Below are 46,859 nucleotides of genomic sequence, written 5' to 3'. Positions count from 1 at the left end.
CAGCTCGATGATGCGGTCAAGGCAAACTTATGTTGTTTCCCATAGGGAGTCACAGAAAAAACTAACTTTAGCTATTTCCCATACGTTCTTTAGCTATTACCCATAACAACTTGGGCTGTTACCCATAGTAACTTTAGGTTTCGCCCATAGTTAGTTTTGGTATATCCCATATTGACAGGGCTGAGAGCCGTACCAGGAATGAGCTCACGCGTTGTCTAAAAAGCTTTTAAAAAGTTTTAAAAAAACAAAAAAAAGGGTTTAAAAAACAATCCTGTAGATATGTGGATAACTCAATTATGGGAAACACCTAAAGTTTATACGATACAAACTGCAGTAGCCCCCACCGGATACCCGGCGGGTCCCATTACAAAAAAGTAAGCACTAAAGTCGTTAGCTCAAAACCTAAGGTAGCTCTTTTGCCTATTAGTCTTGCATCGCAACGGCACGTTGCGATGCATACCTTTGGGGAAGGATGTCGCTAGCCGGCTCTGCCGGCTGCTCCTCTATACTAGGCTTCGCCTGACTATAAAGCACCGCCCACCGATACTCGGTGGGCCCCCGATCAAACATACACCGAAATTCATCCTGTAAAGGCCTAGGTAGCTCTTTTGCCTGTAAGTATAGTATCGCAACGGCACGTTGCGATCTAAACACCTGTGCAGCGTCCAGCGCCGTAAAAAGAACAGCTTTGCAGGGTGGGGGGGAGGATCGAGGATCCTTTTAGATCCGAACCGGCTACGCCGGGCTTTCGGCGACCCTAACTAATTGCCATACTCTTCAAGTTTTGTTGTCGCCGCATGCCCTACGGGCATTAAAAAACCGCACTACGGCGGTTTTCATCGGATATTTTCCCTTTTACACGCGGCCCCTGTAAAATCGGCCCGCGAGGCAAGGGGTTCGAGGGCGTTAGAGGCGCTTATGGAGATATTTCAATGAATTTTTTGAAGATAGTACTGACTGCCGCTTTGTTTGTCGCTGCGCCCACATGGGCGGGAGATTTGACTGGGCCTCAAAATAATGCCGTTAGATCTGCGAAACAGTATCTCAGTATGACGGGCTTCTCACGCAACGGACTTATTCAGCAACTCTCATCGGATGCAGGGGATGGTTACGAGATTTCTGACGCTACGGTAGCAGTGGACAGCCTGAACATTGATTGGAATCAGGAGGCGGTGAAATCTGCGAAGCAGTATCTCAGTATGATGGGCTTCTCGTGCAAAGGCCTCATTCAGCAACTTTCCTCAAGTGCCGGAGACAAATACACCGTTGACCAAGCAACCTACGGGGCAAAACAGGCAGGTGGCTGCTAAAAAACGGCGCGGTTCAAACGGTGGTTACACTCGAACCACCGAATTCCATTGCGCCGGTGTTTGCTTCCTCCGCATGCTGGTTTTATTAATGTAGGATAATTTCCATTTTCCAAGCGGCCCCCTGACAGAATGAGCGGGGCGGGAAAATTAAGCGAAGTAACAAACGAACGTCCTGCTCGTCTGAACTAGGTATATTTTCAGTCTATCTTGCTATCTGGCCCAGTCAGAGGGAATGACCTGCAATCTTCAATAATGCCATGTGTTACCAGGCTAAGAGCCCTCGATGATGAAATATGACTTGCGTCATCCTGGCGACGGGAATGTCGCTGAGTCGTGTAGCAAGGGGAAAGCAGTTCGCGGCGCATTTGTTTCGGTCAGTCCTAAAAAAGGCGATATCCGCCTCGGAAAACTATACCTACTGAAATCAAAATCGCGATCGGCGAAAAAACGCCGTGCTAATAATTGTCAGTTCGCAAACGATGAGACTGAAAAACAGAGCGTAAATTAAGAAAGAGTAAAAAGACAGCTTGAAGAAATTACCAAAATTGGTTATTAATGTATATATAAGGAGCCTACTGAACGAAGCGCAACTGTCGGGTTAACGGATGAGTAGGACAATGAACGATCACTCTTTCGGCATTCTGGGGTATTTTATCCTGTATGAAGTGTCAGTTATGCATAGGTGGCACGATATATAATAGGTTTCGCATGCGAAACTATCATTTCGTACAGGAGAAGGTTAGGGAATGAATATATTAATCAACTTCACTTTAATTATGCTCTTGCTATCAGTGGTTATTGGGTTCTTTTTAACCAGTATGAGTATAAGAAATGCAGCTGGTTTGGTCGTGGCAATATTGGCTTTATGGGCTCTTTATATTTATAGCCTTTTGCCTTTTGGGGTACTCATGATCCTTACTGCGTGTAGTTCACAGAGGATAGTTGAGAAGACCGTGGGGGACGTGGCGGAGTACTTGCGCATGCCACTTGGCATACTTGTACTTACTACCTGCCTAACGGGCTTAATTGCTAGGGGATGCTACACCCAGGGGGAATATAATTACGCATGCTAAACTCAAATTGAGGAAAAATTATCAGGTGCTGTAACATCAGCAACCGCTCAGCAAGCCGTTTGGGATTAGACATATGCCGCCACTCCCCCCAAAAACTCTTTCTAACTCCATCAGGTAATGTCAGCGTAATCGCCACACCTTCTAATGAGAGCACCATTAGTAAACGGTCCCAATTCTGTTACTACCCTTGTTTTTTTGATTTTAATTATATTTATCTAAATAATAATGATCAGGATTAATAAAAATAGTGCCTATGGTTAACCCCGATGGGGCTGGCCTACAACTGATTGTTGAATAACGCCTTGATTTCCGCCGGTTTCGCGTCAAATTGTTCCGACAGTTCCTTTATCCTGTAACCGTGGCGTATCAGTGTTGGCTCAACGACTTAATGTGACAAAACCTTTAATTTCCTATATTTTTATTGCATTTCTCATACCGCGCGATAAGTTGGAATGGCTTCTCCTTCCGAGGCAAGGGATGCGCCAATAAACTCTCCTGCTGGATCGACTTCACCAAAATGGGATATCTATGACGGATTTATCGAGTACCTTGATTGAAAGTCCATTTAGTTTTGCCACAAAGAATCGGATAGTCTATAACCCGGACAACAGGACGGAAGTTGATAATTTTTATACAACGCCATGGAACGGGATCGGCGTCGTAAAGGCCGCGGTACTAGGTCCCGTGTCAGGGACAATTAACTCATATTCCACTGGTGCACTGCTGGATTCGCGGCATGTTTTGACGGCGGCGCACGGTTTATACTTCGGAAATAGTAAATGGGTCGCCCCCAGTGGGCTCTGCTTTTACCCGGGAGTAGGTACATTTGGGACCAACCCCCCCTCCGTCAATGGTGTTTACTATGCGAGTGAATTTTTTCTCCCGGGGGTCTTCGATGGAAACCTCCCAGCCACCGAAAAAATAAACTCCTTTAGGTATGACTACGCAATTATCAAGTTGAAGGATCCAGTGCCGAATTCTGTGATGACATACAGTATCGTCAACTTGAGTGACGACCAGATCAGGGCGGCATCGTTCAGTATGACAGGCTATTCTGGTGACAAATGGCCAAATGAAAATACACCTGTCATGACCAAGGACGTAGGAAAGGCGGATCAATTTTCCGACCATCTCATCTATCCGCACGTGTCTATCACAAGTGGAGGTAGCGGCTCTCCCTTGATGCATCAAAAAAATACAATTTCCGGAATGATGGTGGGCGGAGAACGTTATGGTAATGCCAATATTGCCCTTCGCATAACGGACGATGTCCTCGCCCAAATCCAAGTCTGGATGAAAGAATAGACCAAACGTCTTTCAATCAGGACAGGAATGTCTACACGTTCTTTCTCTCGACGGAATCGATGGGCACGCATCGCCAACAATGGTTGGCGCATATTGTGTCGGGCAACGATTGATTTCACAACAAGGATTTCCGATGACCCAAGAGCGCAATAATTATTTGTATTTCGAGTCCGATGGTCTAACTGGCGTATCGTTTGTGGAGGATCGCCATAAAATCACGGACGGACAGCCGTATGGCGGCGTGTCGTCAGACGGGTTGAGCCTTCTTGTAAAAGCAGGTAGGAAGGGGAGCGGCGGCGTTGCGAATTGGTTTGTCCAGAGAATTACCGGAACTGGAAATTCCGTTGCCGATAACACCAACTACCCACCCCACAAGCCTGTGGATCTCAATTTTGCGGTGTCCGGGACATTGAGATTGACTTATGCTGACGGCTCGGACATCGCTTTCGATGATGTCGTCATTGGGCAGGGCCACGCCGATTCCAACAACTGGTGGATGGGGAGCGCTGTGGCGATAAAACAAACCGCCCCAAATGCATGGGGTTCCGGCGATTTCGGGGTGTATATGATCGGGGCCAAAGTGAGCTCGGATACTATGGCTGCCGTGACCGTGCTCTTCGAGGTGCGCAAAACTGATCATATAAGGGTTAAACTGTAGGGACTGCGCTCGTGGCTCTGCGATTGGTTGTGTCGCATTAACGACGTGAGGTCAGCGCAAAGTTGCACAGCCTGTTTTTCAGGCAGCCAGCAGATAAAATTGTTCTGCCGGGGATAATCCGTCCCCGTGTGGATGCTGATACTGTCCTTTGCGTATCATGAGTACCAGTTTGATACCTGCCAACAGCGTCTGCGCTCTGCGACACAACCCCCATCTGAGGGTGAGAAAAATGTTTCACGCAAATACGGTGAGCTCGGGGGACATTATTGCGAGCACGCCAGGGTTATTGCAGGTATAGACACAGATAATGTGGGTTTGGTGTTGCGGGTAGACGCAATTAATGTGAGCAAAAAAGTGTCGTTATTGCAGGTAGGGAGATTATTGATTGCAAGCCTCTACACCTAATTAAATAACCACTTGTTGATCTCATGATTGTATACGTTTTGGTCCCCGCTCATATAAGAAGCGATCGGGACCAAATCGTTTATGGCCACCTCCACATTTACGCTAACCTGGCGACGGGAATGTCGCTGAGCCGTGTCGTGTAGCAAGGGGACAGCAGTTCGCGACGCATTGCCCAGGATTTATTGATCCCCTGGCCGGCAAACCAAATTTTGCCTAACCCGGAGTAGTTTATGCCATCGACGGCTTTCATCAATTGTTCGCTGCCGGCGCGTGGTGGATGTTCGTCGAAGAGATCGATCTGGCCAGGTTTGTCACAGAAATCGTTCAGCATGATCCCCGCCTTCTGATACCGAAACCCGTCGCGCCAAATGGCTTTGAGTGCTTTCACTGCTGCCGCTACTATGTCGCGGGTGTCTTGTGTGGCCAACATGAGCTGCACGCTGTGGCTGTTAGCGTAATACGGCTCGTGAGAAGCAAATGGGCTGGTTCGTAAAAATACCGAAATGTGTCGGCAATACTGCTTCTCTCGGCGGAGTTTATCTGTCGCGCGCTCTGCGTATTGGCACACCGCCTGGTGCATGTCCTGCAGCTGCGTGACGCGCTGGCCAAAAGAGCGGCTGACGATGATCTGCTGCTTCGTCGGCAGCGCCTCGATCGAGATGCAGGGTACCCCGTTCAGTTCACGTTGTGTCCGCTCGAGCATAACGCCAAATGTGCGGCGTATCAGCGCCAGGTTACTGTCCGCAAGTTGCAGCGCTGTGGTGATCCCCATAGTGGCCAGCTTTTTGGTCAGCTGGCGCCCACATCCCCAAATGTCGCTGACCGGCAGCAACGCCATCAGCCGTCGCTGCCGATCGCGGTTTGTCAGGTCGACCACACCGCCAGTGGCCGGCCAGGTCTTTGCAGCGTGATTAGCCAGCTTTGCAAGGGTCATCGTCTGCGCTACACCAATGCCGCAAATGAGTCCTGTCTGTTGTAGAACGGTATCGCGAACGCGACGCCCAAAAATTTCGAAAGACTCGACAGCATCGATGCCAGATACGTGTAAAAAGGCCTCATCGATACTGTACTCGGATATAGGCGCGAGGGATTCCAGAACGGTCATGCAGCGTGCCGACATATCGCCGTACAAGGCATAATTGCTCGAGAACACAGTAACCTGATGTGTTCTGATGGTGTCCTTTGCCTGGAAAAATGGCATGCCGCGTTTCAGACCAAGTTTTTTCGCCTCTCTGTTGATTGCCACTAGGGCGCCATCGTTATTTGATAATACAATCAATGGCTTACCTTTAAGATCTGGCCGAAAAACCTGCTCACAGGCGCAATACATTGAGTTGACGTCAGCCAGCATAAACATGATCACCTCCCAAATGAGTGGAGGGCGTGGATCACCACACCGAAAATTTCCAGGGTTTCGGGGTAAATGGGGCTGTACGCCGGATTCATTGGCGCCAGGCAAACCCGCGGGGTGAGCTGTAACCGCTTTACGGTAAATTCGCCGTCAACTGCAGCGATGACGATGCTGCCATGTACGGGTTTTTCCGCCCGATCGACGATCAGTAGGTCACCTGACAAGATCCCGCCATCAGACATCGATTCGCCAGTAGCCCGGATGAAGTATGTCGCCGCCGGATGTTTTATAAAATCATTTAAATCAATTGATTGTTCAATGTAGTCATCGGCCGGGCTGGGGAAGCCCGCAGGGCACTGTGTACCAAATTGTGGGAGTTTTACGGACTCACCTGGTGAAAATAAATACAATTTCGACGTGTTCATAATAGGTATAATTTATCTGTATATATATACAGTAAATCATAAACGAAACGCGCGTGGACGCAAGCCTGAAACCAAGCCACCATGCCAGTTTCGGCGTAATCTAATAATTTTTTGAGTGTTTTTTTATTCCCATTGACGATGATTTTTCGGGGGGGGGTTGCGCACATGTTATCCACTAAAACTGTGGATAACACCGGGTCAGACTTTGGGTGTATCGATGGTCACGATGAGTGATGCACTGTCATTGCGAACGGTACCAACGTCAGAAGACACGGGCTGCCAGGAAAAACTCTCCGCCTGAAGGCTGTAAACGTCGGCCAACATGTCTCCTGGCGGCGGGGTCATCCGACTATCGAGCCAGTCGCGGGCGGCGGCTGCCGGCAGCGCCAGCGGGCGCCGATCATGAATGTCCGCCAGACCGTCATGACTGGCGGCCGTGATAATGACGAAGCTGCCAGCCTCTTCCAGGTCAGTGGCGCACAATGCGGCGAAGAACAGCGGGCTACGATCGGCGGGATAGATGAAATACGGCTGTTTCAGTCGCGGATTGCCCGGGGATTTTTTCCATTCGTACCAACCTGATGCCGGTACCAGCGCACGGCCATGTTTCCAGAGAGGAGCGAACATCCGGCTGCTCGCAGCGGTTTCGACGCGGGCGTTGATGAGGGCCGGTTTTCCCTGGGCGTGCCACCATGCTGGCGCATACCCCCAGTCAACCGGTGCCAGCTGCAGCTGATCATCATGATGATGGAACAGCGGTACCGGCGTGCCGGGGGCGACGTTATATCGTGCATGCCAGTCGCCGGTGGTGCTAACCGGCGTATCAAGATCGAGGGCTGCGAGAAATTCGTCTCGGCTATGGAACTGGGCAAAACGGCCACACATAGGCAGGTGATCCTTTTGTGTCGACATGGGCAAAGTATAGCTTCAGCGGCGTGGTGGGATTTATAGCCAAGAGTTAATTTTATAACTCAATGAAAATGTTAGTTTTTGTTTTAGCGGTATCTGCGGGGTTCCCGCAATCCGCGGTCCGTCAGTGGGGCATTTATAGACAACTTATTATTGATGTATCACATCGATATGGAGGAATATGCGCTTATCAGCAGGTAGAATGATGTGCTTTTTGTGTTGTACAGCCTCGCTGAACGGAAAGGTATCTCGGGTACTGTTCCGGCTATGTAGCATAATTATATAATTATTTCTTAATGACTGCTGTTGATGCCCTTGGGAAAATTAAATAATGGGAAAAATAATATGATAAACCATGGGGTACAGGATACAGCTCATTGCTTGTGTCGGTGTTAACTCGGGGTATAATTCAACGTAATGCCCAAGTTGTGCAATCTCAATAGCACCAATTTTTCCTTGGTGTTGTGACTGTACACGCAAAGCTGGGCATTAACTATTATCGTTATTTCACCCCGATCTGAAGGGGCTGAAATAAATTCCATTCATGGCGCTGATGAAATATGTTTCATCAGAGATTGACTCTTTAGCGTATTTCCGCTGCTTTGCGCTGAATGTCAAGTATTTCAGCTTCGCTCAATTGGCTTGGAGGGGGGGCATTACTCCCGACTCTGACCTGCCAGAAGTAAGCTTGGCGGTATTTTTTTAAATAATAATATATATTAATAAGTTCCATTGCGGCTTGGTCATTGCCTGATTGCCATGCTTTTATATACATTTCGGCGGCCTTCTGTGAATCTTGGGAAACATATTTCCCGCTTTGCAATAGATGTCCTGCAATCATCAGAAGTGCCTGACTTTCCTTCCCGACTGGAGCTGATTCAGCTCGTTTAACGAGTTGTGATGCCAGTTTGTTGGCCTTAGTTTTGTCAATCTCAAACGGGTACAATGGTGGTGACTTACTATAAGGTTTAAAAAGAAAAATAATCGCGGGTATAGAGCCTTTATCAATAGAGGCCATAACGATTTGTTTTTCCACATTAACTCGAGTGTTACATGGGTCGGGTTTCTCGTTATAGATAGTATTGAACCGTGACCTACATTTCGCTCCGTAATTCCCAGCATGCTGTCTGAAAGCATCTAATTCAAGAAACGGATCATCCGCCTCTAGCGCTGCTATTTTCGCTGACTCGAATTGTTGTTTATTATCGTCATTACAGCCCATAAGGAGGGCTGATATCAATGGTACTAAAATTAAACTCTGTTTTTGTTGCGTAATCGTCCCGCTCGTCTTGCTGAACATATCTACTTATTTCCCCCAGTCTTCCAGCGTCAGGTCCGGCACCCGCGCAAACTCTCTTACATTATTCGTCACCAGTATGGCGCCGGCGGCAATGGCATGCCCGGCGATAGCCGTGTCGTTCGGGCTAATCGGCGTCCCGACCGCGGCCAGGGTGGCCTTGATCTCGGTGGTGGCGTCCACCGCTGCCCGGTCCCAGGGCAGAATGGCATCGAGGCGGGCACAGAAGGCGTCGACCAGCTGCGCATGGCGCGGCGAGGCATTCTTGCCGATCGCCTCGAAACGCATTTCGGCATAGGTGATGGCCGAGACCACGATGCGGTGGTTTCGCAGCACCGCCTGCTCCAGGCTCCTAATTACGGCTTCCGGCTGCTCGCGCATGATGAACGAACAGATGTTGGTGTCGAGCATATAGGTCTTGTTCACAGGTTGAATCGTCCTTTGTCGCTGACAACGTCCTCACGCACCGCCATAAAGTCCGGGGCAGCCCTTTCCTGCTGTGCGAATGAGCCCCAAGTCGGGCGGACGGGGCGCAGGATGATGTTGTCCCCTTCTCGAACGATCTCCAGCTCACTCACTCCTTCAAAATCCATATCACGGGGCAGACGGATGGCGCGGTTATTGCCGTTTTTAAATATCGATACGGTTCGCATGATGTCCTCCTGGTTTCTGGCCTCATGGCCCATCGGCATAGGCTCAGTATAGGCCAATGTGTTACATATGTATATGTGATACATATGCAGATGTGTGACATATGGATATGTTTTACATGTGTAACTTTCGGTGTTTTTCTCTTCTGATCCGATTTCTGGCAGTCCCGGCTCCGCCGATCATCCCCTTTCCCCGCAGCACCGCCTGCCACAGCATGTGGTAGTAGGTGCTGCTTAAGCTACCAGATGTTGTGTTTACTCCTTCTCCCGTGATCCGCCGCGCAGGGGCGAAAAAGGGCACTTTGCGGCTTTCGGCGCCGTGGTACACTTCCGGAAAGTCGTTAAACGGGGGCTTCGCAGCCTCACGGGGCAAGATGACCTGACCCATGCGTTGCGCGATTTGCCGCAATCACGGCTGACGCCACAGACACGTGCGATGCACCTGGCCATCGAAAAGGTCACTGGCACTGGCGTCACCTTCTCCACGTTCAGGGCGGTGGAAAACGCGATGTCTTTTGACCGTAACCTGACTCCTCAGGGGGGCAATGGCTGTACTGGGAAGGTTGGAGCGGCGGGGCGATATCATCGCACTGGACGGTACTCAGGGCGCCACGCTCGTTCAGAAGCCTGTGAAGCTTTAACCGCGTTAAGCCAGGTTATGGCAGCTAATTGTGACTATAACCCGGACAGTGACTACCCGTTCGAGATCATGGCGCCAATGGAGCAACTCGCTCACTATATGGGCGTGTTGCATGTGTACAATAATGGATGAAAAGCCTACGACGTCGCGTTGAACGCGCTGTCGGTCATGGAGCAGTTGCAGTACGCCATTGTGCTGCATGATAAAGACACCGATTCTGGACAGAACAAACCACTACGCATCTGGTCTCAGCGAAAAATTCTTCACGTCGCGCGGGATCGCCGTCGACGAAATTCGCCAGTGGCTCGGTCAGTTCCGCACCTGGGCCATCAAAAATGGCCTGACAGAAACGCTGCGTACCAAATACGAACGACACCTCCTGCGCATTGAGCACATCGGTATTGACCTCAAAAACAGGCATTCGCTGCGCAACCGACTCAAACAAATCAAGCGGTGGGTTGTCAGTCCGGATCTTGCACGCGAAAAAGAACGTGCCGTTGGCCAACTGGAAGACGCACTGGATACTATCGAGAACTCTGAGCGTCTTGATGCTGTCCTGGACGGCTTGAAGGGGCGGATCAACGCCTCTGCGAAGGGAAAGAGAAAAGCCAATCCGTTCTATCAGGCATTTGTCAGTTGGTCCGGTAAAGCTATGCCGCACCAGGTTGTGCAACTGGAAGCGGCGCTGAAAAAAGACCAACCAGGTTTACTGCAGCGAGAGCCGGAAAGTTACTACCGGCAGTTGCTTGAGCGAGCCGGCCAGCTCTGATCCATCCCTAAACCTCCCCCACGATACCGTGTCTTGTCAGACGTGGGGGTTTCTGCTGCCTGGCGTTCTGAAATACTCTTCTTTTCGCCGCAACTACCTCTGCCGGCGACCAATATAATTCACGACGTCCTACAAAGTGGCCACATTTTAAACCGGTTATGCATTTCGGAGAGCATTAGTTTCGAACTGATATAAAGTAGTTTCGAAGGGTAGAGTTAGTTTCGAAAAGTAACTCATTGATATCGTTAATTCCGAACGTTAATCCATTACAAAATAAGCCTTTTAAAAAAGGGGATGTCATCGCGCCATAGCGCTCGATGGCACCTCCCTCGCTTTGCTCGGGCAAATACAGTGAAAATAGAGATCGAGGAACCAGCAGATCTTAAACATAACACCCGTCGGCTACGCCGACAAAGTAGCTCCCCACGCTAAAGCGCGGGGCGTTTAGATCGGAATCCCTCGATGGCTAACAGCTCGCCTGTTAGCCATCGAGGGATTGGACAAATCCAGCCACACCGGATGCGTCAGCAAATATCGCTGACAGTCTTGCTTACATGCTCGTAAGCGGCTCTAACGACCCGCTAACGCGGAGATACGCCCCAACTGCGGCTTCGCCTTGTTGTGACCACTCCGACCGCATACAGAAGCTTCTACACCGTTTTTAGCGGGTTTGGCTTTACAGGGTGAAGGTATGGATAGGCGATCCCTTTCGATCCCTCATTGGTATCGGCGGCTAACCCTCAGTGCTACCTGTCATTTCACCTTGCCGCCTTACATGCGCTACGCGCATTCATATTAGGAGCACGGGTTTAGCTCTGTAATCTGTGACAAATTTGCGTTACCTTTTTACGCATAGATAACGCATTAATTTAAATGAGGTTTTAAGGTGAGTAGAGAGAAGAAAAGTGGTGCGAAAATCTCTGGGAATCCACGAAAACGACAAGCTAAGGAAAAGGCAGACTTGTCCCTCAAATCAGAGGAAACCAGACGGAAAGCCCTACTAATGTCCAAGGTGGGTGAGTGTACAGATGAAGCTCTAAGATTGATGGAGCTTTTCGAAGAGCAACACTCCGAATCTCCTGGATTTCTCTACGATGAAATACCCTATATGATTACTTTAAGTGCAATAGTTATGCATCGCGCAGCCTGTGAATTATATGGCGAACCAGAGAAATATAACATTTCTGAACAGCTTGATATTCTAGAACTGACACCTGCTATTAGAGCAGAAATTGAATTTTTCCTGATTAAAAACCAGATGGATAAACCTGAAACCTGGTCAATTTTTGATAAGGAGTCGGGGTTTGACGCTCAGTGGAACAAAAACTCACGCTAACAGGGTAGTGACCGTGCAGCCGCGATAACCCCAACAAAATTAGCTTGTAGGTTAATTTTATATTGCATGGAATTAGCCTGTAAGTTAATGTTATAGGGTGCATATTACAATGCTTGTCTGAGGTACTTAATGAAACTGGTAAGTCATAAAGACCTGCACACCGAGTGGATGCAGGATGCTGAATACAACACGGCATGGAAGGAAGACGAACGCAAGGAGAAACTCAGGGGGCTTCTTGCAGAATGGCGTAAGCAAGAAAACCTGACAAAAGCGCAAGTTGCCGAGCGAATGGGCGTTACTCCTCCGGTTATCTCTCGTCTGGAAAACAACATCACTAGGGCGAATATCGATACGCTTACTCGTTATGCCCACGCTTGCGGTATCAAAAACCCTGTTATTGCCCTCTACTGAATGGAGAGCCAACTATGAATAGCACCACGCATTACGAAAACGCCAATTTCCTGCGTGAACTGGCCGAAAGCCTGCCCCGCATTCTGCCGGAAGGTAGTTCTGACAAGGCCGCACTATTGCAACGCCTGGCTAATGAAGAACTGGCGCAGGCTGAATACGACGAACAGGTACGTGCAAAGGTTGCAGCAGCTCGCGCTGATAAGCGGCCGGGAATGAGTACCGCGCAGCTGCGCCAACAACTACAGGCGCGTTACCAGGAACTGCGCGATGATCTATGAAATAGAATGGCGTCCAGGAGCCGTCGAGGATATGGCGGCGTTGTTTGAATATCTGGCCGAGAATGCGTCTCTCTGGGATGCTAGGAACGTGACAGATCGCCTGATCGCTGCAACCGAGCGCTTGGTGGATTATCCTCGCCTGTACGAAACCGATGAACGCTATGGTGACGGTGTTCGCCGTATTAGCTTACTTGGTCAGCATGTGCTTTACGAAGTGAATGATGAAGCCCGGTGCGTCAATATCCTGGCGGTTGTAGGCCAGCGTCAGAATCTCCGATTCATTCTCTGAGTGCCCGGATGGGCGCTCAGGCCACCGATAGCCAAACGGACACAGCCACCCCCTTTTTTGTTTCGGTCAGTCCCCAAATTTGGTTCGCACTGGCAGAATTTAACGGCCTTCACCCATACGTTTTCAGTTTATAATTTATTTAAAAATATGTATTCAGCAAGCTGTGAGCAGAGGATAAAATCCGAAAGTAAATTATACTGCCTGCCGGATATCGACTCAATTTCTGACCATGAAGAAATCACGGTCGGGAAGAATTTTGCTTCAGGGGAAAATAACGAGTATTAATGACGGCAATGTTGACTTCACAAGGCGTACCATCATCAAGGAAAACGGTTTCATATATTTCCATGACGGCATCATTGTCTTTTAATTCCAGACAGTTAATAATGAATTCATCCGAGATATTGATTGCAGTTAAATTTTGCTCACGGCGTTGTACTTTTTTTCCCGTGATACTTTCAATATATGAGTACTTTGAAAATTCCAGTTCACTGACTTCCATGTTTTCAAACATATGAACCGGAAGATGTACGTATTCAAGAGCAACAGGGATATCATCAAAACACATGAGACGTAAGATTTTATAGACCTGGTCACTGTTTTTAATACGCAGTGACTGTGCCATTTCCGGAGTCGGCACTTTTATTATGCCAAATTTAATGATCCGTCTTATTCCCTTATGCCCGCTTTTCTGCGCCTGAAAATCAAATGGAGAAAGCGCATGAAACTTTCCGGAATGGTTGCTTCTCCCTGTAGAGCCCACAAACAGCCCCGAGCCTTTAACGCGATAAATACGCTGTTGCTCGATTAAAAGGCGGGTCGCTTCCCGAACAGTAGCTCGTGTGATGCCAAGATTCCGCGCTATGGCGATCTCTGTATCCAGTTTATCTCCTGGTAACAGACCATCCTCCTTAATTTTAAGCAGAATATAATCAACCACCTCTTTTTGCTTCTCTGTAATGCCATCAACCATCTACGTTTTTCCTAACCAGTTAAGCTGTGGCTTATGAATTGCCAGCTTTACATGTATGCCTGAGTGGGTTTCACCAAAACCAGCCTGTTCTTAACAGATTGTGATGAAGTTAACGAATTTGAACTAAAAAAACCACCTGTCGATTAAATTTTCACATGAAATATTGTGTCCGGATACGTCTGTGTGCATCATTAAATGACTATACATGTTAAACATGTATATACTACTTTGTTAAGGGCATGAGCACAACGCCATTGCTAAATATTTTAAATAAAACATATAGTTATTTGTGGTTCGGGCAGGTTAAACCTCTTCTGGTTATCCTGTGGTAAAAGATGAACTTAAGTCTGTTACATGTCTGGTTAGGTGTGGTTGTCCGTACATCTTCAAGAAACAGTTCTTATACACCGAGCAAAGAGAGAGAGAAGCATGTCAAACAGAAAGTTAGCGAATGCCATCAGAATGCTGAGCATTGATGCCATACAAAAGGCAAACTCCGGCCATCCCGGCGCGCCAATGGGGATGGCTGATATTGCTGAAGTTATCTGGCGTCGCCATTTGCGACATAACCCAAAAGACCCGCAATGGTTCAACCGCGATCGCTATGTTCAGTCTAACGGTCACGGTTCAATGCTAATTTATTCTCTGTTGCATCTTACGGGTTACGATCTTTCTCTTGATGATATTCGCAACTTCCGCCAGCTCCACTCCCGTACCCCGGGGCATCCGGAATATGGCTATACCCCGGGCATCGAAACCACCACGGGCCCTCTGGGTCAGGGGGTGGCCAATGCGGTGGGCATGGCTATTGCGGAGAAAGCGCTGGCAGCTGAATTTAATAAACCTGGCTTTGATATTGTCGATCACCATACCTGGCTGTTCATGGGCGACGGTTGCCTGATGGAAGGCATTTCGCATGAAGCGTGCGGCCTCGCCGGGACCCTCAAACTGGGGAATCTCATTGCCGTCTGGGACGACAATGGCATCTCTATTGATGGCCATGTTGAAGGCTGGTTCTCAGAAGATACCGCGGCCCGCTTCCGCGCCTACGGCTGGCACGTCATTGAAGGAATTGATGGTCACGATCCTGACGCGGTAGATGCCGCCGTGCGCGAAGCGAAGGCTGTCACCGATAAACCCAGTCTGCTGTGTTGCAAAACGATTATCGGGTTTGGTTCACCAAATAAAGCCAACAGCCATGAATGCCATGGTTCAGCTCTGGGCGCAGCGGAAGTTGTCCTTGTCCGGGAACAGCTTGCCTGGCCGTATGCACCCTTCGAGATCCCGGAAGATATTTATGCTGCATGGGACGCGACCGAAAAAGGTTCGGACATTCAGCGTGAATGGAATGACCTATTTACTGCTTATGAAAAGCAGTGGCCTGAACTGGCTGCAGAATTCACGCGCCGTATGAAAGGAGAGCTCCCGGCAGACTGGAAGGACAGTATGCAGAAATATGTCCGCGATCTTCAGGCTCATCCGGCCTCTCTGGCCACCCGTCAGGTCAGCCAGAACTGCCTGAATTTTCTGGGAGACAAACTGCCTGAACTGATGGGGGGATCGGCTGACCTGTCACCGTCCAATCTGACGCGACATCAGCACTCTGTCGATTTCACAGCGCTGAATGCGGCAGGTAACTACATTTCTTATGGTGTACGTGAGTTCGGAATGTCCGCCATCATGAATGGCCTGGCGCTGCACGGAGGCTTCATTCCGTATGGCGGGACTTTCCTGATGTTTATGGAATACGCCCGTAATGCCCTGCGCATGGCTGCCCTGATGAAAATTCGCTCAGTCTTTGTATACACGCACGATACCATCGGGCTTGGTGAGGATGGTCCGACACATCAGCCTGTTGAACAGTTAGCGTCACTGCGTCTGACGCCCAATATGGAAACGTGGCGCGGCTGCGACCAGGTGGAGGTCGCCATCGCCTGGCAGCAGGCTATTGAACGGCAAAATGGTCCGTCCGCCCTTATCCTGACCCGCCAGCCACTGCAACAGCAGGAAAAGAACGAAGAGCAGTTACATAATGTCGCCCGTGGCGGGTACGTCCTGCTTGACTGCGAGGGCATCCCGGACCTGATCCTCATCTCTGCCGGCTCGGAAATTGAACTGGCTGTCGCTGCCGCCCGCACCCTAATGCAGGAAGGTTATCAGATCCGCGTGGTGTCCATGCCCTGTACCGAACGCTTTGATGCACAGGACGAAAGTTATAAGGCTTCCGTTCTGCCACCTCAGGTACGTAAACGCCTTGCCGTTGAAGCCAGCATTGCGGGGTTCTGGGAACGCTACGTTGGGTTAGACGGGAAAGTCATTGGTATGGAGACTTTCGGTGAATCCGCGCCAGCTGGCGTCCTGTTTAAGTATTTTGGTTTTACCGCCGAAAATGTGACAGATACTGCCAGAAACATGCTGAAGTAAGCTGGCTGCGTAATATATATCAGACAGTAAAAGGAGAAAGTATGTCAGCGATATCTAGCTGGTTAAATGAAAGTAAAGTGCAGTTTGTTTCGTCGGTATCTGACTGGAAAAGCGCTATCCAGCTTGCCGGTCGCCCTTTACTGGATGAGGGCGCAATTTCACAGTCGTACATCGACGCAATTATTCAACAAAAAGAAGCAACAGGCCCGTATTTTGTCATTGCGCCCGGTATTGCCATGCCTCATGCCCGCCCAGAGCAGGGTGCGTTATCTCTGGGGCTGTCTGTGCTGAAAATCGGCGAGCCTGTCAACTTTGATTCTGAAGAAAATGGTCCAGTGGTTGCTGTATTCATGTTTTCAGCCCCTGACAGCAACAGTCATATTGAGATGATTTCTCAACTTGCAGAAGTCCTGTCCGATGATGACATGATGGAAAAGGTGTTCGCCGTGCAAAGTACTGACGAACTGCAGGCGCTTTTACTCAGCAAAAAATGACGTTCGGTTTATTTAACTCAATCAATCAGTGTGAGGTTTACTATGAAAATTATGGCGGTATGTGGTGCAGGTCTGGGGAGCAGCTTCATGATGGAAATGAACATCAAAAAAGTGCTCAAAAAAATCAACATCACTGCAGAGGTCGATCATTCTGACCTGGGTTCAGTCACACCTGATCTGGCGGACGTTTTTGTGATGGGCAAAGACATTGCATTCAGCGCAAATCTTCCGGAAAGCAAGGTCATTGTCATCAATAACATCATTGACCTGAATGAAGTCGAACAAAAAATAAAAGGCTACTTTGAACAGCAATAATTAAGAACAGTCTGGAAAAATACCCTGCAGCGGAGGTAAATATGTTTTTTCAGTTTATTGTGGATGTCATGAAGGTCCCATCGATCCTGGTCGGACTGGTGGCGCTGTTTGGCCTGGTCGCCCAGAAAAAATCTTTTCCTGACGTCATTAAAGGCACGATTAAAACCATTCTGGGTTTCCTTGTTTTGTCCGGTGGGGCAGCGGTCCTTGTGGGCTCACTGTCTCCCCTGGGGGATATTTTCAAACAGGCGTTTGATGTTCAGGGGATCATTCCTAATAACGAGGCCATGGTATCAATTGCACTGGAGAAATATGGTGCGCCAACGACACTGATTATGGCTTTTGGTATGGCCGCCAATATCGTTGTGGCCAGATTTACCCGTTTAAAATATATCTACTTATCCGGACATGTGACCTTCTATCTGGCGTGTATGGTTGCCATTATTCTCTCTGTTGCAGGGTTTGAAGGCGTACAGCTGATTTACACGGGCTCCCTAGCCCTCGGGATGATGATGGCTATCTTCCCGGCTATTGCGCAACCTTATATGCGTAAGATTGTGGGTAATGACCAGGTTGCACTGGCTCATACAGGTACGGTGGGTTACGTCCTGTCAGGCTGGATCGGTTCGCTCGTCGGTAAAGGTTCAAAATCTACCGAAGAAATGAACATGCCGCAGAACCTGAGTTTTCTGCGTGACAGCACCATCTCCATCTCGCTGACCATGATGGTGATTTACCTCGTTCTGTCTGTGTCTGCCGGAAAGGAGTATGTTGAAAGCCATTTCAGTAATGGTCAAAACTATCTGGTTTACTCGTTTATTCAGGCCATCACGTTTGCTGCAGGTGTCTACATTATTCTGCAGGGGGTTCGGTTAATTCTGGCTGAAATCGTCCCGGCGTTTACCGGATTTTCAGAAAGACTCGTCCCAAATGCCCGACCGGCACTGGACTGTCCTATCGTTTTCCCGTATGCGCCAAATGCAGTTCTGGTAGGATTTATCTCCAGCTTTGTGGGAGGGCTGGTCGGCTTGTTTATTCTGGGGCAGCTGAAATGGGTTCTGATTCTGCCGGGCGTGGTTCCCCACTTCTTCTGTGGTGCAACAGCCGGTGTCTTCGGTAACGCCACCGGGGGGAAACGAGGTGCAATTATTGGTGCCTTTGCGCATGGGATCCTGATTACGTTCCTGCCTGTTGCATTGTTACCGGTACTGGGTGCTATCGGCCTGACGAATACAACATTCTCTGATACAGACTTTGGTGTTGCGGGCATTGTGCTGGGTAATATGGCCAGATTTATGAATCCGGGCATGATTACTGCCACTATCACCGGTATATTTGCTGTTCTGGTTATTTATAACTTTATAGGTAAAAAGAAAGTTGTAACTGAATAACACTCAAGCTTTTGCAATAAAATAATAAACATCTGGCCCGAGCTTATCACGGTCAGATGTTTGTTTATCATGGTTTCTTATATAAGGCGCAGGGAAATTCTTTCTGGGATGTTTATCGGTCTGGTATTTCGGAATATATCCTGCGCCTTACCTGTAGCCTGGTCTAATAATTCTCTATATCCAAACTGCCCCAAGTATAGCTTCAGCGGCGTGGTGGGATTTAGAGGCAGGAGTTAATTTTATAACACATTGAAAATGTTAAAAAAGTACAGATAACGAGGATTATGTTAAATAAATCAATTGCTTATGATTAACGCTAGGGTTGATTGACCGTCATCCAGTATTTTGCCCCATGCCATCATCCCCCCTTCAGTGATGTGATATTCTTATCTTGTTGAATGTTGTCCTATCTTACCAGTCATGTTAGGGAGCGTTACCGTGAACAAAATGAAAGTATTGGGTGCCGGCTGTGTCCTGCTGGTTTCTGCGTCTGCTCTGGCTGCCGAGCAGGACATATCCATCCAGGGAAAGCCTCTGCAGGTGGTGACTGCTGATGGTAAAAACCATTCGCTGGCTACGTGTGGTGACTACCTTTCTTTGCAAGAAAATAAGCAGCAGATCGCTTCTATTACCGGATTGTCCAATCGCGATTATGTCGAAGCCCAGGACTCGCTGATCCAGTGCAACATTCAAAATTATGTAACTCAGCATCAGTATGCGCCAATTACTGGCTCTGCCGTGCCGAGTATTCAACAAGTGGTGGCACATTTGCCGGCCAGCACAGCGCTGGCCGTCTCGGATGATGAGGTTACGAAGCTCAAGGCCAAGGGACAGGGTAAAACGCTGCAGGAATGGACACCAAGTCTGAAGTTGAAGGAGAACCGGATGGTGTCGGACAAGGACCAGGTTGCCTATGCCGTAAGCCAATATCAGGTATTCAAAAACCCGCAGGGGCAGTCACTGACGTTCATCACCCTAGGTTCAGGGGTGATCGGCGGTACGTTAGGGACATTGTCCACTTACCGTATCGACGACATGAAAGGCAAAGTTTGGACGGTTATACCCGTCACTGAGAACACGCCACTATAATGATGAAGCCCCCGCTTCCGGGGGCGATAGGTATCACTTAGCGGGCGTTTAGCAGTTGATCCCGCGTGGCATTGTTTCGATCATCACCGACAGTGGTTCTGTGAGACTCCGCAGCAGCGGCAGCCCAGTCACGGCGGTTAACGGCATCGTTAAACCGCGGGAAGCGATCCCGCAATCGCGTAATACCCATGTTATAAGCCATGTCATGCAAGGCAACTTTGGCGTTTTCAGGAAAACCGTCAAAGCCAGCATAGAGTCCCCGCAAACCCGCTCGGTCGCTGTTAATGTGTTTAACCGCCAGCGCGCCGATCTCTGCGTCATTCAGTACCATTGCACTTCCAGACCATTGCACCGTCTTCTGGCGCTGGGATAGAGTTTTGTTATTAAATATATTTTTTACGCCCTGATAAGCCGAACGAATGTCAGCGTCAGAGGCATTCACATAACCTACTAATTCGTCACCGTGGGCACGCGTAACTCGACGGTTTTGAAAGCCCAATCGCGTTGCTGCTTCTGGTGTCGACAACAGCGAACCGATCCCGACGGTCACGTTGCCCAATGTATCGGCATACATATTGTGGGATAATCCCTCCCAACGCAGCGTGTTGTTAAAAATCGCTGTTAGCTCTGAGGTGTCAAGACTAGGAGCATCTGAAGATAGAGAGCCCACATCAAAGCGGCCGGAATAAGCCCCTGTGCCGGATTCATTCCCACCATTGCTGCCGCCATTGCCCCCGCCTGAACCGCCGTTACCGCCAAATTCATTAGGATTATAATTACGCACATCGCCATAAGGTGTATGGCTCACACCCCAGCCTGAACCGCTATTTGGATCACTCATGATAGTTCCTTATTAAATAGGTTAACGAGGTTATGGTTTAATCCGAACGCCAAACTTAAAAGAAGGCAGTAACCGGATAGAAATGAGTGTATTCCTGTGATTTATATAAAGCACCGCTGGGAGGATGTGGAGAACACCACACAACAACGGGAATTTTAGGGATATTAAAAGGTGGGTAGATTATTTTAAAATGAGGGCGATTAAATAATGGTCACAATACAATTTTTTCTGGGTTTATTGACCTCAATCCAACATTTTTCCCCGCGCCATCGTCACCCCTTTCAGCGATGTGATTTCTTAGCTCGTTGAATGTTGTCCTGTTTTACCCTATTCAGTCAGGAGACGGTCAGCTGTGTGCTTGAGCCAGTTATACAGTTGTTTTTCCTCTTCTTCTTCGTCTTCCTTCGTGGCATAGATATTGACTTCCCGTCGCTCGATGGTTAGGAATCTGGATCGCGTTTTTTCGGAGCGACTGGCCATGAACGTCGGCGTACAACAGCCCCTGATGACGTGGGGCTGTGCAGATTTATGGGTAAAAATAACCATTACGGGGGCGTTTTAATCTAAAACCCATTTTTTAGGCGTACTAATCCAGAGACGGGATCTGAAACCATCGTTTCTTTGCCAGCCGGTGCAGCCTGTCTGACAGCAGTTTGGTGGCATGCTCGCCCGCCATGGCGCCGGCAAAACGCAGCCAGCCTTTGCAGAGGATGCACTGGTATGGGTCGGTGCCCAGGAAACTTTTCATCAGCACCGCGAACCCGGGCCGCTTCGGTTTCTCCCGTACCGTCATCTCCAGCGCCCGGGGAAACGCCTTCACGCGAGCCAGTACCGTTTCTCTCATTTTTGACCTTCCCTTCCCTTTCCTTCATTCACCTGTATTCTCAGCGGTAGTCCGGCATCATAGGCGGCCTGATACCACGCGGCGACCTGCAGCGCATCCCCTTCAACACGCGTGAGAGTACCATCCGAGAGCCACAGCTGCAGGCAGGGGGGGCCGTCGAGCCGCACCACAAACGCCCCACGGCAGGCGGTATAGGTAATGCCGGCGATCACCAGTTCCTGGTCGGCCAGGGTGTCGGCCGGGCGAACCGGCAGCACGCGCACGTCGTCCCGGCGCTGCTGTTCGCGCGCGGCCGCCAGTTCGTCAGCCAGCAGCGGCGTGGCCACCGCCCGGCCCGCGTCCGTCAGTTCAACCGCCAGCTGCAGTGAGCTTCTGTTGCGCAGGGTGCGCAGCCAGCCGGCGGCTTCCATGCGGCGGCAGGAGCCGCGCAGGTTGTTGCCGTAGACCGGGGCATCCCCGCCCTGCGCCAGCAGCCGCTCAATATCTTTCGTCGCCACCGGCCCCGGACGTTTCGCATTGAGAGCGGCCAGCACAATCAGCACCCGCCGCTGCAGCGGCGACGGACGGCGGGCGGTTACCGCTGTCATGCTCTGCCCCGACGCTGACGGATGAGCGATTTCAGCTGCGCGAGGTCAGCCTTCACGCGGTCAAATCCGGCGTCTTTCGGCAACCCCTGGAGTGCAAAGATGTGCCACATCTGCACAATGCCGTCGGCTTTCATCCACTGATGAGCATTCCACTCACTGCTGCCGTCGAGTTCACATTTTTTAATTTCGTCTTCGGTGATCTTCAGCAGTTGTTCGTAGCTGAGAGAAAAGTTCTGTTCCTGATCCATCCTGCACGCTCAGTCTGATAATGTCCGGTAAGTAAAAAATCATATCACGAATGATTTTAAACTGAATGAGTGAACATCATATTAGATATGATTTTGCGATTAATGATAAACATCATATTAGATGTGATTTTATGTATGTTGTTTAATTATCATATCATCTGCGGATTTTCCGCCGCGCAGATCCGATTTCCGGCATAAGCGGATCCCTTGCACCCAATGACTGGATGGTTTTACATTCGCGTGAATAATATTGTTTCGCTTCAGACTGCCAGATAAAGGGATCTTGAATGCACTTTTATGTAGATGAAACCGGCCATACCGGCCCGAACCTTTTTGACCCCACTCAGCCGGTGCTTTCTTACGGTGTGCTTTCCTCGCCGGATGACCTGGACAAGGTTGCCGAAGCAAAGCTTGCTGTTTTGCGTAAGAGACTGGGAGTGCAACGCCTGCATGCCGCAGAACTGGGCAAACACCGCCTTGATGAGGTGGTTGATACGCTGCTTATCCTGCAGAAGAAGCACCGGATACGGTTTGATATCTGGCAGGTGGTCAAACGCGATCACGCCATCATTTCATTCTTTGATCAGGTGTTCGATCAGGGCATGAACCGGGTGGTGCCCTGGACGGCCTACTGGACTCCGCTGCGCTATCCGTTGCTGCTGAATCTGGCAAATCTTTTTGATGACGAGCTGGCAGAAAAAGCGTGGCGCGCCCGCCTTGAGCCCAATAATGAACGTTCATCCGCGCTTTTCAGCGAGGTCTGTGGTGTGTTGCTTCAGCGAGTCGATACTTTGGGTGACGCCCGATCAGTTGAAATCATTACCGATGCTCTGTCCTGGGCGATGGTCAACTTTGATGATCTAAGCTACAACTGCAAAACCAACAAAGATAAGCTGCAGATCATGCCCAACATGATTGGATTCCAGTCCGTCCTGCACGGAATTTGTTACCGCCTGGGGGCGCCCAACCGCAAGGCAAATATCATTGTGGATCAGCAGTCGCAGTTCAACACCACCCAACGGGAGCTCGGCGTCTTTTATCGTCAGATCCGCGAGCAGCCGTGGGTGCTGGGGCCCGGCCTGCCGGTGATGGACATGAAGAACATGCCGGAGAAACCGCTGGTCTTCCAGTCCGGTACCCAGAGTGCCGGGCTGGAGCTGGTTGATATCTATCTGTGGATCTTCAAGCGTTTTATGGAAGAGAAAGAGCTGACCAAACCGCTCACCCGCCTGGTTTACACCAACCTCAAAACGGCCAGAACGGACAGTGTTTCGCTGAAATCGATCGGTATCCGGTTTAAGGAATTTTTTGGAAACCTACCGGCGCCGACGGCAGAAATGATGCAAAAAGGGCGCGAGCTCATCGAGTTCGACGAAGCGCGGCGTCTACAACATCGCGTGCCTGTACCCTCCCAGCCCTGACTGTCCGTCTCCCTTGGCCGCCCGCATGGTGCAGGATCGGGCGGCCGCCGTCGAACAGTGAAAACACTCGGCGGCGCTTATCTGCTCCGTCCATTTAATGGTTTAAATAATATGGATTTATTCAGCTACCTGACGCTCGTTTTGCCCGATTTAATCCCCGATCGTTGCCACGTCCATTTCGCGTCGATAAACGACTACGACGAAGATCCGTTGACCGAGTTTGAACACGGCACTTTCGATGAATGGCAGTGCTGGCAAAAGAAAAAGGTATTCAGGCGCCCGTATGTGGTTTCGTTGATCCAGACGGAGAACAAGCTGCGCTGGATGTACGCCGGAACCTATGAGACCGGTGAGTTGCCGTGCGTGATGGAGTCTGTCAGTGGGCGTGATGAGGCCTATTACCGCTATGTGCTGGCGCCTGTCACTGCCCTCAGCGAGTATGCCGGCCGGCTTCATGTGTCACGGGCGCCGGCGGCCAATGCCCGCGTGTTTGTCCGGCGGGGGGAGGCTGTGGCCCCGTATCTGGCGATCACCGACATCTCCCCGGCCCGCCGCACCTTGGGCCGCTTTCCGGGCTACCGGGAGGTGTGCATTGACATGCGGACACTCGGGTTGATCCTCCGGGAAGATAACCGGTCGTGGATCCGCGCGCTTTCTGACGTCAAGGGGATATACCTGCTGACCGATGAGGAGGGTGGGAAGCTGTATGTGGGTAAGGCGGATGGCGCCGATGGCTTATGGGGACGCTGGATGAGCTACCTCCGAACCGGGCATGGCGGCAATGCCGGCTTGAAGGAGGCATTCGGCGATCTCGCGGGCCCGTGGTTAGAACAGGTCAAATTTTCCGTGCTTGAGGTCATGGGGTTGAACTGCGAAGAGGGGGAGATTGACCGGCGTGAGGCGCACTGGAAACGGGTGTTGCTGACGCGCCGCTTTGGTCATAACCGGAACTGACCGCCCGATGCTGCGGCCAGGCGCCGGTTATCCCGCCGCCTGGCCGTTCGAGCGTCAGCGCCTTTTCATTTGCCCTACCGCCGGCGTACCACAAACAGGTCGCCGATGGCCGGTTTGTGGGTGAAGATGCGCGCGTGGGCAGTGGTCATCGTGTACCAATGCGTTTGCAGGCGTTCGAACGTCTTATCGACATCACTTTTCAGCGTGTGCCTTTCCTCCCACAATACGTCAACTTTCCCGCTGATATGCGGGTCTTCACCTTCCAATCCCGTATACCGATGCAGAATGTCTAGGTCGGAACTCAGAAGCGACTCCAGTTGGGCCGCCGCATGAACGGTGTCCCGAAAAGCCGCTTCTAGGTGTTCCAGGTGCGTTTTGTAACGGTCGGAAAATTGCAAACCGTAGGTGTTCAGGCGAAACGCGATACGCGCCACCGTGTGCTGACGTGTTTTTGCTGCGCTGGTTGAATCCGTCAGTGGATCCACAGCCTCCATATACGCCCCGTAATTGTAGGTTGTGACGTCGTCATGAAGTACATCAAAGTATGCCTTTGCTTGCTTGGCATCCGCCAACAATCGGTTATCTTCACTCAGCGAGATGTAATGATCGTTGACCAGTCGGATCGCCTCCTTATAGCCTTCCTGTGTCGTCAGCTGCGGCAACCAGCGTCGCGCCACGATGAAGGCCCCGACCGCACCGACGGCCACGATACTGTTGGTCACCACGGCCAGCCAGTCGGCGGCGCTGCCGGTCTCTGCCAGGCCAAACAGCAGGACTCCCACCAAAAGTACCAGGCAGGTCAGCGCTGCACTGATCACGGCCGTCAGGGCTACATCCCCTGCCCCGCGGGTTATTTTGCGCCAGCATGCCGGCACCCTCATGCGTCCTGCGTCCGGCGCGTCGGGCTCGTTCGGGCGGATCGGTATCACATCGGCAGTGTGTTGTACCGTGCCCGTAACGCGGCCTTTCCTGCCCTTGATACGGCTGAACAGTGTCATCATTTCCCCCTGCAGTCTCCGTGGCCGGCGGAGGGTGAGTACGGGGTATTCGGCCAGTCGCGGTATGCCGGCTGGATCTCCCCGGACACCAGTACCGGTGGACGCTCAGGTTTGACGTTCTGGCCTGCCGCTGCCAACAGACCGTCAGCCGTCTTCTTCAACCAGCCATACAGTCGATGGCCGTCACCCGGAATGACATCGAGAGTCACTTCACGCGTGGTGATCGCGCCTTCCAGATTGCGAACCTTCTGCAGTAAGGCGCCTATCTGTCCGCCGGACTCTACCGGCTCCGCCACAATCCAGTCGTCATACCCGTCAAACTGATCCAGCGTCAGGTCGATGTAGTCCCCGTCCAGGGCGACAAAGACATGACCACGTTCGACTGCATTTTCAATCCACCGCAGGGCGATGACATAGGGAAACAGTTTGTCGTCGTGATCCATCAGGTACCGGACCAGTGTCTGGCTGGCCAGCTCACAGCAGCCGCGCGGAAATGCCTTCAAATCGTTGCGCCAGAGGCGCGGTACCGGTTCACCGGAACGTTCGCCGGCGGCCAGCTTCAGCGCCCGGCGGAAAGCCTTCACGCGGGCCTCGGTTTCCGCTCTCATGGCTTCACCTTCCCGTCGCCGCGCGCCAGCGTCAGCAGCTCGGCCTGCAGGGTGCGAGTTTCCTCGCGCACGCCTTTCAGCTCGGCCTTGGTCTCCTGCAGCAGCGCTGCCTGGTGCTCGCCGGTGGCGGTCAGCCGGGCGATCTGCTCACGCAGCGGCCCGGCCTCGGCACGCAGCTCGCGCACCTCCTGCAGCAGGCGATCGCGCTCGGCCACCACCTCGCGCAGCACCGCCAGCTCGCTCTCAAGCCGGGCCACGGTCGCCAGCGCGGCGTCGCGCTCCTGGTCAGCCAGGGCGATATCCGCGTCGGCCTGCTCACGCGCCGCCAGGGTGTCGGCGTCGGCCTGTTTCACGGCCGCCTGCCACAGCAGCCCCAGTTGGCCGGTCAGCAGCTGCATCAGCTCTGCCGGCAGCGCCGGCGCCTGCTCCGCACGCTGTTCGCGCAGGCGGGCGCGGAACGCGCGCATCACCGGGGAGATGTGGGACAGGGAGCCGCCGCCAAGGTGCGCCCGTACCTGCTCGTTGGTCGGGTTCGGGGTGCCGGCGGCGATCAGGGCCGCGGCGGCGTCTTCAATACGGCGGACGGTGTCCGGGGAGAGTGGGGTCATGGTCAGGCTCCGGTCTTTCAGGTAATGCAGCCATCGTACTCCTGACGTAAAAATCCTACAATACACAATACACAATACATAATACATAATACATAATACATAATACATAATACACAATACACAATACACAATACACAATACACAATACACAATACACAATACACAATACACAATACACAATACACAATACACAAAATACAAATAATATATACAATACAGTATGTACTTACCGTACATACAATACAGTACATCTCTACAGGTTGTCCTTTTCCACGGTCAGATCCGTTTTCTGGTAGTCCCGGATCTGCCGATCGTTACCCTCCCCTATGGCACCGGTCACCACAACATGTGGTGGCTCTAATAGCTACATTTACTACCAGATATTGTGTTCATCCCGCTTTCTGAGGCCAGGCACACCACCGCCGAAAACCCCGCGTGGCGGGTTCCCCGACAGTGCTACACTTCCGGAAAGTCATAATACGTAGAAAAATCGGATCATGTCGGGACGGGTATCCGGTAATTTAATGGCGTGGTTATATTCCTGCTTATTATCAGATTGGTGATGTTTGCGATTTGAAACGATAAGACGAGAAATATTCAGGCGAGTGACTGACTCAGGGTTGTGCGCATACAGTTCTGCCGCACGTCATAATTACCATTAGTGACTACTACACTGAAAAGGAATAATTGATGGGTTTTGAGGAGCTGGTTGATACTCTCATCGCTGATGGCCACAAAACAGTATCGCTTGTTTCAAAAAAGCGTCTTATCGATGACGATGAGGAAACCTTTAAGGAGTATCTCATTCTTGATCAAAACGGAGATATTGTTGCCAAGAAAATATGTGTACCGGAAAGTTACGGCTGGTCAATGGTCTACTGGTCAGCATCTCAGTCAGGAACTTATTTTGAAGTTGAGATTGGAGAGATTGACCTAACTGACGGGGCTACAGCAAAAGGGTATTTCTTTCTGTTCGGTTGCGACTGACCAATTTCAGGCTGGCAGGTAAAAAATGGCGGACGGGATTTCTCAACAAGATAAGGAGCCCCGTATGGGGATGTTCGATACTGTCAATTTTCGCTACCGGATGCCGGATGGCGAAACTGAATCTGAATACCAGACTAAAGACCTGGACTGTGAATGTGCATTTTACGAGCTCTCCGCCGAAGGATGTCTGCTCCGCTGGCCGGATGACGCCGATGAACTTACCGAGACAAATGTCCATTTTCGCTTGCCTATGTCACAAACATGCTATATACAGTAATCTTTTAGGAGCTATTGATATGACATTGCCGTTTTATTCAAAAAACTTAATTTATTCATTATTTTTTTACTCATTGCTATTTATGATGGCAAATCACACGACAACGCTGTCCACGACTGAGTTGGTGTGCTTTGTTTTATTTGGGGTGTCCGCGTCAGCGCTGTTTCCATTCACTTTGTTTTTTATTAAAAGTAAATTTAGCCAGTTGGCCGGGGTGTTTAACTGGGTTAACTGGGGGTTTGTTATTTGTCTTGTGCTATCCATGCCGCCAATTGGCCTGTTTTTCTTGGTTTATTATTTCGCCAAGGTCGACCATTAAAAATAGCCGACCTTGCTTTCACTCTTACAGGGTCATGATGAGACTATTCATATTGCTTAAGTTTTCATCGGTAATAAGGGAGCCCACAACGGCCATAATAACAGCAAACCCAACAATACCAATAGGTGTAACAGCCATTGCACTAAAGGCTACGGCGACCAGGGCAGAAGCCACTTTTCCGACAATAATGCTCTCGCCGCTGATTATCGCATCATTCCACTCACCCGTTCTTACACCTTTTATCACACCTTTAACAAAACCACTCCATTGGATTGCATCACTCACAAAGCCAAAAGCTTTACCAAAATTCGCGAGCTGTTTTGCTATCTGCTCTTTATTTAACGACTCTAGAGCCTTAGCGATAGCTTCTCTGTCCTTTTGGTTTACCTTTTTATTAATGTTGTCTTTGTATTTATCAAATGCCTTAATTGCATCTTTGGCATTTCGCAGTGTTCTTCCTTTTGCCGTATCTGCTAGCTCTTTGGCTTCCTTAGCCAATTTTTCGCTATATTTTGATGCTAATTCTTTGTAAAAGTCAGCGACTTTACTGACTGCATCTTTAATTGCATCCTCCTCTTTCTTTTTCGCTTCTTCAGCTTTACGCTTGGCTTCTGCGTCGGCCTTGCGTTTAGCTTCCGCGTCTTCCCGGGCCTTTCGTTCTGCACGTAAGGTGTTTAGCCGGTTTTCAGCCCCCATCTTTTCTCTGTTGGCTTGATCTAATCGCTGCTGCGCCTGATTGGCTTCATTTCTGCTTTGGTTGGCTGCATTACGTTCGCGATCAATATCGCCTTGTTTTGCGTCGGCCTTAGCTTTCGCTAAATTCGACTTATTCTGTAGAGATCTGGCTAGATTAAAGGGAGGACTGCCGATCTGATTCATTGCCCCCGCTGCAACAAGCCTCTCAAAATCCACTTGAGCACTCTGCTGCTCCTGACGGAGTGCATTTTGCTCATTCTGTAAGTTATTAGCAGATGCATCGTGTCCAGTTGCGCGTTGTTCCGCATTATTTTTATCTTGTTGCGCCTGGTTAATATGCTGCTGCGCTTCATTAATTTGACGCTGAGCTGCGGCCTCTTGATTTTGTGCATCCCATTCAGCTTGTTTACGTTTAGCTTCTTCATCCGCACGACGTTGCGCTTCAGCCTTTTGAGCTTCTGCCTTTCGTTTAGCCTCTGCTTCCGCATCAGCTTTTGCTTTGGCATCTTTCGCGGCTTTTTCCTCTGCCTGTTTCTTCTCGTTTAAATAACGCCAAACCTGCTGCCACGCCTTATCTTTCTGTTCATTACGGGCAGACGTATTTCCACTCTCATGCCCCGACTCGAAGAAGGTACCTTTAATATCACCCTTATTATCAACAATCACGGAATACATATTATTCTCAACAATCGAATAATATTTGTGTTTATCACTATTATCTCCCCATAACTGCCCACCATCAGCAACATTAGGATGACCAGGCAATCCATTAAAGAAAACGCCGCTACCGGGTTGGCCATTCGCGCCCCCCCCATTTCCACCATTGCCTTTATCGTTAGGAGAAGGTTCATCAGGTTCAGCGTGTACGCCACTACCAATCACAATATGATTCCCACTGGATTCATTCGTCACCGGATTATCGGGTACCGCGTGATAACCGGGTTTAATTCCTACCGCTACGCCATTTTTATCGCGAATATACGGATCGCTGTGAGAGCCATTATTTGCACCGTTTCCATTACTGGAATTGTCACCGCCACCATTACCGTGAGAGCCCCCCCCCGGTTCAGTCCCCGTGCCATTTTCCGAACTCCAGCCGGAGCCATCACCTTTACCACCATAGTTAAATCCGCCCATATTTTTTCCTCATCGTATTATTTGAATTAATATAATTTATTAAACCATCCCGTCATGATCGAATATTGATATCAACATGACAGGTGACTCGCCAGGCATAATTTTACTCGCGTTATGTCTGATTGAGATAATACGCGCACGACAATGACAGATATAGGTGAGCCGACTGTGGGGTTTATGGCACACCATTAAAATGAACAACCAGAATCAATACGGGGGTTTTATGAACGTGGTGACAAGGGCTTTTCTCATCCCTGGATGAGGATGACGGCAAGGGGGCTGGCTTTTTGGGCTGGGCGAGCTGCTTTCATCGATAGGGGATCGGGGTTTCCGCTTTCTGTATTTTCCGGCAAGCCCCCTGCCCTGCCCCGCAGGCACAAGATGCGGGTGTTATTCCTTAACTATAGCCACTGCATGTTGTGTTTGCTACCCAGATCCCCTCCCCCGCGTTGCGTGCCGGTGTCGATTATTTGCTTCCGTTTTCTGGCATAATTCCAGAAGTCGGAAACAAAATGGATAGGCTGACCGATCACCGGCACGAATTATTTTCCGTGCGCCCTGCCCGTCCGGCGGCGATAATTTACACCACGGACGATCGGTGTCGGTTGAAATGCGAATTTCTGAGTGAAAATCCACTAAATTGCGCTACGTAAAATCTGAGCGCCTTCGTGGGGCGTAGTGCAGGAAGATTTTACGTAGCGCGATCTAGGCAAAGTTTCGCATGCGAAACTCTTTGTCTGCGCTCACTGTGGCCTGCCGTTAGAAGTTTTGTCTTCTCGTTACCGGATTCGAACTGGTGCAATATTAATTATAATATCCATGTTGATATAATAATTTATGCGATGTGTTCTGTTTTCTATGGCGGTTGCTGTGTAAGCCTGCCGGTAGCCTCGGTGAATGGAAGTTTCGCATGCGAAACTCGATGAAGCGATGTTTTGAGTATTCAGGAACCGATGTGGTTGGTTGAAACCAAGCATTAAAATAGAGGCGTCATGTCCAGTATAGAAGCTTACACAGGAAATTTAGACATCTGGTCTATGTTGGTATACACAGGCATTTTTGTGATATGCGGTTTTTTTATTCACGTTTCTATGGCGTTTATACCAGTACGTTGATGGAAAACCTTGGGGGCGGCGTATGTCGCAGGCATGGGATGTTTTGTATTGTGGTTCTGGGTGGCGGGTTCCTGGCTGTAACTCACCACGTTAGATAGGGATAATCAGTTTCGCATACGCAACCTTAGTTCTGGCGGGATATTCTTGCATCGATGGCCATTAGCCTAACCAAGGAGAGACTATGTTTAATTCGGGTGGATTAGAGCTGTGGATGATGTTGGTTATAGGGGGGAAATGGTAGCTGCCGGCTATTCAATTGTACTGATTGTCGAATGCATCGAAGAGCGTAGATGGAAACACGTATGGTACCTTGGGCCGCTCAGTGCAGCGGCACTCTCACTCTGATGGGTATAACGATGTGGAACATTTGAGCTTGCGCTTGGGCGGTCTTGGTTTTGTTTTCTGACACTCCGAAGGCGGCAGTTACGAGCATAGTTTCGCATGCGAAACTTTTAACTCATTTTAATATGGCGGAACGGAGCATGAGCGACAGGACGGAGTTAACTCACGAGGTGCGAGTCAGAATGACATTTGTGGCGAAAGCTGCATTGGCAAACCGAGGAAAGAGTACGCCAGAAGCTAAGGAAGTAATAAAGGATTATCTAGACGCTATCTCCCCTCAAACGGTTCTGGCGCTTTTGGAAGAGAATGAACGTTTACGGGCTCTTGTCGCGGATCTTATCGATGGGCAGAACCAGCCTTCTGTGTGATTTTTACCATGCAAGTTTCGCATGCGAAACTTTGAGGGGATTTCCATGACTACACGCCTGAGTGAAGCATTGGCATTACTGGGATATGAAAAGGTTGATGAGTTAATGTTCAAAAGCAACCTGGTTCACGCGATCCTCAACTTTGCTGAATGGCTGCAGGATGATGATCTCGAGTCGTTATGCTGGCAAGAAATAGCAAAAATCAGAACTGCGGCTGCATGGCAAAACCTAAAGTAATATGAGTAAACTCCTTATTCACTACCCCACATCAGGAAGCGTTAATCAGTCGTCACAGATGATTGCGCCTCAGGACTACCAACGTGCGCTTGAGTTACGTCAGATGGCCATGACGTATGATGACCTGCCTAAATACTTGCTGGCGCCAGAGGTAGCCGCGCAGCTGCACTACATCGAGGAGTGGTCACAGCATGCGTTTGTCAATCTGCTGTGGAATACCGGAGCGCGCATCAATGAAGCTCTGGCGGCATGTCGCAGGGATTTTCGTCTCAATGTGACCATGCCCCATGTTATCTACCGGACAGCCAAACAGCGACGTGCAGGCCCTGGACGACCAAAGAAAGGCAAGTCTGCGCACCGTATCGTCCCCCTTACCGATCCGTTATTTGTTGACGAGTTACGTCGCCTGTTTGCCAGTACAAAAGAGCAGTTTGAGATCAATCCCGAAACGGGGGAACGGACACCACTGCCTATCTGGCAAGTGACTGACCGTACTGTACGCAACTGGCTGACAAAAGCTGAAAATCAGGCACGGCGTGATGGCATTCGCTTTAGTATCCCAATTACTCCGCATGTATTCCGTCACAGTTATGCCATGCATATGATCTACCAAGGTACCCCTCTGAAAGTGCTGCAAGGGTTGCTGGGCCACGAGAAACCGGAGAGTACCGAAGTTTATACCCGTGTTTTTGCGCTCGATATTGTGGCCAGTCACCAGGTACAGTTTTCACTGCCGGCACAGGACTCTCTCGATATGGTTCGAGCCTCAGGTACCGGTTATTTGGAGCGAAGCTAACGCGCTTTGCTTGTTGACCCCTTTCTGGCCACGAAAGAATTTCGTGGCCAGAAAGGGGTGCTGAAGAACTGAAAATCAGCAGGAGCAGCGATGGTTTTTGATAATAGCTGGATTGTTCCTATCGTCTCAGCGTTTAGTGGCCTGCTCGGTATCATTGGCGGAGGATTTATTAATCACCAGTCCGCACTGTACAGAGAACGGCAGAAGCACCTGCAGAACGTTGAACTCAGAGAAGAAACTCGACAACAGGAATTGGCTTTTATCGGTATAGAGCTGACTTGTCTGCTAGAAGGCTTTGCTGTTCGTTGTGCCAATGTTTCTCAAGATTCTGGGGAATATCACGAAGGAACAAGGGAATTCGAGCCAACACGTAAAGAGCCCATACTTGACCTGTCTATTATAAAAGGTAACTGGAAGGTGGTACCTACCAACCTGATGTACGACATACGCAGCCTTCCGTTAAAACAATCAGAGGCCATTTCCCGTTTCAGCAACGCATGGGACCCAGAAGATCACCCTTTTCAAGTCGCCTGGTTTACAGAACGGCGGCTTGAGTATGCTCAATTAGGATTATCTGCAGCTCGGTATTCAGAGGCACTTCGCCTGGTATGTGCTCTACCAACGAGCCGGCTTGATTCCGAGAGATTTTTACCCGTACCTGTCATGCTTCGGGTAATCGAGGATATTGAAGAAAAAAAGCGGGAATGGGCATCGCAGCGAGCACAAAATGCTGAGGATATAGTCATGGGGGATCAGTGAGCGCCCTATCGGATGTTTAGCACCTTTTAACGGCTTCCTGGAAACTCATCTCTTATGTCGGATCAGTTGGCCCCTTTCCCTACTGAAATCTCATAGTTTCGCATGCGAAACTTACGCACTATTTCCAGTACACTTTATTGTATCTGTGTTGATATATTAAATCCTGTGATGTACTCTACTATGACTGAGGGCGGAAGGCCGCCATCAGCTTTCCGGTGTAACGCCATACTCACAGGTGCATGTCATATGCAGCATAACGCACTTGTAGGCAGACTGATCACCCAACCCGTTGTGGTGGTTAAGGACGAAACCCGATACTGTCGGTTCACTGTTGCTGAGCTGAGAAAACGGAACAACAACCAGACCAAAATTGAGTTCATTGCATTTGATGCTGCAGCTAAGCACATTGCCGACAACTGTCTTGTTGGAGACACCGTGTCGGTCGATTTCATCATTACCAATACCATTTATGAAAGTGATGGAGTTAACCATCATGGTTACCGTTTTCAGGCGACTTTGGTGGAATTTGTGACGTCAGGTAAGCAACGCAGAGAACAAGAGTCGAGCAGAGCTGGGCACGGCCACTAAGTAACAGTCTCAGTTTCGCATGCGAAACTTTTGAAGAGGATTTTAGAGATGACTGCAAAAGTAATCACGATCTGCTCCCAGAAAGGGGGCATTGGCAAAACCTTCGCCACAACTGAAATTGCTGCTGAACTGCAGCGCCGTAGCTACCGGACCTGTGCTATTGACGGCGATTGGATGAGTGCGTTGACGTCGCGCCAATTCCCGGACGGATTGCCACTGGAAATTGATGCCAATCCATCAGGCCGTGTTCTGACACCAGGCATGGCACACGTAAACCGTATCTATGGTGACGAACCTTTTGAGCCATTGAGGCTATCTGATGGGCGTGGGTTCATGGGGGCAACGGAGGAGTTGAACGATATCAACAACCGCAATTCCGATTGTATCTATGATTTTCGGACGCGCTTCGCGGAGCTGCGTGAACAGTTTGATTACATCCTCATCGACTCATCACCGGTCTGGTCAAACTTATTGATGGCCAATCACCTGGTGGCGGACTATTTGCTGGTCCCGACGTTGCTGGAGAAAACCTCTCGCCTTGGCGCCGAAAAACATCTGCGGACCCTGAAAAAAATCAAGGAACGTTATAATCCGGACCTGAAGCTGCTGGGTATCGTGGTGACTCAGGCGACGGTGGTCAACTACAAAAAAGACGCTTTTGATGGCCGCTATGCGGGCGTCGATACCGCGAACCTCGAAATGCTGTTGGAGATCCTGAACGAGAATGGTTTTGGTCCGGAACATCTGCTGGAGATCATCCCCTATGTTCAAACCAAAGTGCGCGAAGCCATCGAGCTCAACTTCACCATGAAGGAATATGCGCCAACTAGCCCATTGGTCGCGCGGTACGACGCGCTTGTTGACACCATTATTGCACGGACAGGGGGCTGATTCGATGGCCAAAAACTTTAAAGCTCACATGCGTGAAAAACGTGAAAAGACTGTTGTCCCGCAAACGACGGTTGAAACCCCTGTGCAGGAACGGGAACTGGCATTACCACACGAAAACCTGAATCAGCAGGAACTGAAAGTAAACCGGACACAGCAGGAGGAGCCTGCCGGGCAAGTCATTCGGGTGGGTATTGATGAGGTCTATGCCATAGAGCAGGTGCGTCCCGAGGAAGACTTTGAAGAAGAAACCATTGAAGGGATGAAACAAACCTATGACGGTTTTGGCATCTTATCCCCACCTCGCTGTTTCCCTCGGGACAAGCGTGGCTATCGCATCTGGATGGGCGAAACGCGCTGGCGCTCAGCCAAAGCGAGGGGGGATAAATATATCGATATCTATGTCGGCCCTCCGCCAAAGAGCGACAAAGAACGTATCATTGGCCAGTTGATCGAAAACTTGCACCAGTCTGGGCTGAAACCCCTGGCGACAGCAATTCAGCTGCAGGTTCTTCGTGATGTTCATGGAGTAACGCAGGAAGCGATGGCCAAAATCTTGGGCAAGCCCAAAACGTTCATCAGCAAACACATGCGGCTGATTGAGGCGCCGGCGTCAGTCATCGCGCTGCTGAAAGACAAGGTAACCAAAGACGTTGACCTGGCTTACACATTGTGTCAAATCAACGATATCAATCCCGATAGTGTTGATAAGCTGGCCAAATTGGTGCGCGACGGGAAGTTGACACGACAAGCGGCAATCAAAGAGCTGAATATCCTCAAGGACAAACCGCCGAAAAAAGAACCACCAGTACTCCCGACTGAATCGAAAACTGCCGGCACAGCGTTGACCGGAGACAGCAACAGCAGCGAAACATCTCAGCTGAAGCCTGAGCCGCAGTCGTCAGTGTCTGATTCCGGTATTGCTAACGGCGTTACGCCATCACCAGCAGGTCAAACCGGGCAGCCGGCAGCAGGGGGAACCGACTATGAGGCTCGGAAGCTCAAGGTTGCCCGAGTCCTGGTGAAGTTCGAAGATAGTGAAGGGTACCTGGTCACTGACAAAATTCCTGACGAGTTCGGGCAGGTGTGGGTTGAGCTGCCGATCGGCACGATGTGCATCGATGCGGCCGACATCTCTATCCTGGGTATCAAAGTGGTGTGAATGATCAAACCTCTTTTTGATGACCTGGCTGAGCAGTTTTTATCAGCCATTGTTAAAACATGGGTTATGCGCACCAATTTCACGTCTGCCGAAGCGGCGGACGTGTTGGTTGCCACTGCCACTCAATATGGCTTTCTGCGAGACCGTGAGCGGCGTTTGCTGGGCAATACAAAAAACAAGGAAACGCCACGGTGGGCTATGCAGAGCGCGTTGGCCCTGTTGCTCAATGATGGTTGGCGTCCGGCTGCGCATTCGGAGTGGGCCGCGTTCGCAACGTTATTTGTCATGACGGTGAATGCCGAGGAACTTGTACCGGTACTGGAGCAGTTGCCGGATGGAATGGATAAGGAGATCGCTGCAGGCTGGATCTGTGCGGCCTTAGAAGAAGCCGCGAGATACTGAGACAGGAAAAAAAAGTGATAAAGACGTTTTCAGAAGTGGAAGAGGCATTGTCAAAAACCGGCCGCCGCAGTTACGCCGGTGTCGTACTGGCCTGCTTGCTTGATGCCTATGATCAAGGAAACACGGAATTGGAAAAACGGGAGGTAGTGACGCGAACCGGGATAGCGGAAACCAACGTCGCGACTGTCGCGCGACGACTGGAAGAGCAGGGGATTATCAGCATTCTGTATTGGGATACTAAAGCGGAAAGTCCAATTTTATCCAGCTTACGTAATGGGCCGTGGTCCATACCTTACTATCGGTTGACGTCGTCTGTTTTGCTGTTGCATCGCCGAGGGTGACATCATACGAAGTTTCGCATGCGAAACTTTACTGAGGATAAGTAGCGTGTAAAAGGAGGTCCGTTTGAGACTGGTGACTAAGAAAGCTCCACGTGGACGGCTGTTCCGTGAGTTATCTGCAGAAGAAGCTCTTGCTGTAGGCAATGTGTGTGGCCAGGGGCGAGTACATTCCCTGGCTGAAAAGCAAATGGCTGAAACGGTACTCAGATCCATGCGGGATCAGGATTTATGGCTGGCGTGCGATTGCAAAGGTTCGGTGGAAGATCGTCCGCTCAACACGGCCAGAAATCTCGATGGCTCAATATTCTTGGTAAATTTCAGCGGCGAACACCACACTGATTGCCCACTGCACCGATCAAAACGCGACGATGACAATACTGGCCCCGGCGGCAGCCGAAAGAACGCCGGTGTCATGCGTATTGATTTTCGGTCTTTCCTGCCGCGAGATGATCATGGTGCGCGAATTTCGGTACCGACCAATACGGATAATCAGGGTACCGACAAAATCAGTCGGCGCCGAGTGCCGGCGCTTGCACGTTTGTTACTGAGCCTGATTGATGCGGCTGAGTTAAACCGGATCAACCCGGTGTACCCGCAAACGACAAGAACGAAAAAGCAGGCGCTCGACGCGGTGAAGTTGGTCACTGAGTTGGAACACTTTGCCCAAGGGCGGCCCCTTAGCGAGATTATCTTCTTTGATCCGTGGTTGAAACAAAACCGTCTTGATGCCCGTATGCACGAGCTGGAAACCGACGGTAAAGCATGGCCAGCTGGGCGAGCACGGACCTTCTACCAAATTCTTTTCTCGGAACAGGTCACCCAGGAGGAGGTGGTTTTCACCAACCAATATGGTTCCACGGTATTCCGACCGGAAAAGCGAGTAAGCATCAACGGCGAAACCGATGGCCACCGCGAAAAGTATTGGGTGATCCTGATGTACCAGCGCAATGACACCGGTACGGTGGTTTGTCGCGATGCTTACGCTCATGCGCTCTACGATTATACCTGCCCGGTACCGGTCGACAGCAATCTTGAGCGGGCAACCATTGTTTCCATCATAACAGCAGGTAAATGGTTGCGGAGTTCAGGCTATGAGATAGCCCTGAACAAGCCCCTCTTCGATATCAAGGTGACCGTCGACCAGGATGAAGGGTATGTTCTCCCGGATTTCATGTTGACGGTTACCCATCCTGGAAGGATGAGAACCACGGAGCTTGTGATTGAAACGATGGGATATACCGATGACGATTATGTTGAGCGCAAGGCCAATCAGCATGAAGGTATGTCAACGTTGGGCCGCTTACTTAAAGATCCACCGTATTGGCCAGAGCCGGCGGCCAAGTCTGATGCCTTTGCCCGGTATTTGTATGGCCGTATTACACATCTCTAATAAGGTTTAAGCGCTGCGTAGAAAGATGCTGTTAGGTGTGAATATGGTCATGTAGCCGGGTGGCAAAGGGCGCATCATCTAATGCCACCGTGCGCTTCACCGGTGACACCACGCGTACCAGCTTTTGCTCAGGCTGTTCTTTTTTACCGGGGACTTTCGGTATCACCACCTTCGGCCGTCCCACTTTGGGGTGTAGCCGTTGCTTGAGGGGGCGCAGCGTCACGAATGCCGGCGATGCATCAAACTCTACGTCAGCCGGTCGCACGGCAAGCGCCTCGTTGATACGCGCGCCGGTGTTCCACAAAAATTCGAACAGGGCGCATTTTTTCTTTATCCGCAATCAGTGTCTTTCTGCGTCTATTTTGCCGTATCCGCGCCAGGTGATCGCTCACAATAATTATTCTGGCCCGGACCGACCTTCGGTTAAATCGTTACTAATGGAAGTTTAACCGATTTCACTGCACTGGCCAGCGGCGTTATTACCAAGACCCGGGACAGGGGCATTCCGGCACCGACACAAGATGTAGTATGCCGGTCAGTTGCAAGAGCCACGAAATAGGGGATTTTGTGCCGCCAGGCGGGGCAGGGGAGATAAGTTCGGCTTTCTGGGCGTTTACCCGAATGGCGATCTTGAGCGCACCAATCAGGACGGTCGGGCACTGGTGTGGTTTGCCGGGCAGGGCATTCCCGACCGGGCAGACGGTTGGAAAATGAAACGTCAGCGGCTGTCACCGGCCTGGACCACACGGCTGGCGGACGTACCTGTCGTTCGTCTTAAATAGAAAATCAAAATTTTAGCGGGTTCCCGTTTACGAACTACTATATCGGAAATTTCGGCGGTTCCGGCGCAGGCTCCCCGAGACGGCTGTTTATGATAGCAAACGGATCGCATTCCTCTTGGGACTCTTTATCCACGTCGCGCCGTTGGAACGACGCTGTATTCGACTGTCAGCGCGTTGCAATCCAATATCCCGAGATAATGATGGGCATCTTGTTGGAAGGGAGCCATCCACACCTCGCCATTGCGCTCGATGCCGGACAAGAGTAATTCAATGCCTTTCAGATGAGACAACGCCTCCGCCTGAGTGAATGTGGTTATTTCACTCTTGGGCGCCAACCTGTCGTTCAGGATCACCGTGGCCACTTTCTCTTTCGAGTAGGCAAGGCATGCCTGTTTTTCCGCCGGATCACTGTATGTCATAGTCCAATACCGGTATCCGATAAAAAAAGCCATACACGGCAACAAGTAACAGAGCCAGGATGACGATCACAATTAACGTCCATTTCATGATTGATCAAAAATAAACCGCTAGACTTTCGCTGACAAATACTTACACTTTGCAACTAATATAGCTTAATACTAGTGAGTCTCATTTGCATATCAACAAGGAGAGTTGGCTATTGGTTACCTGTCTGGGGCTGTCTGGCCTGGCCCAGGCGGCATCGATCCTTAACCCTGCCGACCAGGATATTATCGAGCGCCGACAGAAGGATTTGTTGGAGCAGGCACAGCAGCAGCGTGAAGCACTGCAAAACAATGTCGCGTTGCCTGCATTACCGCTGCCTGTGGCGAGTGCGGGCGAGGAAACCTGCCACAACGTGCAACGCATTGTATTTCAGGGGGCGGAACACCTCTCCTGGTCGGTGAAAGAAAAACTGGCAAAACCCTATCAAGGCCGCTGCCTGACGCTATCCCGCATCAATAATCTGGTGCGGGAGACCACCAACGCCTATATCACGCGAGGCTATGTCATGTCGCAGGCCTGGCTGCCGGGACAGGATATCGCCGGCGGTGAACTGACCGTAGCCGTCAGTGAGGGGCGTATTGAAGGTATCAATCTGGATGGACAGGAAAGCCTGGCGCTGAAAATGGCGTTTCCCGGTAGTGTCGGCAGTGTGCTCAACCTGCGTGATATCGAGCAGGGCATGGAACAGCTCAACCGGTTGCCTTCACAGCAGGTCGCCATCGATATCCAGCCTGGAGCGCATTCTGGTTATTCAAACGTGGTATTGCGGCGCAGCTCCGCGCGTTTGCCCGTTGCACTTTCTTTTGGTGCAGACAACAGCGGCCAGAAAAGCATCGGCACCGGGCAGATGAATGCCGGCATGACGTTGGATAGTCCGTTGCGCCTTGCCGAACAGTGGTCATTTTCTGCGGCACGTAACAGCGATTTCAGCCATAGCCATCGCAGCCGCAGCCTCAACGGCGGCGTGACCTTGCCCTACGGCTACTGGCTATTCAGTTATCAATATGCCTGGAATGATTTTTTCCAGAACGTGCCGTTCAATGGCGACGCTTACCGCTATAAGGGAAATAGTCAAACCCAGCGTTTGGGTGCCAACCGCACGCTGTTGCGGGACGGTACGCGCAAGTTTTCTGTCGACATAGGGCTGACGCGCAGGCGTACAGAGAACCAACTGGCGGGTGAACGTCTGGCTATCAGCAGCCCGACGCTCAGCGTATTTAGCCTCGGCGGGAATTATAGCGCGGTCGCCGGGCGCGGCTATCTGACGCTGAACCCGACGGTAAGCCACGGCCTACGGATGTTGGGTGCCACCACGGATGACCCGGAGCATACCAATGCGCCGCGCAGCGAGTTTCGCAAACTCAGCCTCAGCGCCAGTTACTTCTATCCTCTGACTCCCTCTTTGTACTACCTGACATCAGCCTACGGGCAAACTACGCCGGATAACCTGTACTCCAGCGAGCGCGTCTCCGTTGGCGGGCAGTATTCGGTTCGCGGCTTCAAGGAGCAATACCTGACCGGCAACCGTGGTGCCTTCTGGCGTAACGAACTCAACTGGCAACTCGGCACTGTGCCGGTCATTGGCGATATGTCGCTGACCAGTGCGCTGGACGGCGGCTGGCTGCGCAGCGAGCCGCATCAGGTGGACGGAGGTAGCATGGCCGGTGCCTCGCTGGGGCTGGCGATGAACAACCAGTGGTTCAACCAGTCGTTCACCGTCGGCAAACCGCTGCTTTACCCCGCCAGTCTGCAGCCGGACCGCTGGGTGGCGTACTGGCAAGCTACCGTTACTCTGTAAGAAGAATGACATCGCTCACACATGGCACGGGCCGTGAGGCCCTGGATCAATAACGCGGCCTTTCAAAGGACTGATATGGACAAAATTACCCCCCGGCTGGCGCGCGGTGCCAGCTACCTGCTGATTTACACCACGGCGATGACGCCGCTACACCCTGCCTTTGCCGCCGGTATCAACGCCGCCAACGGCAACACTCAGGTCCATATGAAGCCGGGTAATGTACCGGTGGTGAATATCGCCACGCCGAACGGTGCGGGCATTTCTCATAACACCTATAAGGATTTCAACGTCGGGGCTCCGGGTGCTGTGCTGAACAATGCGACACAGGGCGGAAAAACGCAGTTAGGTGTCGATATTATCAACGGCAACCCCAACCTCAAGGGTAAACCGGCCGATTTGATCATCAACGAAGTCACCGGCGGTAGCCGCTCCGAACTGCAGGGCAAGCTCGAGGTGTTCGGCAACAAGGCCAACGTGATGATCGCCAACCCCAATGGTATCAGCTGCGACGGTTGTGGTTTTATCAACGCTCCTGGCGTCACCCTGACTACCGGTAAACCGCAGTTCGACAAGCAGGGCGCGCTGGAAGCGCTGGAGGTGAAAAAGGGCGGCGTCACCATCGGCGGCAAAGGGCTGGACGGCAACAGCGCCGACTACGTCGATATCATCAGCCGCGCCACCGAGCTGAATGGCAAGATCAACGCCAACAATCTGTCTCTCACCCAAGGGGCTAACCGCGTCAGTTTCAAAGACGGCACCATCAAGCCTATCGCCGGCGAAGGCGCTAAACCTGTTCTCGCGGTGGACACCAAAGCATTGGGCGGTATGTACGCCAACAAAATCCGTCTGGTGGCAAACGAGGACGGGGTTGGGGTAAACCTAAATAATATCAATAGCACGCAACGCGATGTCACACTTACCGTTAATGGACGTATTGAACTGGGACAAGCGCATGCACAAACGGATTTGAACGTCAGTGCCAGAGAGGTTCATATTGCCTCCGGCGTTAAGGTCCGTGGCGAACGCGACGTGACGCTGGCTGCCGATACGCTTAACAACAACGGTAATGTGACTGCCCACCGGGATATGCGGGTGTTTGCAGACACAGTGCGTAATGTTGAACTGCGTGACGGAGACAACACGGCGTTGCACAGCAACAACAATTTATGGATCCAGAAAGATGCGCAGGGCAATAAATCCAAACAGATAGAAAACCGCTCCGCTCGAATTCAAACCAACAGCGGTGATTTGGTTATTCGTACCAACAAACTCGATAACGTGCGACAGACGTTTGAAACCAGCACGGAATACCAGCGTGATTATCAAACCCAGTTTCCTCATATGTATATTATGGGAGGGCTGGAGATTGATCCTTCCGATCCGCGTATCCAAACACAATATATCACCGTTGTCGACAAACCTAGTGGGTTGACCCAATGGTTGGGGGACGTTGATTTTGCAAAAACTCCCCATGTCAAATTGGCTCACAGTGAGTTAATACTGAAAAGCGCTAGCTCCCCGGGCATTATCGAGTCAGGAAGAAACGCTTATTTATATGGTGATATGCTTTATAACCACGCCAGCAAAATTTCAGCGTTAAAGGATCTGATACTGACGGGGCAAAACCTCCACAATACAGGCGCTATGTTTGGGGTGTTGGATACTTATCGGCAATACTCTTTGCCTAAGCTACCTGATGGGGAGAGCTTGAGTAATACGATAAAAGGTCCATACACAGGTGATTCCAAAAATACCGTCCAACAACACGTCAATTTAAATCAAGTTGACGAAAAAACCGCATGGAAGAATACATCAATTCTAATGGGAGAATTGACTGCCGGGGCTAATCTGGTGGCGGACTTCAAAAACCGGATAGACATCAATACGCCAACGCCGAATGAAAGTCAGCTCAATGACGTCAATGCGACCGGTCGCCCCGAAACCGTCAAAGGGCAGAATGTACTCCTGCATGCGGCCAACATCGTCAGCACCGACGCCATTAACGTCAGCGGCAATCTCACTGCCATCGCCGAAGACCGCATCGTGCTGGGGCAGGGCATTCTGTCCGCAGGTAAAGCGCTGGATTTGAGTGCCGGCAACGCCATTGATGCCTGGCAAAGCGAACTGAAAGGGCAGGACGTCACGCTGACCGCCCGCACCGGTGAAATCAAGATCCACACCAGTGAAAAGCCTAACTATTACCACCCGGACGGCGTTCGCTGGCTGGGCAGCCTGCAGGCCTCACGTGACCTGACGTTGACAGCAGGCAGTACCATTACCCTACTCAATACATTACTGGCGTCGCAAAGCCGCAACGTCAGCATGACGGCCCCTGGCAGCATCTCCATCATTAAGAATGACGCCATTTTGACGCGTAATCGTCCCGGCGAAGACCTGTCGGCGGACAAGCGACTGCAATACTTCAACGGCCTGCTTCAGGTCGGTGCGATGAAGGCCACCGGTTCGGTCTCGCTCAACAGTGGCGGCTATCTGGCGTTGCGCGGCACCAACATCCATGCCGGCAAGGACGTGACGCTGCTGGCCGGGCACAATGCCGACCTCAACTACCGTGCACTTGACGGCAATTATGGCCATCCCTTTGTATCCTCGCGCACCCCAGAACTGGGCAGCCGGATACACGCCGGTGGCGACCTGTTGATTAACTCGGCCCGTGACCTGGGCACCCAGGGTGGCACGCTCTCTGCCAACGGCAACATCACGTTGCTGGCCGGGCAAAACCTGTGGCTGTCCAACGTGTCTTATTCCGCCATCGATGCCGCCAACGACAACAACAAGGATGACCGTCATGCGGTAACGGCTATCAATGCTGGAAAAAACCTGACGGCAGCGGCCAACAATCAGTTACTGACGTACGGCGCCAAACTCACCTCCGGCGGCAATATGACCCTGACATCTGGTGCCGACATGCGCTTTGAGGCGGTGCAAAACCACACCTACCGCGAGGGCAACAAGGAATTTACCGAAACACGAACCCAGCAGGGTACTGAACTGAATGCCGGTGGCCTGATGACGGTGATTTCCGGTGGCAGCATTTTGTTCCAGGCGACCAAACTGGTGGTTAAGGGGTTGGGGGCCAACTGGAAGCCGCCGGTCGCGGTGACTGACTGGGGCCAGCGCATTGCGGTAGCTGAGCAGCAGATTCAGAATGCGCAGCAGCGCATTAATCAGGCACAGCAGGAAAAAACAAATGCTGAACACGTTGTGACGCAACGCCTTTCGTCCGTTCAGCAAGCAGAAGCCGCCGTCAGGGATGCTGAGGAAAGACGGGACGAGTTTATGAGTAATAATCCACCTCACGAATATGGCAGCGGCTGGTCAGCTGAAGTAGGGAGTTGGGATAAGTTTGTAGCGCAACGTGAAGCAGAACTTGGTGCTGCCAGAAATAGTCTGGCTGCTGCTCGAAATGACGTCGCACAGGCTGAGCAGCGAATTAATCAAGGCAACAACACAAAAAACGAGGCGCAATCACGCCTGACTATCGCTCGCAATGAGGCGCAAAGCAAGGGGGCTGATGAAACCAAACAAAAAGCCCAGGTCGACGCCCACAACCAGGCCGAAGCCATGCGAGCCGGCAATATGGATATCGCCGCCAAGGGCGGTTATCTCTATGCTCAGGCGATGGAAGAGTCCAGCCACTACGAGAAAACCGAGAAGAAACGCAAATGGTGGGGCAAGAAAACCGAAGTTAAGCAGACTCGCCATGATGTAACCAATAAGGTCACCGAGTTTACTGCCGCCGGCAACATCAACCTAATGAGCCGCGACGACAGCACCTATGAAGCCAGTAAAATCGCCGCTGGGCAGAATGCTCGATTAACCAGCACATATGGGCAGGTCAACTTCCGTGCCGTAAAAAATACCTCCTTCGAGCAAACGATCAGCAACTCGAAAGGTTTCTTCATCAAGCAATCCAATAAAGGTTATGAAGACAACAAGTGGGTGCTGCCGAGCATTCATACTGGCGGTGCGCTGACCGTCGATGCGGCAAAGGGTGTTAGCGCCGACGTGAAGGCGAAAAACGGCCAGGTGCTGCAAAGCGCGGTAGATGCGCTGGGTAATACGCCGGGCACCACCTGGGTAAAAGACCTCAACAAACGCAACGACGTGCAGTGGAACACCGTCAAGGACGCCTACGACAGTTGGGACTACAAGAGCCAACACCTGAACCCGGCGGTGGCGGCGGTGATTGCCATTGCGGCGGCGGCAGTGACAGCGGGCAGTTCGCTCACGGCGCTAGCTGCCAGTAATGTTGCCGGGGCCATTGGTGGCGGTGCAGTGACCAGTGGTGCGGTGACGGCCGGGATGTCGTCGCTTGCCTCTCAAGCGGCAGTGGCATTGGTGGAAAATCAGGGCAACCTATCGAAAACCCTGAAAGTGCTGGGCAGTAACGAAAGCGTCAAGGCGACCGCGACCGCCATGGCGATTGGCGGGGCGCTCAACGGCTTTGACAGTGCGATGGGTTGGAGCAAGGACGCGGCGGGCAAACCGCTCAACCCGAACAACGTCAAGTTGCCGCAGTTGAGCAATGGTGACTGGAGCAAGGTGGCTCAGCGGGTGGCGGGGCAGTCTGTTATCAGCTCCAGCCTGAACACCACCATCAATGGCGGCAGCTTCAGGGACAACCTGACCAATGCGCTGCTGGCTAATATCGGCAGCCAGGTTCAGGCCGAGGGCGCAAATCTGATAGGGGATAACGGCGATATCCTGAACGTACCAGGCCGCGCAGTGAGCCATGCAGTGCTGGCGGGCATCAGTGCGGAAATCGGCAAGGGCAATGCCAAAGGCGCGGCCGCCGGTGCGTTGGCGGCGGAACTGGCCGGCGTCGTGATGCAGAGCACGCTGTTCGAACCAGCCAATCTCAACGAGAAAGAACGTCAATTACTGCGTTTGCAGGAAGCATTAAACGGCAACGAAGCGAAAGAGCAGACGGCACGCGCCATCGGTGCACTGACCGGAGCATTGACCACCCATACGCCGGAAGGCGCTTACAGTGGCGCTGACAGTGCGCAGTCGGTCTATCGCTACAACATGACCGATCATATGTTCATGCAGTTTGCGGCCGAAAACCAGAAAGATATCCTGGCAGCC

The 46,859-nt window shown here is 51.1% G+C and carries 47 protein-coding genes and 3 pseudogenes (1 of these 50 cut by a window edge); 31 read left to right on the top strand and 19 right to left on the bottom strand.

Annotation, left to right across the window (positions count from 1 at the left end; all coding sequences use genetic code 11):
* Positions 1 to 932: 932 nt before the first annotated feature.
* Positions 933 to 1,310 (top strand): Ltp family lipoprotein, encoded by a 378-nt coding sequence (locus JEM67_RS00560; RefSeq protein ID WP_199635012.1) that lies wholly within the window; start codon positions 933 to 935, stop codon positions 1,308 to 1,310.
* A gap of 283 nt (positions 1,311 to 1,593) precedes the next feature.
* Positions 1,594 to 1,818, top strand: coding sequence for a hypothetical protein (locus JEM67_RS00555; RefSeq protein ID WP_199635011.1), 225 nt, complete (start codon positions 1,594 to 1,596; stop codon positions 1,816 to 1,818).
* Between the two features lie 842 nt (positions 1,819 to 2,660).
* On the opposite strand, the pseudogene JEM67_RS00550 reads toward JEM67_RS00555, so the two are convergent.
* Positions 2,661 to 2,765: pseudogene (locus tag JEM67_RS00550) on the bottom strand (hypothetical protein); the annotation flags it as partial.
* A gap of 146 nt (positions 2,766 to 2,911) precedes the next feature.
* Between JEM67_RS00550 and JEM67_RS00545 the strand changes: the two are divergent.
* Positions 2,912 to 3,688: a trypsin-like serine peptidase gene (locus tag JEM67_RS00545; RefSeq protein ID WP_199635010.1), complete on the top strand. Its 777-nt coding sequence runs from the start codon at positions 2,912 to 2,914 to the stop codon at positions 3,686 to 3,688.
* A 133-nt stretch (positions 3,689 to 3,821) separates the two neighbouring features.
* Complete coding sequence (locus JEM67_RS00540; protein ID WP_199635009.1) at positions 3,822 to 4,346, top strand: hypothetical protein; 525 nt, start codon at positions 3,822 to 3,824, stop codon at positions 4,344 to 4,346.
* Between the two features lie 78 nt (positions 4,347 to 4,424).
* Here the strand turns inward: JEM67_RS00540 and JEM67_RS00535 are convergent.
* The 7 genes and pseudogenes from JEM67_RS00535 to vapB all read right to left on the bottom strand — a co-directional run.
* Positions 4,425 to 4,550 (bottom strand): annotated as a pseudogene (locus JEM67_RS00535) (IS6 family transposase); the annotation flags it as partial.
* Between the two features lie 298 nt (positions 4,551 to 4,848).
* Positions 4,849 to 6,108, bottom strand: coding sequence for a translesion error-prone DNA polymerase V subunit UmuC (umuC, locus tag JEM67_RS00530; protein WP_199635008.1), 1,260 nt, complete (start codon positions 6,106 to 6,108; stop codon positions 4,849 to 4,851).
* A 2-nt stretch (positions 6,109 to 6,110) separates the two neighbouring features.
* On the bottom strand, positions 6,111 to 6,527 hold the full coding sequence (gene umuD, locus JEM67_RS00525) for a translesion error-prone DNA polymerase V autoproteolytic subunit (protein WP_199635007.1): 417 nt from the start codon (positions 6,525 to 6,527) through the stop codon (positions 6,111 to 6,113).
* A 198-nt stretch (positions 6,528 to 6,725) separates the two neighbouring features.
* Complete coding sequence (locus tag JEM67_RS00520) at positions 6,726 to 7,412, bottom strand: SOS response-associated peptidase family protein (protein ID WP_199635006.1); 687 nt, start codon at positions 7,410 to 7,412, stop codon at positions 6,726 to 6,728.
* Between the two features lie 607 nt (positions 7,413 to 8,019).
* Entirely contained in the window at positions 8,020 to 8,736 is a 717-nt protein-coding gene (locus JEM67_RS00515) for a hypothetical protein (RefSeq protein ID WP_199635005.1), read from the bottom strand.
* A 6-nt stretch (positions 8,737 to 8,742) separates the two neighbouring features.
* Positions 8,743 to 9,159, bottom strand: a complete 417-nt coding sequence (locus JEM67_RS00510) for a type II toxin-antitoxin system VapC family toxin (protein ID WP_199635004.1) — start codon at positions 9,157 to 9,159, stop codon at positions 8,743 to 8,745.
* Entirely contained in the window at positions 9,156 to 9,386 is a 231-nt protein-coding gene (gene vapB / locus JEM67_RS00505; RefSeq protein WP_199635003.1) for a type II toxin-antitoxin system VapB family antitoxin, read from the bottom strand. The genes JEM67_RS00510 and vapB overlap by 4 nt, the downstream gene beginning before the upstream one ends.
* Positions 9,387 to 10,222: 836 nt before the next feature.
* Between vapB and JEM67_RS00500 the strand changes: the two genes are divergently transcribed.
* From JEM67_RS00500 to JEM67_RS00480, 5 genes are all read left to right on the top strand, one after another.
* Positions 10,223 to 10,792, top strand: a complete 570-nt coding sequence (locus tag JEM67_RS00500; RefSeq protein WP_199635002.1) for a hypothetical protein — start codon at positions 10,223 to 10,225, stop codon at positions 10,790 to 10,792.
* Positions 10,793 to 11,678: 886 nt separating this feature from the next.
* The gene (locus JEM67_RS00495; protein ID WP_199635001.1) at positions 11,679 to 12,128 is read left to right on the top strand and encodes a hypothetical protein; all 450 of its coding nucleotides are present in this window, start codon (positions 11,679 to 11,681) and stop codon (positions 12,126 to 12,128) included.
* Positions 12,129 to 12,257: 129 nt separating this feature from the next.
* A complete protein-coding gene (locus JEM67_RS00490) occupies positions 12,258 to 12,539 on the top strand; it encodes a helix-turn-helix domain-containing protein (RefSeq protein ID WP_199635000.1) in 282 nt (93 codons plus the stop codon).
* 14 nt (positions 12,540 to 12,553) lie between these two features.
* The gene (locus JEM67_RS00485; RefSeq protein WP_199634999.1) at positions 12,554 to 12,817 is read left to right on the top strand and encodes a plasmid stabilization protein; all 264 of its coding nucleotides are present in this window, start codon (positions 12,554 to 12,556) and stop codon (positions 12,815 to 12,817) included.
* Positions 12,807 to 13,106, top strand: a complete 300-nt coding sequence (locus JEM67_RS00480; RefSeq protein ID WP_199634998.1) for a type II toxin-antitoxin system RelE/ParE family toxin — start codon at positions 12,807 to 12,809, stop codon at positions 13,104 to 13,106. Before JEM67_RS00485 ends, JEM67_RS00480 begins: the two co-directional genes overlap by 11 nt.
* Positions 13,107 to 13,344: 238 nt before the next feature.
* Here the strand turns inward: JEM67_RS00480 and JEM67_RS00475 are convergent, their stop codons facing one another.
* Positions 13,345 to 14,079: a GntR family transcriptional regulator gene (locus tag JEM67_RS00475; RefSeq protein WP_199634997.1), complete on the bottom strand. Its 735-nt coding sequence runs from the start codon at positions 14,077 to 14,079 to the stop codon at positions 13,345 to 13,347.
* A 429-nt stretch (positions 14,080 to 14,508) separates the two neighbouring features.
* Here JEM67_RS00475 and tkt point away from each other — a divergent pair, with 429 nt between their 5' ends.
* The 5 genes from tkt (at position 14,509) to JEM67_RS00450 (ending at position 19,792) form a co-directional block, all read left to right on the top strand.
* On the top strand, positions 14,509 to 16,503 hold the full coding sequence (tkt, locus tag JEM67_RS00470; protein WP_199634996.1) for a transketolase: 1,995 nt from the start codon (positions 14,509 to 14,511) through the stop codon (positions 16,501 to 16,503).
* A 41-nt stretch (positions 16,504 to 16,544) separates the two neighbouring features.
* Positions 16,545 to 16,997, top strand: coding sequence for a PTS sugar transporter subunit IIA (locus tag JEM67_RS00465; protein WP_199634995.1), 453 nt, complete (start codon positions 16,545 to 16,547; stop codon positions 16,995 to 16,997).
* Between the two features lie 42 nt (positions 16,998 to 17,039).
* A complete protein-coding gene (locus JEM67_RS00460; protein WP_199634994.1) occupies positions 17,040 to 17,312 on the top strand; it encodes a PTS sugar transporter subunit IIB in 273 nt (90 codons plus the stop codon).
* A 41-nt stretch (positions 17,313 to 17,353) separates the two neighbouring features.
* A complete protein-coding gene (locus JEM67_RS00455) occupies positions 17,354 to 18,703 on the top strand; it encodes a PTS ascorbate transporter subunit IIC (protein WP_199634993.1) in 1,350 nt (449 codons plus the stop codon).
* A gap of 447 nt (positions 18,704 to 19,150) precedes the next feature.
* Positions 19,151 to 19,792 (top strand): hypothetical protein, encoded by a 642-nt coding sequence (locus JEM67_RS00450; protein ID WP_233527580.1) that lies wholly within the window; start codon positions 19,151 to 19,153, stop codon positions 19,790 to 19,792.
* Positions 19,793 to 19,829: 37 nt separating this feature from the next.
* Here the strand turns inward: JEM67_RS00450 and JEM67_RS00445 are convergent, their stop codons facing one another.
* From JEM67_RS00445 to JEM67_RS00430, 4 genes and pseudogenes are all read right to left on the bottom strand, one after another.
* Positions 19,830 to 20,633 carry a hypothetical protein gene (locus JEM67_RS00445; protein WP_199634991.1) on the bottom strand — a complete coding sequence of 268 codons (804 nt, stop codon included), beginning with the start codon at positions 20,631 to 20,633 and terminating at the stop codon, positions 19,830 to 19,832.
* Between the two features lie 586 nt (positions 20,634 to 21,219).
* Positions 21,220 to 21,438: pseudogene (locus tag JEM67_RS00440) on the bottom strand (IS91 family transposase); the annotation flags it as partial.
* Positions 21,439 to 21,473: 35 nt separating this feature from the next.
* Complete coding sequence (locus tag JEM67_RS00435; protein WP_199634989.1) at positions 21,474 to 22,064, bottom strand: hypothetical protein; 591 nt, start codon at positions 22,062 to 22,064, stop codon at positions 21,474 to 21,476.
* The gene (locus JEM67_RS00430) at positions 22,061 to 22,312 is read right to left on the bottom strand and encodes a hypothetical protein (protein WP_199634988.1); all 252 of its coding nucleotides are present in this window, start codon (positions 22,310 to 22,312) and stop codon (positions 22,061 to 22,063) included. Before JEM67_RS00430 ends, JEM67_RS00435 begins: the two co-directional genes overlap by 4 nt.
* 287 nt (positions 22,313 to 22,599) lie before the next feature.
* Between JEM67_RS00430 and JEM67_RS00425 the strand changes: the two genes are divergently transcribed.
* On the top strand, positions 22,600 to 23,733 hold the full coding sequence (locus tag JEM67_RS00425) for a DUF3800 domain-containing protein (RefSeq protein ID WP_199634987.1): 1,134 nt from the start codon (positions 22,600 to 22,602) through the stop codon (positions 23,731 to 23,733).
* Between the two features lie 111 nt (positions 23,734 to 23,844).
* Positions 23,845 to 24,687, top strand: coding sequence for a GIY-YIG nuclease family protein (locus JEM67_RS00420; protein ID WP_199634986.1), 843 nt, complete (start codon positions 23,845 to 23,847; stop codon positions 24,685 to 24,687).
* 74 nt (positions 24,688 to 24,761) lie between these two features.
* On the opposite strand, the gene JEM67_RS00415 is transcribed toward JEM67_RS00420, so the two are convergent.
* The 3 genes from JEM67_RS00415 to JEM67_RS00405 are packed head-to-tail and all read right to left on the bottom strand — an operon-like array spanning position 24,762 to position 27,009.
* Positions 24,762 to 25,688, bottom strand: a complete 927-nt coding sequence (locus JEM67_RS00415) for a hypothetical protein (protein ID WP_199634985.1) — start codon at positions 25,686 to 25,688, stop codon at positions 24,762 to 24,764.
* Positions 25,685 to 26,293 carry a hypothetical protein gene (locus JEM67_RS00410; RefSeq protein ID WP_199635068.1) on the bottom strand — a complete coding sequence of 203 codons (609 nt, stop codon included), beginning with the start codon at positions 26,291 to 26,293 and terminating at the stop codon, positions 25,685 to 25,687. The genes JEM67_RS00415 and JEM67_RS00410 overlap by 4 nt, the downstream gene beginning before the upstream one ends.
* Positions 26,290 to 27,009: a DNA-binding protein gene (locus tag JEM67_RS00405; RefSeq protein ID WP_370576132.1), complete on the bottom strand. Its 720-nt coding sequence runs from the start codon at positions 27,007 to 27,009 to the stop codon at positions 26,290 to 26,292. Before JEM67_RS00405 ends, JEM67_RS00410 begins: the two co-directional genes overlap by 4 nt.
* 582 nt (positions 27,010 to 27,591) lie before the next feature.
* Here JEM67_RS00405 and JEM67_RS00400 point away from each other — a divergent pair.
* On the top strand, positions 27,592 to 27,888 hold the full coding sequence (locus JEM67_RS00400; RefSeq protein WP_199634984.1) for a hypothetical protein: 297 nt from the start codon (positions 27,592 to 27,594) through the stop codon (positions 27,886 to 27,888).
* A 107-nt stretch (positions 27,889 to 27,995) separates the two neighbouring features.
* Positions 27,996 to 28,484 (top strand): hypothetical protein, encoded by a 489-nt coding sequence (locus JEM67_RS00395; RefSeq protein ID WP_426406330.1) that lies wholly within the window; start codon positions 27,996 to 27,998, stop codon positions 28,482 to 28,484.
* Positions 28,485 to 28,508: 24 nt separating this feature from the next.
* Here JEM67_RS00395 and JEM67_RS00390 read toward each other — a convergent pair whose 3' ends face one another.
* Positions 28,509 to 30,317, bottom strand: coding sequence for a colicin-like pore-forming protein (locus JEM67_RS00390; RefSeq protein ID WP_199634982.1), 1,809 nt, complete (start codon positions 30,315 to 30,317; stop codon positions 28,509 to 28,511).
* A 1,597-nt stretch (positions 30,318 to 31,914) separates the two neighbouring features.
* On the opposite strand from JEM67_RS00390, the gene JEM67_RS00385 reads away from it, so the two are divergent.
* From JEM67_RS00385 to JEM67_RS00340, 10 genes are all read left to right on the top strand, one after another.
* Positions 31,915 to 32,142 carry a hypothetical protein gene (locus JEM67_RS00385; protein WP_199634981.1) on the top strand — a complete coding sequence of 76 codons (228 nt, stop codon included), beginning with the start codon at positions 31,915 to 31,917 and terminating at the stop codon, positions 32,140 to 32,142.
* Positions 32,143 to 32,187: 45 nt separating this feature from the next.
* Positions 32,188 to 32,379 carry a hypothetical protein gene (locus JEM67_RS00380; protein ID WP_199634980.1) on the top strand — a complete coding sequence of 64 codons (192 nt, stop codon included), beginning with the start codon at positions 32,188 to 32,190 and terminating at the stop codon, positions 32,377 to 32,379.
* Position 32,380: 1 nt separating this feature from the next.
* Positions 32,381 to 33,175 (top strand): tyrosine-type recombinase/integrase, encoded by a 795-nt coding sequence (locus JEM67_RS00375; protein WP_199634979.1) that lies wholly within the window; start codon positions 32,381 to 32,383, stop codon positions 33,173 to 33,175.
* 90 nt (positions 33,176 to 33,265) lie between these two features.
* The gene (locus JEM67_RS00370; protein ID WP_199634978.1) at positions 33,266 to 33,934 is read left to right on the top strand and encodes a hypothetical protein; all 669 of its coding nucleotides are present in this window, start codon (positions 33,266 to 33,268) and stop codon (positions 33,932 to 33,934) included.
* Positions 33,935 to 34,180: 246 nt separating this feature from the next.
* Positions 34,181 to 34,522 carry a single-stranded DNA-binding protein gene (locus JEM67_RS00365; protein ID WP_199634977.1) on the top strand — a complete coding sequence of 114 codons (342 nt, stop codon included), beginning with the start codon at positions 34,181 to 34,183 and terminating at the stop codon, positions 34,520 to 34,522.
* 48 nt (positions 34,523 to 34,570) lie between these two features.
* Complete coding sequence (locus JEM67_RS00360) at positions 34,571 to 35,413, top strand: ParA family protein (protein WP_199634976.1); 843 nt, start codon at positions 34,571 to 34,573, stop codon at positions 35,411 to 35,413.
* Between the two features lie 4 nt (positions 35,414 to 35,417).
* Positions 35,418 to 36,572 (top strand): ParB/RepB/Spo0J family partition protein, encoded by a 1,155-nt coding sequence (locus JEM67_RS00355; RefSeq protein ID WP_199634975.1) that lies wholly within the window; start codon positions 35,418 to 35,420, stop codon positions 36,570 to 36,572.
* Complete coding sequence (locus JEM67_RS00350) at positions 36,573 to 36,974, top strand: hypothetical protein (RefSeq protein WP_199634974.1); 402 nt, start codon at positions 36,573 to 36,575, stop codon at positions 36,972 to 36,974.
* A 14-nt stretch (positions 36,975 to 36,988) separates the two neighbouring features.
* Positions 36,989 to 37,315, top strand: coding sequence for a hypothetical protein (locus tag JEM67_RS00345; protein WP_199634973.1), 327 nt, complete (start codon positions 36,989 to 36,991; stop codon positions 37,313 to 37,315).
* Positions 37,316 to 37,379: 64 nt separating this feature from the next.
* A complete protein-coding gene (locus JEM67_RS00340) occupies positions 37,380 to 38,705 on the top strand; it encodes a hypothetical protein (RefSeq protein ID WP_199634972.1) in 1,326 nt (441 codons plus the stop codon).
* 31 nt (positions 38,706 to 38,736) lie between these two features.
* Here JEM67_RS00340 and JEM67_RS00335 read toward each other — a convergent pair whose 3' ends face one another.
* On the bottom strand, positions 38,737 to 39,045 hold the full coding sequence (locus JEM67_RS00335; RefSeq protein WP_199634971.1) for a hypothetical protein: 309 nt from the start codon (positions 39,043 to 39,045) through the stop codon (positions 38,737 to 38,739).
* Positions 39,046 to 39,244: 199 nt separating this feature from the next.
* Between JEM67_RS00335 and JEM67_RS00330 the strand changes: the two genes are divergently transcribed.
* Positions 39,245 to 39,487: a DUF4113 domain-containing protein gene (locus tag JEM67_RS00330; RefSeq protein ID WP_199634970.1), complete on the top strand. Its 243-nt coding sequence runs from the start codon at positions 39,245 to 39,247 to the stop codon at positions 39,485 to 39,487.
* 125 nt (positions 39,488 to 39,612) lie between these two features.
* Here JEM67_RS00330 and JEM67_RS00325 read toward each other — a convergent pair whose 3' ends face one another.
* Positions 39,613 to 39,906: a hypothetical protein gene (locus JEM67_RS00325; protein ID WP_199634969.1), complete on the bottom strand. Its 294-nt coding sequence runs from the start codon at positions 39,904 to 39,906 to the stop codon at positions 39,613 to 39,615.
* 200 nt (positions 39,907 to 40,106) lie between these two features.
* On the opposite strand from JEM67_RS00325, the gene JEM67_RS00320 reads away from it, so the two are divergent.
* Entirely contained in the window at positions 40,107 to 41,750 is a 1,644-nt protein-coding gene (locus tag JEM67_RS00320; RefSeq protein WP_233527571.1) for a ShlB/FhaC/HecB family hemolysin secretion/activation protein, read from the top strand.
* A 75-nt stretch (positions 41,751 to 41,825) separates the two neighbouring features.
* Positions 41,826 to 46,859: the 5' portion of a DUF637 domain-containing protein gene (locus JEM67_RS00315; protein ID WP_426406329.1), read on the top strand. 849 nt of this gene lie beyond the right edge of the window; only the first 5,034 of its 5,883 coding nucleotides appear in the window; it begins with the start codon at positions 41,826 to 41,828; its stop codon lies beyond the right edge, outside the window.

The organism is Serratia sp. PAMC26656 (assembly GCF_016469055.2).
Lineage (GTDB): Bacteria > Pseudomonadota > Gammaproteobacteria > Enterobacterales > Enterobacteriaceae > Serratia > Serratia plymuthica.
The sequence above is the reverse complement of the archived record's forward strand: the minus strand, read 5'-3'. Positions and strand labels throughout refer to the sequence as shown.

What these genes read in the sequence shown, in the direction of transcription:
- JEM67_RS00405 (WP_370576132.1), bottom strand. Translation starts at nt 27,009, where the DNA reads ATGTATTATGTATTATGTATTATGTATTATGTATTGTGTATTGTGTAT.
- JEM67_RS00380 (WP_199634980.1), top strand. Translation starts at nt 32,188, where the DNA reads ATGACTACACGCCTGAGTGAAGCATTGGCATTACTGGGATATGAAAAG.
- JEM67_RS00450 (WP_233527580.1), top strand. Translation starts at nt 19,151, where the DNA reads ATGAAAGTATTGGGTGCCGGCTGTGTCCTGCTGGTTTCTGCGTCTGCT.
- JEM67_RS00415 (WP_199634985.1), bottom strand. Translation starts at nt 25,688, where the DNA reads ATGATGACACTGTTCAGCCGTATCAAGGGCAGGAAAGGCCGCGTTACG.
- JEM67_RS00420 (WP_199634986.1), top strand. Translation starts at nt 23,845, where the DNA reads ATGGATTTATTCAGCTACCTGACGCTCGTTTTGCCCGATTTAATCCCC.
- tkt (WP_199634996.1), top strand. Translation starts at nt 14,509, where the DNA reads ATGTCAAACAGAAAGTTAGCGAATGCCATCAGAATGCTGAGCATTGAT.
- JEM67_RS00460 (WP_199634994.1), top strand. Translation starts at nt 17,040, where the DNA reads ATGAAAATTATGGCGGTATGTGGTGCAGGTCTGGGGAGCAGCTTCATG.
- JEM67_RS00540 (WP_199635009.1), top strand. Translation starts at nt 3,822, where the DNA reads ATGACCCAAGAGCGCAATAATTATTTGTATTTCGAGTCCGATGGTCTA.
- JEM67_RS00560 (WP_199635012.1), top strand. Translation starts at nt 933, where the DNA reads ATGAATTTTTTGAAGATAGTACTGACTGCCGCTTTGTTTGTCGCTGCG.
- JEM67_RS00480 (WP_199634998.1), top strand. Translation starts at nt 12,807, where the DNA reads ATGATCTATGAAATAGAATGGCGTCCAGGAGCCGTCGAGGATATGGCG.
- umuD (WP_199635007.1), bottom strand. Translation starts at nt 6,527, where the DNA reads ATGAACACGTCGAAATTGTATTTATTTTCACCAGGTGAGTCCGTAAAA.
- JEM67_RS00520 (WP_199635006.1), bottom strand. Translation starts at nt 7,412, where the DNA reads ATGTGTGGCCGTTTTGCCCAGTTCCATAGCCGAGACGAATTTCTCGCA.
- JEM67_RS00350 (WP_199634974.1), top strand. Translation starts at nt 36,573, where the DNA reads ATGATCAAACCTCTTTTTGATGACCTGGCTGAGCAGTTTTTATCAGCC.
- JEM67_RS00545 (WP_199635010.1), top strand. Translation starts at nt 2,912, where the DNA reads ATGACGGATTTATCGAGTACCTTGATTGAAAGTCCATTTAGTTTTGCC.
- JEM67_RS00370 (WP_199634978.1), top strand. Translation starts at nt 33,266, where the DNA reads ATGGTTTTTGATAATAGCTGGATTGTTCCTATCGTCTCAGCGTTTAGT.
- JEM67_RS00325 (WP_199634969.1), bottom strand. Translation starts at nt 39,906, where the DNA reads ATGACATACAGTGATCCGGCGGAAAAACAGGCATGCCTTGCCTACTCG.
- JEM67_RS00455 (WP_199634993.1), top strand. Translation starts at nt 17,354, where the DNA reads ATGTTTTTTCAGTTTATTGTGGATGTCATGAAGGTCCCATCGATCCTG.
- JEM67_RS00385 (WP_199634981.1), top strand. Translation starts at nt 31,915, where the DNA reads ATGAGCGACAGGACGGAGTTAACTCACGAGGTGCGAGTCAGAATGACA.
- JEM67_RS00360 (WP_199634976.1), top strand. Translation starts at nt 34,571, where the DNA reads ATGACTGCAAAAGTAATCACGATCTGCTCCCAGAAAGGGGGCATTGGC.
- JEM67_RS00485 (WP_199634999.1), top strand. Translation starts at nt 12,554, where the DNA reads ATGAATAGCACCACGCATTACGAAAACGCCAATTTCCTGCGTGAACTG.
- JEM67_RS00395 (WP_426406330.1), top strand. Translation starts at nt 27,996, where the DNA reads ATGGCGAAACTGAATCTGAATACCAGACTAAAGACCTGGACTGTGAAT.
- vapB (WP_199635003.1), bottom strand. Translation starts at nt 9,386, where the DNA reads ATGCGAACCGTATCGATATTTAAAAACGGCAATAACCGCGCCATCCGT.
- JEM67_RS00500 (WP_199635002.1), top strand. Translation starts at nt 10,223, where the DNA reads ATGATAAAGACACCGATTCTGGACAGAACAAACCACTACGCATCTGGT.
- JEM67_RS00410 (WP_199635068.1), bottom strand. Translation starts at nt 26,293, where the DNA reads ATGAGAGCGGAAACCGAGGCCCGCGTGAAGGCTTTCCGCCGGGCGCTG.
- JEM67_RS00425 (WP_199634987.1), top strand. Translation starts at nt 22,600, where the DNA reads ATGCACTTTTATGTAGATGAAACCGGCCATACCGGCCCGAACCTTTTT.
- JEM67_RS00400 (WP_199634984.1), top strand. Translation starts at nt 27,592, where the DNA reads ATGGGTTTTGAGGAGCTGGTTGATACTCTCATCGCTGATGGCCACAAA.
- JEM67_RS00475 (WP_199634997.1), bottom strand. Translation starts at nt 14,079, where the DNA reads ATGGTTGATGGCATTACAGAGAAGCAAAAAGAGGTGGTTGATTATATT.
- JEM67_RS00435 (WP_199634989.1), bottom strand. Translation starts at nt 22,064, where the DNA reads ATGACAGCGGTAACCGCCCGCCGTCCGTCGCCGCTGCAGCGGCGGGTG.
- JEM67_RS00430 (WP_199634988.1), bottom strand. Translation starts at nt 22,312, where the DNA reads ATGGATCAGGAACAGAACTTTTCTCTCAGCTACGAACAACTGCTGAAG.
- JEM67_RS00375 (WP_199634979.1), top strand. Translation starts at nt 32,381, where the DNA reads ATGAGTAAACTCCTTATTCACTACCCCACATCAGGAAGCGTTAATCAG.
- JEM67_RS00490 (WP_199635000.1), top strand. Translation starts at nt 12,258, where the DNA reads ATGAAACTGGTAAGTCATAAAGACCTGCACACCGAGTGGATGCAGGAT.
- JEM67_RS00515 (WP_199635005.1), bottom strand. Translation starts at nt 8,736, where the DNA reads ATGTTCAGCAAGACGAGCGGGACGATTACGCAACAAAAACAGAGTTTA.
- JEM67_RS00445 (WP_199634991.1), bottom strand. Translation starts at nt 20,633, where the DNA reads ATGAGTGATCCAAATAGCGGTTCAGGCTGGGGTGTGAGCCATACACCT.
- JEM67_RS00365 (WP_199634977.1), top strand. Translation starts at nt 34,181, where the DNA reads ATGCAGCATAACGCACTTGTAGGCAGACTGATCACCCAACCCGTTGTG.
- JEM67_RS00355 (WP_199634975.1), top strand. Translation starts at nt 35,418, where the DNA reads ATGGCCAAAAACTTTAAAGCTCACATGCGTGAAAAACGTGAAAAGACT.
- JEM67_RS00555 (WP_199635011.1), top strand. Translation starts at nt 1,594, where the DNA reads ATGATGAAATATGACTTGCGTCATCCTGGCGACGGGAATGTCGCTGAG.
- JEM67_RS00390 (WP_199634982.1), bottom strand. Translation starts at nt 30,317, where the DNA reads ATGGGCGGATTTAACTATGGTGGTAAAGGTGATGGCTCCGGCTGGAGT.
- umuC (WP_199635008.1), bottom strand. Translation starts at nt 6,108, where the DNA reads ATGTTTATGCTGGCTGACGTCAACTCAATGTATTGCGCCTGTGAGCAG.
- JEM67_RS00465 (WP_199634995.1), top strand. Translation starts at nt 16,545, where the DNA reads ATGTCAGCGATATCTAGCTGGTTAAATGAAAGTAAAGTGCAGTTTGTT.